General features: G+C 41.2%; 51 protein-coding genes and 1 riboswitch (1 of these 52 only partly in view). Of the genes, 30 read left to right on the top strand and 21 right to left on the bottom strand.

Translation table 11 applies throughout. The annotated features are described in order from the left end of the window. The 18 genes from rpmF to umoD all read left to right on the top strand — a co-directional run. On the top strand, positions 1-110 hold the 3' portion of the coding sequence (rpmF, locus tag ABLA85_RS11865; protein WP_038260337.1) for a 50S ribosomal protein L32. It extends 61 nt beyond the left edge of the window; only the last 110 of its 171 coding nucleotides appear in the window; its start codon lies beyond the left edge, outside the window; it ends in the stop codon at positions 108-110. 29 nt (positions 111-139) lie between these two features. Then, positions 140-1177 (top strand): phosphate acyltransferase PlsX, encoded by a 1038-nt coding sequence (plsX, locus tag ABLA85_RS11860; protein ID WP_367964347.1) that lies wholly within the window; start codon positions 140-142, stop codon positions 1175-1177. Between the two features lie 6 nt (positions 1178-1183). Then, entirely contained in the window at positions 1184-2137 is a 954-nt protein-coding gene (locus tag ABLA85_RS11855) for a beta-ketoacyl-ACP synthase III (RefSeq protein ID WP_367964345.1), read from the top strand. An 18-nt stretch (positions 2138-2155) separates the two neighbouring features. After that, a complete protein-coding gene (gene fabD / locus ABLA85_RS11850; RefSeq protein ID WP_367964343.1) occupies positions 2156-3085 on the top strand; it encodes an ACP S-malonyltransferase in 930 nt (309 codons plus the stop codon). Positions 3086-3096: 11 nt separating this feature from the next. After that, positions 3097-3831, top strand: a complete 735-nt coding sequence (gene fabG, locus ABLA85_RS11845) for a 3-oxoacyl-ACP reductase FabG (RefSeq protein WP_367964415.1) — start codon at positions 3097-3099, stop codon at positions 3829-3831. A gap of 150 nt (positions 3832-3981) precedes the next feature. After that, a complete protein-coding gene (acpP, locus tag ABLA85_RS11840) occupies positions 3982-4218 on the top strand; it encodes an acyl carrier protein (RefSeq protein ID WP_012989255.1) in 237 nt (78 codons plus the stop codon). 74 nt (positions 4219-4292) lie between these two features. Next, positions 4293-5534 (top strand): beta-ketoacyl-ACP synthase II, encoded by a 1242-nt coding sequence (gene fabF, locus ABLA85_RS11835; protein WP_367964340.1) that lies wholly within the window; start codon positions 4293-4295, stop codon positions 5532-5534. Between the two features lie 175 nt (positions 5535-5709). After that, positions 5710-6534: an aminodeoxychorismate lyase gene (pabC, locus tag ABLA85_RS11830; RefSeq protein ID WP_367964413.1), complete on the top strand. Its 825-nt coding sequence runs from the start codon at positions 5710-5712 to the stop codon at positions 6532-6534. A gap of 72 nt (positions 6535-6606) precedes the next feature. After that, the gene (mltG, locus tag ABLA85_RS11825; RefSeq protein WP_367964338.1) at positions 6607-7632 is read left to right on the top strand and encodes an endolytic transglycosylase MltG; all 1026 of its coding nucleotides are present in this window, start codon (positions 6607-6609) and stop codon (positions 7630-7632) included. Next, positions 7629-8270, top strand: a complete 642-nt coding sequence (tmk, locus tag ABLA85_RS11820; RefSeq protein ID WP_367964336.1) for a dTMP kinase — start codon at positions 7629-7631, stop codon at positions 8268-8270. The genes mltG and tmk overlap by 4 nt, the downstream gene beginning before the upstream one ends. Beyond that, positions 8267-9256 carry a DNA polymerase III subunit delta' gene (gene holB / locus ABLA85_RS11815; protein WP_367964334.1) on the top strand — a complete coding sequence of 330 codons (990 nt, stop codon included), beginning with the start codon at positions 8267-8269 and terminating at the stop codon, positions 9254-9256. The genes tmk and holB overlap by 4 nt, the downstream gene beginning before the upstream one ends. A gap of 22 nt (positions 9257-9278) precedes the next feature. Further along, a complete protein-coding gene (locus ABLA85_RS11810; protein ID WP_367964332.1) occupies positions 9279-10055 on the top strand; it encodes a metal-dependent hydrolase in 777 nt (258 codons plus the stop codon). 31 nt (positions 10056-10086) lie between these two features. Then, positions 10087-10437 (top strand): purine nucleoside phosphoramidase, encoded by a 351-nt coding sequence (gene hinT / locus ABLA85_RS11805; protein ID WP_367964331.1) that lies wholly within the window; start codon positions 10087-10089, stop codon positions 10435-10437. A 134-nt stretch (positions 10438-10571) separates the two neighbouring features. Then, a complete protein-coding gene (lpoB, locus tag ABLA85_RS11800) occupies positions 10572-11141 on the top strand; it encodes a penicillin-binding protein activator LpoB (protein WP_367964329.1) in 570 nt (189 codons plus the stop codon). Further along, positions 11128-11991: a phosphotransferase gene (locus tag ABLA85_RS11795; RefSeq protein ID WP_367964327.1), complete on the top strand. Its 864-nt coding sequence runs from the start codon at positions 11128-11130 to the stop codon at positions 11989-11991. The genes lpoB and ABLA85_RS11795 overlap by 14 nt, the downstream gene beginning before the upstream one ends. Positions 11992-12024: 33 nt before the next feature. Next, the gene (nagZ, locus tag ABLA85_RS11790; protein ID WP_367964411.1) at positions 12025-13092 is read left to right on the top strand and encodes a beta-N-acetylhexosaminidase; all 1068 of its coding nucleotides are present in this window, start codon (positions 12025-12027) and stop codon (positions 13090-13092) included. A 408-nt stretch (positions 13093-13500) separates the two neighbouring features. Continuing rightward, positions 13501-14805 (top strand): NAD(P)/FAD-dependent oxidoreductase, encoded by a 1305-nt coding sequence (locus ABLA85_RS11785; RefSeq protein ID WP_367964326.1) that lies wholly within the window; start codon positions 13501-13503, stop codon positions 14803-14805. 472 nt (positions 14806-15277) lie between these two features. Then, positions 15278-15745, top strand: coding sequence for a UmoD family flagellar biogenesis regulator (umoD, locus tag ABLA85_RS11780; protein ID WP_367964324.1), 468 nt, complete (start codon positions 15278-15280; stop codon positions 15743-15745). Positions 15746-15858: 113 nt separating this feature from the next. Here the strand turns inward: umoD and mfd are convergent, their stop codons facing one another. Then, positions 15859-19299, bottom strand: a complete 3441-nt coding sequence (gene mfd, locus ABLA85_RS11775) for a transcription-repair coupling factor (protein ID WP_367964322.1) — start codon at positions 19297-19299, stop codon at positions 15859-15861. Between the two features lie 448 nt (positions 19300-19747). Between mfd and lolC the strand changes: the two genes are divergently transcribed. From lolC to cobB, 4 genes are all read left to right on the top strand, one after another. Further along, on the top strand, positions 19748-20950 hold the full coding sequence (gene lolC, locus ABLA85_RS11770) for a lipoprotein-releasing ABC transporter permease subunit LolC (RefSeq protein ID WP_367964321.1): 1203 nt from the start codon (positions 19748-19750) through the stop codon (positions 20948-20950). Beyond that, positions 20943-21644, top strand: coding sequence for a lipoprotein-releasing ABC transporter ATP-binding protein LolD (lolD, locus tag ABLA85_RS11765; protein ID WP_367964318.1), 702 nt, complete (start codon positions 20943-20945; stop codon positions 21642-21644). Before lolC ends, lolD begins: the two co-directional genes overlap by 8 nt. Continuing rightward, positions 21644-22891: a lipoprotein-releasing ABC transporter permease subunit LolE gene (gene lolE, locus ABLA85_RS11760; RefSeq protein WP_367964316.1), complete on the top strand. Its 1248-nt coding sequence runs from the start codon at positions 21644-21646 to the stop codon at positions 22889-22891. The genes lolD and lolE overlap by 1 nt, the downstream gene beginning before the upstream one ends. A gap of 188 nt (positions 22892-23079) precedes the next feature. Continuing rightward, the gene (cobB, locus tag ABLA85_RS11755; RefSeq protein ID WP_367964314.1) at positions 23080-23898 is read left to right on the top strand and encodes a Sir2 family NAD+-dependent deacetylase; all 819 of its coding nucleotides are present in this window, start codon (positions 23080-23082) and stop codon (positions 23896-23898) included. Positions 23899-24043: 145 nt separating this feature from the next. Here cobB and ABLA85_RS11750 read toward each other — a convergent pair whose 3' ends face one another. The 8 genes from ABLA85_RS11750 to rluE all read right to left on the bottom strand — a co-directional run bounded on the left by ABLA85_RS11750 (position 24044) and on the right by rluE (position 32114). Further along, entirely contained in the window at positions 24044-25165 is a 1122-nt protein-coding gene (locus tag ABLA85_RS11750) for a cupin domain-containing protein (RefSeq protein WP_367964311.1), read from the bottom strand. 122 nt (positions 25166-25287) lie between these two features. Next, on the bottom strand, positions 25288-26823 hold the full coding sequence (gene phoQ / locus ABLA85_RS11745; protein WP_367964308.1) for a two-component system sensor histidine kinase PhoQ: 1536 nt from the start codon (positions 26821-26823) through the stop codon (positions 25288-25290). Positions 26824-26827: 4 nt separating this feature from the next. Next, complete coding sequence (gene phoP, locus ABLA85_RS11740; protein WP_047679600.1) at positions 26828-27499, bottom strand: two-component system response regulator PhoP; 672 nt, start codon at positions 27497-27499, stop codon at positions 26828-26830. Between the two features lie 291 nt (positions 27500-27790). Beyond that, positions 27791-29161: an adenylosuccinate lyase gene (purB, locus tag ABLA85_RS11735; protein WP_367964305.1), complete on the bottom strand. Its 1371-nt coding sequence runs from the start codon at positions 29159-29161 to the stop codon at positions 27791-27793. Between the two features lie 35 nt (positions 29162-29196). Next, a complete protein-coding gene (gene hflD, locus ABLA85_RS11730) occupies positions 29197-29823 on the bottom strand; it encodes a high frequency lysogenization protein HflD (RefSeq protein ID WP_367964302.1) in 627 nt (208 codons plus the stop codon). Between the two features lie 2 nt (positions 29824-29825). Continuing rightward, positions 29826-30929: a tRNA 2-thiouridine(34) synthase MnmA gene (gene mnmA, locus ABLA85_RS11725; RefSeq protein ID WP_367964299.1), complete on the bottom strand. Its 1104-nt coding sequence runs from the start codon at positions 30927-30929 to the stop codon at positions 29826-29828. Positions 30930-31039: 110 nt separating this feature from the next. Further along, positions 31040-31492 carry an NUDIX hydrolase gene (locus tag ABLA85_RS11720; protein ID WP_367964296.1) on the bottom strand — a complete coding sequence of 151 codons (453 nt, stop codon included), beginning with the start codon at positions 31490-31492 and terminating at the stop codon, positions 31040-31042. Further along, positions 31485-32114 carry a 23S rRNA pseudouridine(2457) synthase RluE gene (gene rluE, locus ABLA85_RS11715; RefSeq protein ID WP_367964293.1) on the bottom strand — a complete coding sequence of 210 codons (630 nt, stop codon included), beginning with the start codon at positions 32112-32114 and terminating at the stop codon, positions 31485-31487. Before rluE ends, ABLA85_RS11720 begins: the two co-directional genes overlap by 8 nt. Positions 32115-32253: 139 nt before the next feature. Between rluE and icd the strand changes: the two genes are divergently transcribed. Continuing rightward, positions 32254-33507: an NADP-dependent isocitrate dehydrogenase gene (gene icd, locus ABLA85_RS11710; RefSeq protein WP_367964291.1), complete on the top strand. Its 1254-nt coding sequence runs from the start codon at positions 32254-32256 to the stop codon at positions 33505-33507. A 308-nt stretch (positions 33508-33815) separates the two neighbouring features. Next, complete coding sequence (locus ABLA85_RS11705; protein ID WP_367964289.1) at positions 33816-34214, top strand: VOC family protein; 399 nt, start codon at positions 33816-33818, stop codon at positions 34212-34214. Positions 34215-34416: 202 nt separating this feature from the next. Here ABLA85_RS11705 and ABLA85_RS11700 read toward each other — a convergent pair whose 3' ends face one another. Together ABLA85_RS11700 and ABLA85_RS11695 are read right to left on the bottom strand one after the other, a co-directional pair. Beyond that, on the bottom strand, positions 34417-34794 hold the full coding sequence (locus ABLA85_RS11700) for a hypothetical protein (RefSeq protein ID WP_367964287.1): 378 nt from the start codon (positions 34792-34794) through the stop codon (positions 34417-34419). A 113-nt stretch (positions 34795-34907) separates the two neighbouring features. Further along, complete coding sequence (locus tag ABLA85_RS11695) at positions 34908-35387, bottom strand: PliI family lysozyme inhibitor of I-type lysozyme (protein ID WP_367964285.1); 480 nt, start codon at positions 35385-35387, stop codon at positions 34908-34910. A gap of 51 nt (positions 35388-35438) precedes the next feature. Here ABLA85_RS11695 and ABLA85_RS11690 point away from each other — a divergent pair, with 51 nt between their 5' ends. Beyond that, positions 35439-35594 (top strand): hypothetical protein, encoded by a 156-nt coding sequence (locus ABLA85_RS11690; protein WP_367964283.1) that lies wholly within the window; start codon positions 35439-35441, stop codon positions 35592-35594. A 210-nt stretch (positions 35595-35804) separates the two neighbouring features. Here the strand turns inward: ABLA85_RS11690 and ABLA85_RS11685 are convergent, their stop codons facing one another. Next, a complete protein-coding gene (locus ABLA85_RS11685) occupies positions 35805-35996 on the bottom strand; it encodes a hypothetical protein (RefSeq protein WP_156115326.1) in 192 nt (63 codons plus the stop codon). Between the two features lie 775 nt (positions 35997-36771). Here ABLA85_RS11685 and ABLA85_RS11680 point away from each other — a divergent pair. Together ABLA85_RS11680 and ABLA85_RS11675 are read left to right on the top strand one after the other, a co-directional pair. After that, positions 36772-38244 carry an alanine/glycine:cation symporter family protein gene (locus ABLA85_RS11680; protein WP_367964281.1) on the top strand — a complete coding sequence of 491 codons (1473 nt, stop codon included), beginning with the start codon at positions 36772-36774 and terminating at the stop codon, positions 38242-38244. Positions 38245-38432: 188 nt separating this feature from the next. After that, on the top strand, positions 38433-39263 hold the full coding sequence (locus ABLA85_RS11675; RefSeq protein WP_367964409.1) for an N-acetylmuramoyl-L-alanine amidase: 831 nt from the start codon (positions 38433-38435) through the stop codon (positions 39261-39263). A 113-nt stretch (positions 39264-39376) separates the two neighbouring features. Here the strand turns inward: ABLA85_RS11675 and ABLA85_RS11670 are convergent, their stop codons facing one another. Beyond that, on the bottom strand, positions 39377-39757 hold the full coding sequence (locus ABLA85_RS11670; RefSeq protein ID WP_367964279.1) for a helix-turn-helix domain-containing protein: 381 nt from the start codon (positions 39755-39757) through the stop codon (positions 39377-39379). A 472-nt stretch (positions 39758-40229) separates the two neighbouring features. Between ABLA85_RS11670 and ABLA85_RS11665 the strand changes: the two genes are divergently transcribed. The 3 genes from ABLA85_RS11665 to thiD all read left to right on the top strand — a co-directional run bounded on the left by ABLA85_RS11665 (position 40230) and on the right by thiD (position 43646). Continuing rightward, positions 40230-41591, top strand: coding sequence for an amino acid permease (locus tag ABLA85_RS11665; RefSeq protein ID WP_367964277.1), 1362 nt, complete (start codon positions 40230-40232; stop codon positions 41589-41591). A gap of 778 nt (positions 41592-42369) precedes the next feature. Further along, positions 42370-42579, top strand: a complete 210-nt coding sequence (cspC, locus tag ABLA85_RS11660) for a cold shock-like protein CspC (protein ID WP_038269841.1) — start codon at positions 42370-42372, stop codon at positions 42577-42579. 134 nt (positions 42580-42713) lie between these two features. Continuing rightward, a riboswitch (TPP riboswitch) is annotated at positions 42714-42805 on the top strand. Positions 42806-42845: 40 nt separating this feature from the next. After that, positions 42846-43646, top strand: coding sequence for a bifunctional hydroxymethylpyrimidine kinase/phosphomethylpyrimidine kinase (gene thiD, locus ABLA85_RS11655; RefSeq protein WP_367964407.1), 801 nt, complete (start codon positions 42846-42848; stop codon positions 43644-43646). Positions 43647-43774: 128 nt separating this feature from the next. On the opposite strand, the gene fbaB is transcribed toward thiD, so the two are convergent. From fbaB to ABLA85_RS11615, 8 genes are all read right to left on the bottom strand, one after another. Continuing rightward, positions 43775-44824: a class I fructose-bisphosphate aldolase gene (gene fbaB, locus ABLA85_RS11650; RefSeq protein WP_367964275.1), complete on the bottom strand. Its 1050-nt coding sequence runs from the start codon at positions 44822-44824 to the stop codon at positions 43775-43777. A gap of 620 nt (positions 44825-45444) precedes the next feature. Beyond that, positions 45445-46836 carry a tRNA 5-hydroxyuridine modification protein YegQ gene (gene yegQ / locus ABLA85_RS11645; protein ID WP_367964273.1) on the bottom strand — a complete coding sequence of 464 codons (1392 nt, stop codon included), beginning with the start codon at positions 46834-46836 and terminating at the stop codon, positions 45445-45447. A 192-nt stretch (positions 46837-47028) separates the two neighbouring features. Beyond that, entirely contained in the window at positions 47029-47373 is a 345-nt protein-coding gene (locus ABLA85_RS11640; protein ID WP_367964271.1) for a YegP family protein, read from the bottom strand. 82 nt (positions 47374-47455) lie between these two features. After that, entirely contained in the window at positions 47456-48154 is a 699-nt protein-coding gene (gene baeR, locus ABLA85_RS11635; RefSeq protein ID WP_367964269.1) for a two-component system response regulator BaeR, read from the bottom strand. 11 nt (positions 48155-48165) lie between these two features. Beyond that, on the bottom strand, positions 48166-49566 hold the full coding sequence (baeS, locus tag ABLA85_RS11630) for a two-component system sensor histidine kinase BaeS (RefSeq protein WP_367964405.1): 1401 nt from the start codon (positions 49564-49566) through the stop codon (positions 48166-48168). An 8-nt stretch (positions 49567-49574) separates the two neighbouring features. Then, complete coding sequence (gene mdtC, locus ABLA85_RS11625) at positions 49575-52670, bottom strand: multidrug efflux RND transporter permease subunit MdtC (protein WP_367964267.1); 3096 nt, start codon at positions 52668-52670, stop codon at positions 49575-49577. After that, a complete protein-coding gene (locus tag ABLA85_RS11620) occupies positions 52667-55867 on the bottom strand; it encodes an MdtB/MuxB family multidrug efflux RND transporter permease subunit (protein WP_367964264.1) in 3201 nt (1066 codons plus the stop codon). Before ABLA85_RS11620 ends, mdtC begins: the two co-directional genes overlap by 4 nt. Next, positions 55867-57102 carry an MdtA/MuxA family multidrug efflux RND transporter periplasmic adaptor subunit gene (locus ABLA85_RS11615; protein ID WP_367964262.1) on the bottom strand — a complete coding sequence of 412 codons (1236 nt, stop codon included), beginning with the start codon at positions 57100-57102 and terminating at the stop codon, positions 55867-55869. Before ABLA85_RS11615 ends, ABLA85_RS11620 begins: the two co-directional genes overlap by 1 nt. Between the last annotated feature and the right edge of the window lie 569 nt (positions 57103-57671).

The following is a 57671-nucleotide window of genomic DNA, read 5'->3' as shown; positions in this document are numbered from 1 at the left end:
CACTGACTACAGCACAAGTTTCTGTAGACAAAACTTCTGGTGAAACTCACCTGCGTCACCATGTGACTGCTGATGGTTACTACCGTGGCCGCAAGGTAATCAACAAGTAATTTCAGCTAATTATTAGCAAGTTGATATCTTGGCTAATCTAACCCTAGCGTTAGATGCTATGGGCGGGGACTTTGGTCCTCGCATCACGGTGCCTGCTGCATTGCAGGCACTGGCATCTAATCCGCGATTAAAACTACTGTTGGTCGGTGATCCCGAAACCATTTCTCCTTTGCTTGCAAATAAAAATGCTGAGTTGCTCAGCCGTTTGCAAATTATTCCTGCGGAACATGTTGTTGCCAACGATGTAAAGCCTTCCCAGGCAATTCGTTCCAGTCATGGCACTTCAATGCGTATTGCACTAAATTTAGTGAAATCAGGTGAAGCGCAAGCATGTGTCAGTGCGGGGAATACCGGAGTGTTAATGGGGCTGGCTAAATTAATGTTGAAGTCGATCGAGGGGATTGAACGGCCTGCCTTAGTGACAGTTATACCTAATCTGAAACAGCAAAAAACAGTTGTATTAGATTTGGGCGCTAATATTAATTGTAATAGTCGTATGTTAGTGCAATTTGCCATTATGGGCGCTGTGATGGCAGAAGATGTTGCAGGTGCAAATAATCCACGTGTAGCATTGCTAAATATCGGGGAAGAGGAATCCAAAGGGCTAGATAATATCCGCGAAGCCGCCATGATATTACGGAATAGTAATTTGATTAATTACATAGGGTATGTGGAAGGTAATGAGTTATTAACGGGGAAAACAGATGTCCTCGTGTGTGACGGCTTCGCAGGTAATGTTACGCTGAAAACAATGGAAGGCGCGATCAGAGTGATTCTGTCTCTAGTTAAGTCATCAGATGGGCAGAAGAAAAAATCATCATGGTTGGTGAAAATATTCAGGAAGTTTTTGCTCAAACAAATAGCAAAACGCTTTGGTCATCTAAACCCTGATCAGTATAACGGCGCAACACTATTAGGATTGCGTGGTATTGTCATAAAAAGTCATGGTGCTGCGAATGAATACGCATTCAAAGCTGCTATCGAACAAGCTGTTAAGGCGGTAGAGAAGCAGGTTCCGCAAAGGATCGCAGCCCGGCTAGATGCAGTATTACCCAAGAGTGAATAAGCATAAATGTATACAAAGATCTTAGGCACGGGCAGTTATTTGCCTTCTCAGGTGCGTACTAACGCAGATTTAGAAAAAATGGTGGATACAACTGATGAGTGGATCGTGACTCGTACAGGTATCCGTGAACGCCGTATAGCTGCTGAAGGTGAAACAGTTGCTACTATGGGATTCAGGGCGGCTGAAAAAGCCATTGAAATGGCGGGTATCGATAAAACACAAATCGATTTGATTGTTGTTGCAACAACAACGGGAAGCCATGCTTTTCCTAGTAGTGCTTGTCAGATCCAGAAGTTGTTGGGTATTAATAGTATTCCGGCTTTTGATGTTGCGGCTGCTTGTGCCGGGTTTGCATATGCATTGAGTGTTGTTGATCAATTTATTAAAACTGGTGCCGCTAAACATGCACTGGTCATTGGATCTGATATTGTCTCCAAAATTGTGGATCCTGAAGATCGCAGTACAGTTATCCTCTTCGGTGATGCGGCAGGTGCGATGATTGTTGGTGCTTCAGAAGAGCCGGGCGTTCTGTCAACTCACCTGCATGCAGATGGTCATTATGGTGAACTACTCACCGCCCCTCATCAAGATCGCCAAAAATTGGATTCACCAGCATACGTCACAATGGTTGGCAATGAAGTATTTAAGGTTGCCGTGCGAGAATTAGCGAATATTGTTGATGAAACTTTAAAAGCTAACGATTTAGATCATTCGCATCTTGACTGGCTGGTTCCTCATCAGGCGAATTTACGTATTATTTCTGCGACAGCCAAAAAACTGAATATGGCTATGGATAAAGTTGTTGTGACACTCGATCGTCATGGCAATACCTCTGCGGCATCTGTTCCGACTGCGTTTGATGAAGCGGTACGTGATGGAAGAATTCAACGTGGCCAACTTGTTTTACTTGAAGCATTTGGCGGTGGCTTTACCTGGGGCTCAGCGCTAGTACGTTTTTAACTTAACAGGAAGATAAACATGTCTGATTTTGCAATGGTATTCCCTGGTCAAGGTTCTCAATCCCTTGGCATGCTAGCTGATTTAGCGACAGAATTTCCGCTCGTAGAACAAACCTTCGCAGAGGCTTCTGAGGTTCTGGGATACGATTTATGGGAATTAGTTCAGCAGGGGCCAGCAGAAGAACTGAATAAAACGTGGAAAACACAGCCTGCGTTGCTGGCGGCTTCCGTTGCCATTTGGCGGATATGGCAGGAGCAGAGCGGTCAAACTCCTTCCATGCTGGCTGGTCACAGCCTTGGTGAATATTCTGCGCTGGTTTGTGCTGGTGTAATCGAATTTCAACAAGCTATCAAGTTGGTTGAATTCCGCGGAAAACTGATGCAGGAGGCCGTACCTGAAGGCCAAGGTGCTATGTATGCCATTATTGGCCTGGATAATGAGTCCATTGCAAAAGCATGCGAAGAATCAGCACAGGGGCAAATTGTTTCACCTGTTAACTTTAACTCACCTGGACAAGTTGTCATTGCTGGCGAGAAAGAAGCAGTAGAGCGTGCAGGGGCTGCATGTAAAGCGGCTGGGGCTAAACGAGCTTTGCCTTTGGCCGTCAGTGTTCCTTCACATTGTGCGCTGATGAAATCTGCGGCAGACCAGTTAGCAACTGCATTGCAATCTGTTGTGTTCAATCAACCGCAGTTCCCTGTTGTCAATAATGTGGATGTGAAGGTAGAAGAATCTGCTGATGCGATTCGGGATGCGCTGGTTCGTCAGTTGTATAATCCTGTACGCTGGGCAGAATCTGTTGAATACTTTGCAACGCAAGGTATTGATAAAATTTTAGAAATAGGGCCAGGTAAGGTATTAACCGGTTTAACAAAACGAATTGTAGATACTATAAGTGCTGTAGCAGTAAATGATGTATCATCACTTACAATTGCTCTGAATAAATGACTGAGGAAAACATGGGCTTTGATGGAAAAATTGCACTAGTTACTGGTGCCAGCCGTGGCATAGGTCGAGCGATTGCAGAATTATTGGCTGAACGTGGTGCACGTGTAATTGGTACTGCGACCAGTGAAAAGGGAGCCGAGGCAATCAGTGCCTATCTTGGTGATAAAGGCAAAGGTTTTGTACTGAATGTCACAGATTCAACATCCATTGAACAAGCGCTATCGAATATTCGTGCTGAATTTGGTGAAATAGACATTCTAGTGAATAATGCGGGCATCACACGTGATAACTTGTTGATGCGTATGAAAGATGATGAATGGCAAGATATTGTTAACACTAATCTTTCTTCGATTTTTTGTCTGTCAAAAGCAGTAATGCGTTCTATGATGAAAAAACGTTATGGGCGTATTATTTCCATTGGATCTGTTGTTGGAACAATGGGAAATGCAGGGCAGGCGAATTACGCGGCAGCGAAAGCAGGGGTCATTGGTTTTAGCAAATCACTGGCCCGTGAGGTCGCTTCTCGTGGCATTACCGTCAATGTTATTGCACCTGGTTTTATCGAAACGGATATGACCAGAGCGTTGACAGACGATCAACGAGCAGGCATTTTATCTCAAGTTCCTGCTAATCGTCTCGGTGATGCAAAGGAAATTGCCAGTGCTGTAGCGTTTCTTGCTTCTGATGAGGCCGCTTACATTACGGGTGAAACATTACATGTCAATGGCGGCATGTACATGATTTAAAAATGAGCGAACCTACTGTTTTCGATGTATTTTTTATACAAAAAAGACAGTTGGTGGTTCGACCAGCCGGGATTTGGTTGCATCTTTTCCTGTATTTTATAAACTACGAAAACCATCGCAAAAGCGAGTTTTGATAGGAAATTTAATAGTATGAGCACTATCGACGAACGCGTTAAGAAAATCATCGTTGAACAACTGGGTGTTAAAGAGGAAGAAGTTGTAAACACAGCTTCATTTGTTGATGACTTGGGCGCTGATTCTCTTGACACAGTTGAACTGGTAATGGCTCTGGAAGAAGAGTTCGATATTGAGATCCCAGACGAAGAAGCTGAAAAAATCACTACAGTTCAGGCTGCTATTGACTACGTTGAAAACGCAGGTAAATAAGCACATATACCTAGGCGGTCGCTCGACCGCCTATGTTTTTTGTCTTACATTTTTTCCCTCCCTGGAGGATAACCGTGTCTAAGCGTCGAGTAGTCGTGACCGGACTAGGCATGGTATCTCCTGTCGGCAATACAGTAGAGTCTTCTTGGAACGCTGTTTGTACCGGACAGAGTGGTATCGGCCTTATCGAACATTTTGACACCGCTAACCATGCAACTAAGTTTGCTGGTGTGGTGAAGAATTTTAATCATGAAGATTTCAATATTTCGCGCAAAGATGCCCGAAAGATGGATTTGTTCATTCAGTATGGTATTGCTGCTGGCATTCAAGCCATGGAAGATGCAGGAATCGAAGTAACAGAAGCCAATGCTAGCCGCTTTGGTGCTGCTATTGGTTCTGGTATTGGTGGCTTGGGCCTGATTGAAGAGAATCACAGTACATTGCTTTCGGCCGGGCCTCGTAAGGTCAGCCCATTCTTTGTACCTTCAACCATTATTAATATGGTAGCAGGCCATTTGAGCATTCTATATGGTCTTCGTGGTCCTAGTATTTCTATTGCAACCGCCTGTACTTCTGGCGTGCACAACATTGGCCATGCGGCGCGTATTATTGCATATAATGATGCCGATATCATGTTGGCGGGTGGTGCTGAGAAAGCAAGTACAGAATTTGGTGTTGCAGGGTTTGGTGCTGCCCGTGCTTTATCGACCCGTAATGACGATCCTCAAGGTGCGAGCCGTCCTTGGGACAAAGATCGTGATGGATTTGTTTTGGGTGATGGTGCTGGCGTTATTGTTCTTGAAGAATATGAACACGCCAAAAAACGAGGCGCGAAAATTTATGCTGAAGTCGTTGGCTTCGGTATGAGTAGTGATGCGTATCACATGACATCGCCACCGGAAGATGGGGCAGGTGCAGCACTTGCTATGGTAAATGCTTTGAAAGATGCAGGCATTTCCCCGGATCAGGTAGGCTATATTAATGCTCATGGTACTTCAACACCAGCAGGTGATCTTGCTGAAGCTCTGGCAGTGGAGTCTGTTTTTGGTAAAGGCACTAAAGTATTAGTGAGTTCAACTAAATCGATGACAGGCCACTTACTGGGAGCGGCTGGAGCGGTGGAATCTATTTTCACCATTCTTTCCCTGCGTGATCAGATTGTTCCTCCAACCATTAACCTGGTTAATCAGGATGAAAATTGCCGCTTGGATTTTGTTCCTGGTCAGGCACGCAACATTGAAGGAATGGAATACGCGTTGTGTAACTCTTTCGGCTTCGGTGGAACTAACGGCTCACTGATTTTCCGTAAGATGTAATACATTCAATTTTCGAGAAAAAGCCTCAACGTTTATGTTGGGGTTTTTTTATGTTTCATTTCTCTATGCTTTTCAGATGCACATTTTTGCACTGCCACGACTCATATACTATTATAACGCCCCTTATAAACTGAGGTTTTCACGCCTTTTTATTTAAGAATCAGAAAACAAGATGATGTATTGGATTAACGGCGAATTGCACGATCAACTTTCTGTTAATGATCGTTCAGTACAATTTGGTGATGGCTGCTTTACCACAATAAGAGTTGAGCAAGGTCAGGCGGCTTTGTTGCCTTTGCATATGAAACGGTTGCAAAAAAGCGTTGAAAAACTGTTTATGCCTGTACTGGATTGGATGCAATTAGAAAACCATATTAAACAAGTTGCTGCGGGATGTGAATCAGGTGTTTTGAAAGTGATCCTCTCCAGAGGGAATGGTGGCCGTGGGTACAGCTTTGATGGCACTAGCGAGCCAAATCAAATCCTTTCGTTAAGTCCATATCCAGAACAATATCGTACTCTGCGTGAAAAAGGTGTTTCGTTGGGCCTTAGCCCTGTTGCTATGGGGATTAATCCTCATTTAGCAGGCATCAAGCATCTGAACCGATTGGAGCAGGTTTTGATAAAACGGTTTATTGAACAAGCAAAAATTGATGAAGCGTTGGTACTTGATAGCGATGGTTTATTGGTTGAATGTTGTACCGCTAATATTTTTTGGCGGAGAGGTAAAAACGTTTATACACCGGATTTAAGCCAATGTGGTGTAGAAGGAGTAATGCGACAGCAGATTATCCAGATATTGGAAGAGAGTGATTATAACTTGTCATGTGTTATGCGTTATCCTGAAGCATTGGCACATGCCGATGAGGTGATTATTTGTAATTCACTGATGCCAGTGATGGCTGTCAATCAGATCCTGGCCCATAAAAATCAACCTGCGTGGAAATATCAATCCAGAGAATTATATGAATATTTATTACCTGAATGTTTAAGACTGTAGTTGTAATTCGCAGGTATGAAACAGCGGTTATTCCGCCTCTATCATTGAAAGACAGATAAAAATGGTAATCGAATGAAACTGAAAAAAAGCATTCTTATCTTGCCTGGATTGATTATTGTTGTTGCAGCAATAGCCCTTTTACTTTTTACAAAGAAAATAGAAAATTTTTCTGCTCAGAAGGTTAATCTGACTCAAGATCTGATACTTACAGTGCCTGCCGGAATAGGTCGTGCCGGGCTGGAGACACTATTAATTCAGCATAAACTTATTGAAGATAATCAGTTATTGCAGTGGTTATTCCGTTTAGAACCAGAATTGGCCAAATTTAAGGCAGGTACTTATCGTCTACAAAAAAATATGACGCTAAAAGAAATACTGCAATTGTTCTCCAGTGGTAAAGAGGTCCAATTTTCTATCCGCTTTGTTGAAGGTAGTCGTCTTTCTGACTGGACAAAGATATTACAGAATGCGCCATACTTGAAGCATGAGGCAGAAGGAAAGACGCCGCAAGCGCTGACAAAGTTATTGGATATGAAAACAGATGAATCACTGGAAGGGTGGTTTTATCCAGATACTTACCTCTATACCGCAGGTACACGTGATATAGAATTACTCAGGCGTGCTCACCAAAAAATGGTCATGTTAGTCGAGCAGGAATGGAAAAATCGTGCAGAGAATTTACCGTATAAGAGTGCTTATGAGATGTTAATTATGGCATCTATTATCGAAAAAGAGACTGCGGTAGATTCTGAACGTGCTAAGGTCGCGTCAGTATTTGTTAATCGTCTGCGGTTAAAGATGCGATTACAGACAGATCCAACAGTCATATATGGATTGGGAGATAAGTATACCGGGACCATTTTTCGTAGCAGCCTGACCACGTTTACGCCATACAATACTTATCTGATTGAGGGATTGCCACCGACGCCTATTGCTATGCCAGGCCTTGCATCGATCAAGGCAGCAGCACATCCGGCTGTGACTGATTATCTATATTTCGTTGCAGATGGTAATGGGGGGCATACATTTACTACGAATTTGGTAGCACATAATAAAGCGGTAAATCTTTATCGCCAGAGATTAAAGCAGGATAAATGAACAGCAAATTTATTGTTATTGAAGGGCTTGAAGGCGCAGGAAAAACTACGGCAATCCAAACTGTGGCTGATACACTGAAACAGCATGGCATTTCTGATCTTGTTTTTACCCGTGAACCAGGTGGAACTCCCTTAGCGGAAAAATTACGTCAATTGATCAAAGAAGGAATTGCAGGAGAAGTATTGACGGATAAAGCAGAAGTATTAATGCTTTACGCTGCCAGAGTTCAGTTAGTGGAAAATGTGATCAAGCCTGCTCTGGCGAAAGGTAGTTGGGTTGTCGGAGATCGCCATGATCTGTCTTCTCAGGCATATCAGGGGGGAGGACGTGGTATTGACCAGAGCTTATTGTCTTCATTGCGTGGAGCAGCGCTTGGTGATTTTCATCCTGATTTGACCATTTATCTTGATTTACCGCCAGAGGTTGGTTTACAGCGTGCCCGCGAGCGTGGTGAATTGGATCGTATTGAAAAAGAATCGCTGGATTTTTTCTATCGTACTCGTGCAAGGTATCTTGAACTTATAGAACAAGACAAGACCATTAAAAAAGTAGATGCAACACAGCCATTAGAAAAAGTACAGGACGATATTCGTCAGATTTTGTTTCATTGGCTGAAACAATGGGAAATGCAGGAATGAATTGGTATCCGTGGCTTAACCATGCGTATCGCCAGTTGATTGAATCTCATCAACAAGGTCGTGGGCATCATGCTCTTTTGCTTCATGCTCATGAAGGAACTGGAGCGGAAGCATTACTTTATGGATTAAGCCGCTGGCTGATGTGTCAGGATAAACAAGGTGCAAGAAGTTGTGGCAAGTGTCACGGTTGTCATTTGATGCTGGCAGAAACCCATTCTGACTGGCATGTTCTTGCTCCCGAAAAGGGGAAAAATGTCATTGGCGTAGATGCAGTACGCCAGCTTAGTGAAAAACTTTACGAGTATTCTCAACAGGGCGGCGCTAAAATTGTGTGGTTACTATCAACAGAAGCGCTAACTGATGCAGCTTCTAACGCTTTGTTGAAAACGTTAGAAGAACCGCCCCGAAATACCTATTTCTTATTGAGGTGCCAACATCCGGCGAATTTGCTGGCAACATTGCGAAGCCGCTGTTTTTATTATTTTCTTCCTGCTCCCGAAAATGAAACAGGGTTGTACTGGCTGCAAAACCAACTTCCGGCAATATCATCGCAGGATATTCAGACGGCATTAAAGTTGTCACAGGGAGCCCCATTGGCTGCAAAACAGTTACTCCAAACTGAAAAATGGCAACAGAGAACTGCATTCTGTCAGGCCATAACACAGGCCTTATATAATGATGATATTTTATCACTTTTACCATTGTTGAATCGTGATGATGCACAGCAATCGTTATATTGGCTGATCAGCCTGCTGTCTGATGCGGTGAAATGGCGGCAAGAAGCGCAAAATTACTGTATCAATCAAGATCAACAGGTATTAATCCACCATTTGGCTTCTGGCCAAAGTGTGGAAAAATTATTAAATATGGTTGATGATTGGACACGTTGTCGTCATCGATTAATATCCGTAGCGGGTATCAATCGGGAATTGTTACTGACTGAACAATTACTCAATTGGGAAAGTCAGCATTGCTCCACTCGCTAACACATTTAGATATGGGCATATTATGTTTTTAGTGGATTCACATTGTCATCTCGACTGTTTAGATTATGAAACACTGCACAAAAGTGTAGATGATGTAGTGGCTAAAGCTGCAGAAAGGGATGTGAAGTATATGCTGGCGGTAGCGACTACGTTGCCCGGTTTCCAGCAAATGAAAAATATGATTGGTAAACGTGAAAATATCGCGTATTCCTGCGGTATTCATCCATTGAATCTGGATGAGGGTTACGATTTTGATGAGCTTGCACGATTAGCTACGGATAATGATGTAATTGCACTGGGGGAAACAGGGCTGGATTATTATTATCAGAAAGAAAATGCTGAATTACAGAGAACTTCGTTTCGCCAGCATATCCGTATCGGTCGTGAATTAAATAAGCCTGTGATTGTTCACACCCGTGAGGCAAGAGATGATACTCTGACGGTTTTGCGAGAAGAAAACGTACAGGATTGCGGTGGAGTGCTGCACTGTTTTACAGAAGATAAAGATACAGCAAGGGATTTACTGGATCTCGGTTTTTACATTTCTTTTTCAGGTATTGTTACATTTCGTAACGCAGAACAAATTCGTGAAGCTGCAAGGTTTGTCCCTCTCGACCGCATTTTGGTAGAAACTGATTCGCCTTATCTGGCTCCGGTTCCTTATCGTGGCAAGCAGAACCAGCCTGCTTATGTACGTGATGTTGCTGAGTATATGGCATTACTGAAAGGAGTCAGCATTGAGAAATTAGCAGAAGTAACGACAAGAAACTTTTGTGACTTGTTCCATATTAATATTTAAGAAAATTAAATGATAAGAAAGGAGAAGTGAAATGGCAGAAGAAACTATTTTCAGCAAAATTATTCGTCGCGAAATTCCATCTGATATCGTATATCAGGATGATTTGGTGACAGCATTTCGGGATATTTCACCTCAAGCCCCGACTCATATTCTGATTGTCCCTAATGTCCTTATTCCAACAGTTAATGAAGTTACTCCAGAGCATGAACCCGCATTGGGGCGTTTGTTCACTGTTGCAGCGAAAATCGCCAAACAAGAAGGAATTGCAGAAGGTGGCTATCGCCTTATCATGAACTGTAACCGCCATTCTGGACAGGAAGTATTTCATATCCATATGCATTTGGTTGGTGGGCATCCATTAGGCCCACTTTTGGCAGGGTAATATTATTCGTCACTATTTTTGTTAATAAGTTTTTTTGCTAATAAGTTTTCGTTGATGGATTTACGTTAATAGAACTGTGTATAACAGATTCGTATGATAGTTGTGCTTAACCGTGTTGTAACTGGAGTAGATTAATGAAAAAAGTTCTCTTAGTTATATTATCAGCAATATTGCTGGCGAGTTGTTCATTAATACCACCACAGCCGCCTGCTCCTGTTACTCCTGCTGAACCAGAGCGAAAAACGGAACCTCCGGCAAAGCCTCTGGAGAAAGTTCCTCAACCTCCAAAGATTCAATCGATTAGTTGGAATAGTATCATTCAGCCATTAATTGAACAATTGGTCAATGCTCAGGGCGTAGAGGCAGGAAAAGTATTGCTTGTTGATACAGTTAAAAACAACACAAATGGCTCACTGAGAACACTTCAGGCTACAGATGCGATTACAGATGTGGTCAGTAAAAAACAGTTTTTTCAGCTAGTACCGAAAAAACAGGTGTATTACGCTCGGCAGGCATTAGGGTTGTCATCAGAAGATAGCCTGGCATTACGCAGTAAATCTATCGGCTTGGCGCGTTATTTGAATGCTGATTATGTGCTCTATTCTGCCGTGTCTGGTAACAATGAACAGCGTAAGATAGAGATGCAGCTTATGTTGGTCAAAACAGGTGAGATACTTTGGTCAGGTAGTGGTGATATTGACTAATCATAAAGCTTTACTTGAGGTATTGCGTCAGAAATGGCCTGACATTCCTGCAAGAAATTGGGAAATCAGGCCATTAACAGGATTGACCCAGGGAAGCTACTATATTACGGATGGCATGCATCAGATGGTGGGGCGCAGGCAAACGTGGCATAGTGGAACTCTGGGGGTGAATCGTCAACGGGAAAATCGGATCTTACGCAAGCTCTCTTTTGATGGTATTGCCCCTAAAGTCATCGCCATGCATGGTGATTGGCTGTTATTAGAATGGCTGAGCGGAACAAAAGTTACGGCTGAAGCATTTGGTTTACCGTCATTTCAACAGTCGTTGGCGCAAATAGTTGCTAACCTCCATCACCATTCACCATTGGGTTATTCTCTCCAGCTTAAACAACAAATCGCATCTCAGTGGCAGCAGATTGATAATCGAAGGCTTTCACCGGACTGGTTGCGGCTACATAAATTATTTATGACAGCAAAAATGCCTGCTCCTTTGAAAATAGCACCCGCTCACATGGATATTCATCCCGATAACCTGCTGATGACTTCAGAAGGCCTAAAATTGATTGATTGGGAATATGCAACGGATGTCGATATTGGTTTCTCATTGGCAACCTTATTTAAAGGTAATCAATGGGATGAGATACAGCAGAAGACTTTTTTGCATTATTATTGTACTTACGCATCAGACTATATTGATATCGTCTTATTAGAGCAAAAAATTAAGCAGTGGGAGCCGTGGGTGAGGTACATGATGCTGATGTGGTACGAAGTACGCTGGCAGCGGACAAAAGAGCCACAATTTTCAGCATTGGCTCATCCCTTGCGCCTGAGTTTTAATCTGGCGTTTTAGTCCGCAGTATGGTGATTAATAAGATAATACTTAATAGATAACCAATACAAAGAACTAATACAAATAGAAGTGAGGAATGTTATGGGTCCAGTAATGTTAGATGTTGTTGGTTATGAGCTGGATAGTGAAGAACGTGAAATTCTGCAACATCCATTAGTGGGCGGTTTGATCTTGTTTACCCGCAATTTTCACGATCCTCAGCAGTTATGTGATTTAGTTCGTCAGATCCGCGAAGCCTCCCGCCATCGTTTAGTTATTGCTGTTGATCAGGAAGGGGGACGTGTACAGCGTTTTCATGAAGGTTTTACTCGCTTACCTGCCGCACAGTCTTTTGCCTGCTTGCATGATGAACTGGTGGGGGGATATTTGGCAGAAGAATCCGGTTGGCTGATGGCATCAGAAATGATCTCAATGGATATTGATATCAGTTTTGCTCCTGTATTGGACTTGGGACATAAGTGCACTGCGATTGGTGAACGTTCGTTTCATGAAGAGCCTGAACCGGCGATGATAATGGCTGAACGATTTATCAGAGGGATGCATTCGGCAGGAATGAAATCAACGGGTAAACATTTTCCCGGACACGGAGCAGTAGCAGCAGATTCCCATAAAGAAACGCCATTGGATGATCGTTCAATGGATGCGATTAGCTGCCACGATATGTTGATCTTCCGTGATTTTATTCAACGAAATTTACTTGATGCAATTATGCCGGCTCATGTGATCTACTCTCAGGTTGATCATCGTCCGGCAAGTGCTTCTCCTTACTGGTTAAACAACGTCTTGCGCCAGCAACTAGGATTTAATGGTGTTATTTTTTCTGATGATCTGTCAATGGAAGGTGCGGCAGTTATGGGCGGGTATGCTGAACGTGCAAAAGCCTCAGTGGAAGCGGGATGCGACATGATTTTGGTGTGCAATAACCGTCAAGGGGTCACGGATGTCCTGGATAACTTACCAATGATTAATTCGAATAGAGTAACACGGTTATATCATCAGGGAGGTCAATTCAGTCTGGAAGAGTTGAAAAAATCAGAACGTTGGCAGCAGGCAAACAAGCAATTGAATAACCTATGTGAACAGTGGCTAAGTTGCGGTTGATCATTGAATTTGTCTGATTGGTTGCTGTCAAATCTGGGTAGGGTTACTGCCTGGTGATCCTATCTCTTTTGCTGCTTTATATTTATTTCTCCCTGAAGTTGGTTCCAGAATATCATTTTGTCAGAAAATCCTATAAATAACACTATCTTAACATTGTGAATTACAAATTTTCATAAACCAGATTTAAGTCTGATTAATTAAAGCCATGTACACAAATTTTGTGATTGGCGTCTAATTAATCAAAAGAATTTGATAGGGGATATTTTTGGTATGACCTACTGACTAGCCATGATATTCTGGAGATATTTTCAGTGCGAAATTTATTATGCCTGATGTTATTTAAGAACGTTATCCAAAAATTTTTTTAGCGCTTTACATAACATTAGTTGTATTTTCAGTGGGGTAGTCATGACAACGCCAAAGACAAGAATTGTCATTATTGGTGGGGGTGCTGGTGGTTTAGAGCTGGCAACACGTTTGGGACATAAATTAGGGCGCAAGAAAAAAGCCGAAATTACTTTGGTGGATCGCAACAACAGCCATTTATGGAAGCCATTATTGCATGAAGTCGCAACAGGCTCTCTTGATGATGGTGTTGATGCATTAAGTTATCTGGCCCATGCTAGTAACCATTACTTCAACTTCCAGTTAGGTACATTTACAAATATCGATCGTGAAGGAAAGAAAGTCACACTGGCTGAGATCCGCAATGAAAGTGGTGATTTACTTGTACCAGAACGTGAATTGGCTTACGACATTCTTGTCATGGCATTGGGTAGCCAATCGAATGATTTCGGTACGGCAGGTGTAAGAGAAAACTGTATTTTCCTTGATAACCCACAACAAGCGCATCGTTTCCACAATGAGATGTTAAACCTGTTTCTGAAATATTCTGCAAATCAATGTGCGGAAGAGAAAGTTAACATTGCGATTGTTGGTGGTGGCGCAACAGGTGTTGAGCTTTCAGCAGAGCTGTATAACGCCGTTAAGCAGTTGAACAGTTATGGTTTCGAAAGCCTGAATTCAGACGCATTGAATGTTACTTTAGTTGAGGCTGGTGAACGAATCCTGCCGGCATTGCCGCCACGTATTTCCAGTGCTGCGCATCAGGAATTAACCAAACTTGGTGTTAAAGTCTTAACCAAAACTATGGTAACCAGTGCAGATGAACATGGATTGAATACCAAAGATGGTGAACAAATCAAGGCGTCTTTAATGGTTTGGGCTGCGGGGATTAAGGCACCTGATTTTATGAAAGAGATTGGGGGGCTGGAAACAAACCGTATAAATCAGTTGGTAGTAAAACCTACTTTGCAGTCAACATTGGATGACAATATTTTTGTTATCGGCGATTGTGCATCATGCCCGAAAAAAGAGGGGGGTTTTGTTCCTCCACGCGCTCAGTCTGCTCACCAAATGGCAAGCCGTTGTTATAACAATATCTTGGCTCTACTGAATGAGAAACCACTGAAGGAGTATGTGTATAAAGATCACGGTTCACTGGTATCTTTATCTAAATTCAGTACAGTTGGTAGTTTGATGGGTAACTTGATGCGTGGCTCCATGATGGTAGAAGGGCGTATTGCACGTATTGTTTATATCTCTTTATACCGCATGCATCAGGTCGCATTACATGGATATATTAAAACAGGCTTAATGATGTTGGTTGGTGGAATTAACCGTGTTATTCGCCCACGTTTGAAATTGCACTAATTGAGTTAAAGGGGTTCATCTGGATTTGATATATCCAAAATATTTCAGATGAACCATTAAACATTTTTTTATTTTGTCTTGATTATTTTTTTATATTTTTTGTTATACCTTTCATAATTATTTCTCTATTATTTTTTAAACCTGTTTAATCCTTGTAATAAGGCTAGTTTTAATTAGGTAACTATGGCATAACAATGTATGTCAATATGTAAAAATTGAAAAAATTTAGTAAAAATATTCAATCTAATGATGTATAAAGAATAGGGGATATAAATTGAATGAAAAAATTCTATTCAATAGATTTTAAATCTTAATACAAATCAAAAGACTGAAAGATGGATAGCATTTATTTTAGTAGCCTCATAGGATTTTTCTTAATAATGAATTGAACGCATTTTTGGTTTCTACAAATAGTTAATGAACATGTTTAAATTCAGGAGTATATCAAATTATTAATATAACAAGGTGCTATGTGAGTAAACTAAAGACAAGGCAGTGTGGGATTTACTCTCTGATTGTTATGATTGCCGTTGGTATCGCTGCAATATTTTATTTTAAAAACCCGCAGCCTAAAATTGCACAAGTGCTCTCTTCGGAGCCTATTAAAACAATGGCTTATGCTCATCAATATTATTGTAATGGGGGTATATTACCATTTCTAATTGGATTGCGAAATATTGAGAATAATCATTTGTCTGTATATAAGAATAGTATGTTCACTCTTATTGAAATGTTAAATATAAAAAGAGAATATCATGCATTGAACTATTCTCAATTAAAAAATTGTATCATGGTTTATGTCAAGGAAAAACGTATTATTGGGTATGACGTTATTTATATGATCGGTGATAAACCTGGTAAGGTGAGAGTAACATATAAACCAAAACAAACCATTCCTCTGGATGAAAAGGGGAGATTAATTCTCACGCCGTATTTGTAGAAACAGGCCGTTTCAAAAAAAGCTGCGCCCTAGTCACATAGTTACCTATGCTCCTGGGGATTGGTTTCCTGGCTATCACGACATAACTCGAAATTTATTGGGTATAATCGCTGTTATATCTGATGTTGTTCGAATGTTTCCAATAATGTTTGGATGAACGATAAACGTGTTGCCCTTTCGGTTAAATTAATCATGAATTTTAATTTAGAAGACCCATCCAGTCGGTAAATATTGGGCTGAGTTTGCAATAAGCTGATGAGGTAATTGAGATCCACTTTGTTATTTTGGCTAAATTCAATAAAGCCACCTTTCTCATGGGCTTCTATGCGTCTAATTCCCAACTTTTGGGCTGTCAGGCGGATAGAAGCAGATTGCAATAACTGTCGGCCCGGATCAGGTAATGTACCGAATCGGTCAATTAATTCAACCTTCAATTCTGCCAGCTCATCGTCATTTTGAGCACTTGCAATACGTTTATAGAAAGAAAGGCGCATATTCACATCAGGAATATAATCATCGGGTAAAAGCACTGGCATGCGTAATTCTACTTCGGTTTGGTTAGTGGTGAGATCCTCAAGTGATGGCTCTCGCCCATCTTTGAGGGCATCAACCGCACTTTCCAATAATTCCATATAGAGAGTGAAACCGATACTCGCCATTTGACCACTTTGATCTTCGCCCAGAAGTTCACCGGCTCCCCTGATTTCCAGATCATGAGTTGCCAGCGCAAATCCTGCTCCCAGATCTTCAAGGGAGGCAATTGCTTCCAGTCGTTTCTGGGCGTCTGTGGTCATCGCCTTTGGATGAGGAGTCAGTAAATAAGCATAAGCTTGGTGGTGAGAGCGGCCAACACGTCCCCGCAATTGATGCAATTGAGCCAGACCAAAATGGTCTGCGCGTTCAATAATAATGGTATTGGCTGTAGGAATATCAATACCTGTTTCAATAATCGTAGTACATATCAGCACATTAAAACGCTGATGATGAAAATCTGCCATGACCCGCTCCAGATCACGTTCGCGCATTTGCCCATGGCCGACAACGATTCTGGCTTCAGGAACTAACTCTTCCAATCGATTTTTTGCTTTCTCAATATTCTCAACATCGTTATAAAGATAATAAACCTGACCACCACGTAAAATTTCACGCAGGATAGATTCTCGAACCACTAAACTATCATATTCACGCACAAAGGTTTTCACTGCCAGACGACGCGCTGGTGGTGTGGCAATGATTGATAAATCTCGCATACCACTCATTGCCATATTGAGTGTTCGGGGAATGGGAGTTGCTGTCATAGTCAGAACATCAACATTTGCGCGGATAGCTTTAATACGCTCTTTGTGCCGAACACCAAATCGGTGTTCTTCATCAACAACCAACAATCCCAGATCTTTCCAACAGAGATCAGCCTGTAACAGTTTATGAGTACCGATGATAATATCGACTTTCCCCTCTGCTGCCATATCTATAACTTGTTGCTGTTCTTTAGCACTGCGGAATCGGGACATAACTTCAATATGTACAGGCCAATTCGCAAAACGATCGCGGAAATTATCATAATGCTGTTGAGCCAGTAGGGTGGTCGGAACTAAGACGGCGACCTGTTTATTATTATTGATAGCGGTAAAAGCAGCGCGCATTGCCACTTCTGTCTTACCGAAACCAACATCACCACATACCAGCCTGTCCATGGCGATGGGCTGACACATATCATTCAATACGGCATTGATGGTTTGTTCTTGATCCGGTGTTGTATCGAATGGGAAACTCTGGCAGAACAGTTGATACTGCTCCCGATCGTGCTTAAACGCAAAACCAGGCTTAATGGCACGTCGCGCATATACATCCAATAACTCAGCCGCGACATCACGGACTTTTTCTGCTGCTTTCTGGCGTGCTTTATTCCAGGCATCACCACCAAGTTTGTGCAGAGGCGCATTTTCCTCTGCTCCTCCAGCGTAACGACTGATTAAGTGTAGGGAGGAGACGGGGACATACAATTTGTCCTCTCCGGCGTAGGTCAGGATGAGGTATTCAGCCTTAATTCCGCCTGCTTCCAGTGTCATTAGCCCTTGATAGCGTCCAACACCATGTTCAAGGTGTACAACGGGTTGACCATGACGCAATTCTGCAAGGTTACGGATCAAGGTATCAGTATTGATTGTGCGACGGTTATCTTGACGGCGACGACTTACTCGCTCACCAAGCATGTCACTTTCACAGATCAGGGCTAGTTTTTTCTCCTCATCAACGAAGCCTTGTTCTGCTGCACCGATCATTAAAAAACAGCCTGGCGACTTAGCATCCGCCAACTGTTGTATTTTTATTGGATGAATTTTGATCCGCGATAGTAATTCGTTTACAGACTCCCGGCGTCCTTCACTTTCCACTGAAAAAATGATCTTACCGTTAAATTGCTCTATAAAACGGCGCACTTTATCCAAAGGGGCTTTTTGATGCGCAGTAACGGATACATCGGGTAAAGGCTGGTAAGCGAGATTGATACTCCCGGCCTTTTGTGGCAATTCTTCGTTTCTGATTTGGAGGCGGGGCCAGTTTTTCAATTCAGCGAATAGCTTATCGACAGGAAGCCAAATTCGTTCAGGTGGCAATAATGGCCGCATTGGGTCAATCTTACGGCTCTCAAAACGTTGTCCTGTGTCCTGCCAAAAACGTTCGGCTGTTGCCATTATGTCTTGTGTAATAAGCAGGGTGTTTTCTGGCAGGTAATCAAAGAGAGTGGATAAAGGCTGCTCAAAGAATAATGGCTGCCAGTATTCAATACCTGCCGGTAGCGTTTTTTTACTGACTTGCTGATAAATATGTTCAGCATCACGGCGAACTTCAAACTGCTCACGCCATTGGCTGCGAAACAATTCGATAGCTTCTTTATCTGTTGGGAATTCATGGGCAGGCAGTAAACTGATTTTTTCCACTTCCATGAGTGTACGTTGGCTGTCCACGTCAAAAGTGCGCAGACTATCGATTTCATCATCAAAAAAATCGATACGGTAAGGGTATTCACTCCCCATAGGGAAGAGATCAAACAGGGCGCCACGCGTGGCAAATTCACCATGCTCAAGCACTTGATCTACATTGCGATAACCGGCTTGTTCCAGATCAGCACGTAATTTGTCACGGGAAAGTCGTTGCCCCTTATTCATGATCAAAGCATGCCCTCTGAGGTATTCATGCGGACAAACCCGCTGCATCAATGTATTCACAGGTAAGATAAGAACACCTTTCATCATAAAAGGTAATTGATACAGCGTAGATAAACGGTTTGAAATGATTTCCTGGTGAGGGGAAAAACTATCGTAAGGCAATGTTTCCCAATCTGACAGTATGTTTATTGGGGCATGGGTGAATTGTGGAATTTCATCACGTAACCGTAAGGCATTCTGCATATCTTTTGTTACTAGCAGAACAGGCCCTGAGTGACGTTCAATGATTTCGGCGCATTCGATAGCGCAAGCAGCGCCGATCAGGTGGCCTAATTGGCGGATATCACCGCGACGTTCAGGAAGTTGGTAACGATATTTTGCGGACATAAGCGTTTAATGTGTTCTCTAAGATTCAGTCCATTCCCAACACATTTTTAACCCAGTAGCCTTTACAATAAATACGCTGGCAGGTTGAGAGGCAAGGTTGAGAGAAAGTAAAAAAACACAGAACCGAAGTATGAATGGCTCCATGGAGGCAAAACTCCTCCTTTATTATCCCTGAACACTTTGCTTTGGCAACAGGGGAATAACAGATTTAATGTTTGTATTGAGGCGATATATTAATTCACTGAATGTGGGAATTGGAAGGGGGATAAGCAAATCTCAGTTAAACGATGATAATATGTAATCAGTAAACTGTATGGATTGAGTTTTATACAGAATATGTATGCAAAAATACAGACGTAAAAGTGAATACGCAAAATACAGAGATAAAATATGACCTTTTCTATTAATCTATTGTTTTTAAACAACTCCCTTTGATATGGCGGATTCTATGTTTCAATCTGTCCCATTATTTATCGGATTGCGCTATATGCGCGGACGAGCGGTCGATAAGTTTGGTCGCTTTGTTTCTTGGTTATCAGCCATTGGTATCACATTGGGAGTGGCTGCATTAATTACTGTGTTATCGGTGATGAACGGTTTCGAGCGTTCATTGGAAGCCAGTATTTTGGGTTTTATGCCTCACGTAATCATTACTTCAGAAAAAGGTTCAATTAATCCTGTTGAACACCCTGATAGCCAACTTTCAGGATTAAAAGGTGTTACCCGTATCGAGCCGATCGTTCAGGGGGATGTTGTGCTACAAAGTGCCCGTAATGTGGGGGTCGGAGTGATGTTGGGCATTACACCAGGTGAAAATACCCCATTGGCAAAATATATGGTTAATGTTGACCCTAACCAATTACAGCCGGGTCTTTATTCTGTGATCCTGGGGGAAAAATTGGCGGCAAGATTAGGAGTAAAACGGGGGGACCAAATTCGTGTTATTGTACCGAGTGCCAGTCAACTAACCCCAATGGGGAGGATACCCAGTCAGCGTTTATTTACGGTAGCTGGAACATTCTTTGCTAACAGTGAAGTTGATGACACAGAAATGTTGGTTAATCAGCAAGATGCAGCACGTCTTTTACGTTATCCCGTTAATAATATTACGGGCTGGCGTTTGTTCCTCAATGAGCCCTTAAAAGTGGATGCATTGAGCCAGCAACCACTGCCAAAAGATTTAATCTGGAAAGATTGGCGTGAACGCAAAGGCGAGTTTTTTCAGGCTGTGAGAATGGAAAAAAATATGATGGGATTATTGCTTAGCCTGATCATTGCAGTCGCTGCTTTCAATATTATTACTTCCCTCTCTTTATTGGTGATGGAAAAACAAGGAGAGATTGCTATCTTGCAGACACAAGGGCTGACCCGTCGTCAGATAATGACTATTTTTATGATCCAGGGAGCAGGAGCAGGCATCATTGGTGCTTTATTGGGAACGGGACTGGGAATACTGCTTTCCAGTCAGTTAAATAATTTAATGCCCGTTATCGGCCTGCTGACTGAAGGTATGCAGTTACCTGTCGTCATTGAACCTGTTCAAGTGGTCATGATCGCCATTATTGCCATGTTTATCTCGTTGTTATCAACTTTATACCCTTCCTGGCGCGCGGCTGCCATCCAACCTGCTGAGGCTTTACGTTATGAGTAACCAACCTTTATTGTTATGTCATCATTTGTGCAAAAAATATCAGGAAGGGCAGGTTTCTACAGAGGTATTAAAAAATGTCACTTTCTCTATGCAACAGGGAGAAATGATGGCAATTGTCGGGAGCTCTGGTTCTGGCAAAAGTACTCTGTTGCATTTACTTGGTGGATTGGATTCACCGACCGCTGGTGAAGTTCTTTTCAAGGGAAAATCTCTTAATAAGATGTCTGCTTCTGGACGAGCGCAATTACGGAACAGTGAAATTGGTTTTATTTACCAGTTTCATCATCTGTTACCTGATTTCAATGCACTAGAAAATGTCGCTATGCCATTACTTATCGGAGGTAAAAAGCGTCAGGCTCAACAAAAGGCGCTGGACATGCTGGCGGCAGTTGGATTGGACAATCGGGCCCACCATCGACCTTCTGAATTATCAGGAGGAGAACGTCAAAGAGTTGCCATTGCCCGTGCATTAGTCAATGACCCCTCATTAGTACTGGCAGATGAACCGACAGGCAATCTTGATCAACGAAATGCTGACAGTATCTTTGAGCTTTTGAAAGAATTGAATCAACGGCAAGGTACAGCTTTTTTGGTAGTAACTCATGATCTGAAATTGGCTGACCGATTGGCTCGTCAGGTAGAAATGCGCGACGGATATTTACAGGATGAATTAACCCTAATGGGGGGAATGTAATGGCAAATCTGCCTCTTGCATTGTTCACTGCGTTACGTTTCAGCCGGGGGCGTCGTTATGCGGGAATGGTTTCTCTCATCTCAATTATTTCGACAATGGGAATTATGCTCGGTGTTGCGGTATTGATTATCGGATTGAGTGCCATGAATGGTTTTGAACGTGAATTGAAAAACCGGGTACTTTCTGTTGTACCACATGGGCAAATTTTTGCAGTGGAGCAACCTTTTCAGCATTGGGAACGCGCACTTGAACAAGTAAAACGAACACCGGGTATTGTAGGAGCATCACCTTATATCGAATTTACCGGGTTGATGGAGCGAGGTGATAAACTGCATGCTGTTCAAGTACGTGGTGTAGAACCTTCCACTGAGCCTGATGTCAGTGCTTTGCCTCAGTTTGTTAGCAACGGAGCCTGGCAAACATTTCAGGCGGGAAAACATCAGGTGATTTTAGGACAAGGAGTGGCAAGTTCACTCAATGTGAAGAAAGGCGATTGGCTAACAGTCATGATACCCAATAGCGATCCGAGTCTGAAATTATTACAACCTAAACGGCTTCGTTTGCAGGTTACTGGAATTTTTCAGTTGAGTGGTTTATTGGATCATCGTTTAGCTTTGGTTCCATTATCTGATGCGCAACAATATCTGGATTATGGTGATGGTATTACCGGCATTGCCATCAAAGCTGACAATGTTTTTGCCGCAGAACAGCGAGTTTTGGATGCAGGTAAAGCAACAGGAAGATATGTTTATATCAGTACGTGGATCAAAGATTACGGTTACATGTATAACGATATTCAGATGATACGTGGCATCATGTACCTGGCTATGATTCTGGTTATTGGGGTGGCTTGTTTTAATATCGTTTCAACGCTGATTATGGCAGTCAAAGATAAAAGCAGTGATATCGCTATCCTGCGTACATTGGGTGCCAAAGATGGGCATATCAGAGCGATCTTTTTATGGTATGGGTTATTGACTGGCATGGTTGGTAGTACCATTGGCGTTATTGTCGGAATTTTCACATCGCTTAATTTGACGGCTATCATTAAATGGATGGAGAGGTCGTTCGGGCATCAATTCCTTTCCGGGGATATCTATTTTATTGATTTTCTGCCGTCAGAGTTACATGCCATGGATATTATTTATGTGTTGTCAACGGCTCTTATCTTGAGCTTGTTGGCCAGTTGGTATCCTGCTCGTCGGGCCAGTAAACTTGATCCAGCGCGGATTTTGAGTGGTCAATAATATTCCATAGTATTAACTATTACCTAAGCGCGTTATCTTACGGAGTTAACTGAGCAGAAAAGACGGCTTGAACATGTCCCGGATAGAACAGCGGTAAAATTAACAGATGCTGAGGGAATGTTCCTAAAGAGATTGATCTTAAAAAGCCACTGGACTTCAAAAAGGGAGTAGTTTAAGGAGATGGTCATATGCGTGTTATTCATCGGCTCAGTAAATTCTGTAAGATTAGACGACTGCGGCGTCAGCGATTTCATAGGCAAATTTTTTACAGGGATATTCGCTTGGCAAATAAAATAAAAAATCCCCATGTGGTGGTACTGACCGGAGCGGGTATTTCCGCTGAGTCAGGGATCAGAACTTTTCGCTCTTCTGATGGCTTATGGGAAGAGCACCGTGTTGAAGATATTGCTACACCTGAAGGGTTTAAACGTGACCCTGAATTAGTTCAGGAATTTTACAATGCACGTCGAGAACAGCTACAACAGCCGGAAATCCAGCCCAATGCTGCACATTACGTTTTGGCAAAACTTGAACAAGAACTGGGTGATAACTTTCTGTTAGTGACACAAAATATTGATAACCTGCATGAACGAGCGGGAAGCCAGCGTATTATTCATATGCATGGTGAACTCCTGAAAGTCCGTTGCTGTCAATCTGGGCAGGTCATTGAGTGGACATCGAAACTGTCTATGGAAGATCGCTGTCATTGCTGTCAATTTCCCTCGTTACTGCGTCCCCATGTTGTGTGGTTCGGGGAAATGCCGCTAGGGATGGAGCAAATTTATTCTGCTTTGGCTAAGGCAGATATTTTTATTGCTATTGGTACTTCCGGTCACGTTTATCCCGCGGCAGGTTTTGTGCATGAAGCGAAGTTATCCGGTGCTCATACTGTTGAACTGAATTTAGAGCCTAGTCAGGTTGAAAGTATGTTTGATGAAAAACATTATGGTAATGCTAGCGAAATAGTTACTCAATATATTCAATCACTACTCCAGCAGATGGATTGATATTTTCTCAGGTATACATCTTTAGCTATATTCAGCCATGTTCCCCAGCCACATTGTTAGCTATGTGACTGGGGTACTCACTGATACTGCTTTTTCACCAATACTGCTTTAATAAAACTTAGAATTTAATTTAGTCATTGATCGGTCAATTATCAAAATACCAATAACCACTATTAACTAAGGCGGTAAGCAAGCTGATAAAGCATACATCATCAATGGCATCGCCCAGAATATCAGCATTGACACTATCATATTGGCAAAGTGCATCAGCCGCTTGCAAATGCGGTGTGTCCATCTGTTCACCATTAACGAAACATTTATCACCGACACGCAAAGCACGTAATCCACTCAGACGAGTCAGTCTTTCACCCTGTTTGAGTAATTCATAGATTTCGTCACTTTCATAGGGTGGTTCTGGTGGAGCAATATCCAGTTCATGACGTGACTGAGAGATAAACTCCCCAAACCAGTTTTGGAATGTTTCAGGTTGATCCAGTAAATCTCGCATCATGGCACGCAAGGTGGTCAGTTCATTTTCCTGAATTAGCGCGGGATTATCACGGAATGTCAGTTCAGGATCACTATAACGGTGGCTTCCTAACTCATTTGCCAGAATATAGTCGGCAAAACCACTAAATAATTCACGGGCATTCGGGGCGCGGAAGCCTACAGAATAATTTAGTGAATCTTCGATAGAATAACCTTCATGTGGGTAACCAGGTGGAATATAAAGGATATCTCCCGGCAGCATTTCTTCATCAATAATGGCTTCAAAAGGTTCAACTTGTAATAAGTCGGGGTGAGGACAATGCTGTTTCATCGGGATCTTGTCGCCAACACGCCAGCGTCTACGACCTTGTCCCTGGATAATAAATACATCATATTGATCAAGATGAGGGCCGACACCACCGCCCGGAACGGAGAAAGAAACCATCAAATCATCCATCCGCCAGTCAGAAAGTACCCGGAACGGTTTCATCAGTGCAGAAGAGGGGTGATGCCAATGATTAACGGCTTGTACGAGTAGTGACCAATTTTTATCGCTCAGATGGTCATAGCTTTCAAATGGCCCATGAGAAACTTCCCAGTGACTGTTTTTCTGGCTGACTAAACGGCTATCGATTTCGTTTTCCATTGCCAATCCAGCCAGTTCATCGGGAGACAGTGGGTCGATAAATTGCTGGAAACCCTGTTTGATCAGCAGTGGTCGTTTTTGCCAATGATTCTGCAAAAACGTCTGCCAGTCCAGATTCAGCTTATAATTCATGGTGATATCCTGAGTGACAAGAAAATTTCTGGCTATTATAACGGATAGTCAATGGAGTTATCAGATTTGGATGAAATATTTCGAGCCTGCTCCCATTAAACACGAGTTGTTAATGAGAGTTGTCAGGGAGCATTATTCGCTATCCGTTGGTTTCGGAAGGTTACACTCACTCTGGCACCTCCCAAATGACTATGGCTAATGTTAATATTACCCTCATATTGTTCCACAATTTCTGAGGCGATCGATAACCCCAATCCTTGTCCCGGACGTAACGTATCTGCTCTTAGGCCACGTTCGAAAACGATACTGCGTTTATCGGGAGGAACACCTGGCCCATCATCATTAATAATAATGGTAATGAAATTTTCACCTGTCAGAGCAGTGACTTCGACAAACTCCAGACAATATTTACAGGCATTCTCCAAAATATTCCCAATGACTTCCAAAAAGTCATTTTTTTCACCTAACCAAGTCAGTTCAGGGGAAATATCTAAGGTGATGTTAACACCTTTGTGTTGATAAACTTTTGTCAATGCATTGATAAGGCTATCGAGTAAGGTTGGAACTGAAAAAACTTTTTTTAGAATGAGGTTGTGATCGTTGTATATATTGGCTCGATGTAAGTAATAACCAATTTGTTGGGAAATCCGGTCAATTTGTTCAAGCATGATTGGCTCAGCTTGTTCAATGGTCATCTGTTCACTTGAGCGAAGGGAGCGGAGTGTGGATTGCAGCACCGCCAGGGGAGTTTTCAGGCTATGTGTCAAATCAGATAAGGTTGTTCGATATTTCGTATAACGCTGACGCTCATTGTCCAATAGTGCATTCAAGTTCTTAATCAAACCCTTTAATTCGGATGGAGGGTTTTCATCTAATTCTTCACGTTCACCTTTTTCCAGAGAGCTTATTTGAAAAATTAACGACTTAATCGGACGTAAACTCCAGTCAGCCGCAAGCCAGATCAATGGAGCAACTAAAATCAGATTGGCAATCAATACATATCCAAACCATTCCCAGATTTTTTCTGACGGCAGTATATTCTGTGGAAGGGTATTGATAACAGCAATAGTCATTGCAGGGAGAGTATCAGTGGCTGGATAAATATTGATAGCAACAGAATAAGTTAATAGCTCTCTTTCATCTATATTATCACTATTGGTAATAATCTTGTTGTTATTGCCACTCTTGTTTTTTTTGCTGATATTGTTCTTTTTATTGGTATCAGCATGATTATTTTTTGTATGTTTATTGTCTGATTCAGAATATAACTTAGAATTTATATCTGCATAATAAGCCTCTAATTCATATAGGCCATTCTTTTTCAGCCAGCCAGAGGGGATTTTTTTTTCAAGCTCTGGTGCGTAATGCTGACGCCAGAGGATTTTATTTTTATCGTCATAAATCAGAGTTAATGAGCGATTATCTGTGTGGAAATTTACAGGCAAAAGAATATCCAGCCTATTTTCTTTCCATCTGGCAAGGGAATAAAATAAATTACTCTGGTTACTGAGTATTGCATAAGTATCATTATCTAAACGCATTAAATACCCGACAATCGCGACAATTCCATATGGCAAAGTCAATGCGAGAATAATCACTGTCGTCGCCATGAGAAATCGTGTTCTCAGAGAGACATGCTTTCTCGGTAATTTAAACATTACGTTATTTCACATCAAAACGATAACCTTGGCCACGGACAGTAACAATAACCTCATCCGGCCATTCGTTCAGTATTTTTTTTCTTAAACGCCCCATTAGTACATCAATTGTATGACTTTCACGTAATTCAGCGTCAGGATACAACTGCCTCATCAATAGTTCCTTACTGACAACTTTACCATTATTACGCATCAAGGTTTCAATAATCGTATATTCGAAGGCGGTCAATTTTATTTTTTTACCATTAACAGAAAACTCCTTACGTGAGAGATCGATTAAAAACGGCGGTAATTCGGCAACTTGAGATGCTAATCCGCTATTACGACGCATCAGGGCTTGTATACGCGCATTAATTTCCTCTAGTTGGAAAGGCTTAGTAACGTAATCATCTGCTCCGGCATTCAGCACAGTCACTTTTTCTTGCCAGCTTTCACGGGCAGTGAGAATGAGAATGGGGATATTAATATGATCGCTACGCCAGCGTTTAATTAAACTCAAACCATCTTCTCCTGGTAATCCCAGATCAATGATTGCGACATCAGGGTGGTTTTCTTTCAGGTAATAATCTGCCTCTTTTGTATCTTCGGCAGCATCAACCTGATGGCCAATATCCCGGAGCTGTACTTTTAGGTGATGGCGAAGTAATGCATTATCTTCAACTATTAATATTCGCATAATGATTCCTTATGCTAACCAGTAAAATTTATCAAATAAATCTTAAATAGCCAGATAGTCAAATTAATCAGTGGATTTAAATAGATTATAGATATACTGTTATGATTAAACCAACTATAGTAACTATTCAGTCTATTGTTGGTATGTTAATGAATGAATTGTCAAAAACAATAAGTTGATTCAATAATAGCTTATAACTTTACAACTTATTTATATTTCATATAAGATTTGACTATTTTGCAATACATGAACGGGAATTTTCCCGTTCACGATTATATAAATAAAAGCGCTTTATTTTAATTTATTGACCAGTAATTCAGCATAGCCAATATAATTTGCAGGGGTCATAGATTTAAGACGTATTTTTTCTTCTTCTGGAAGTTCAAGGTTATCAATAAAACTTTTCATTCCCTCGGCATCAACACGTTTACCACGTGTTAATTCTTTTAGTTTTTCATAAGGTTTCTCAATACCATAACGACGCATGACAGTCTGAATTGGTTCTGCCAGAACTTCCCAATTCTGATCCAGTTCATCCAACAGGTGTTGCTCGTTGACTTCCAGCTTGCTCAGACCTTTCATGGTAGATTGATACGCGATTAATGTATATCCCAGACCAACCCCCAGATTACGTAATACTGTGGAATCAGTCAGATCACGTTGCCAACGTGAAACCGGAAGCTTGCTGGCAAGATGGCCAAATACCGCATTTGCCAACCCCAGATTTCCTTCAGAATTTTCAAAATCAATTGGATTGACTTTGTGTGGCATGGTGGAGGAGCCAATTTCGCCAGCGACTGTTTTTTGCTTGAAATGGTTAAGGGCAATATAACCCCAGATATCGCGATCGAAATCAATCAGGATGGTATTGAAACGCGCGATACAATCAAATAGTTCGGCAATGTAATCATGTGGTTCGATCTGAGTGGTATATGGATTCCATTGAATACCCAGAGAAGTCACGAATGATTCACTAAACTGGAGCCAATTAACTTCAGGATAGGCTGACAGATGGGCATTATAGTTGCCGACAGCGCCGTTGATTTTACCCAGAATTTCAATTTGACTGAGTTGACGGAATTGGCGTTCCATGCGGTAAGCCACATTCGCAAATTCTTTACCAACAGTGGAAGGTGTTGCAGGTTGCCCGTGTGTACGTGACAACAAAGGTAAGTCACGGTAATCATGAGCCATGCGCTTAATAGCATCGATCAACTGACGCCATTGTGGTAGCAGTACTTCCTCGCGGGCAGTTTTAAGCATCAATGCATGTGACAGATTATTGATATCTTCTGAGGTGCAAGCAAAGTGAATAAATTCAGTAACTTGATTTAAAGCAGGAATGTGAGCTACTTTTTCTTTCAGAAAGTATTCAACGGCTTTAACATCATGGTTAGTGGTACGTTCAATTTCCTTGATACGTAATGCATCCTGTTCATTAAAATTTACAATGATTTCATCAAGGTAAGCGTTTGCGTTTGCATCAAAAGCAGGAACTTCTGCGATTTCTGTTGTGGCAGCCAGTTTTTGTAGCCAACGTACTTCAACCTGCACGCGGAATTTCAGTAAGCCGAACTCACTAAAAATAGCGCGCAGTGCGCTAACTTTATCGCCGTAACGGCCATCAATAGGAGAAACAGCGGTCAGTGAGGATAATTCCATTAGTAGAAACTCCCGGATCTTATTTAACGATTTATTTAACAACGAGCAAGAATGTCTTTTGCCTGTCGGATCAGGCGCTGACGTGAAAACATAAATTGCAGACGGCTACCGCCTACTTGTTGCCATAATACGGCGCTACGAATACCTGCCAGTAATGCAGCACGGACTTTTGCCTGAACTAACGTATTACGCAAGACATCAGGAGAACCCATAACCTGAATACGTGGCCCTAATGGACTGATAACATCGACATAAATGCCAGCGAGAGCATTGAGCATTCCTTCGGACATAGGCTCAAAGTACGCTTGTTGGCGTTCTAGCTGAGAGATACGCTTAGTCAGTTCATTGGTTGCTGATGAATTTTTGCTTAGGCGACGTTCCAGTGCCATTATGCTTAAAACGTAGCGGGTAAGCTCAGCGGAAACGCCGCTGTTTGTGCCATTGAGCATTCCCATAACAGCATCAAGGCCAATGCGCAGATTGCGAGTTTCATTGCCAAAGACATCCAATGTGGAAGCCGGACTCATGTTCAGGATACTGTTGAGTGTTATTTCAAAAGCGTTGGCATCACATTGCCCTTCGTGGGCCAGTTGCTGTACTAGACGAGCTGACTGGCAGATACCTGCCAGCGCTAATGTAATGTCGTAATAATTTTTGGCCACGATTACTCCTGTATACGTTGTTCGATCACACCACCGCCGAGACAAATTTCTCCCTGATAAAACACAGCAGATTGGCCGGGGGTGACGGCGGCAACGGGGCTATCAAAATGAACCTCAATTTTATCTTCACTCAAAGGAATGACGGTACAAGGGATATCCTGCTGACGATAACGTGTTTTTACCGCGCAGCGGATTTCAGTTTTCAGTGGTTGACGCTCAACCCAATGAAGTTGTTGTGCAATTAAACCGACAGACATCAGACGGGGATGCTCATGCCCCTGAGCAACAATCAGCGTATTATTTTCAACATCTTTATCAACAACATACCAGGGGTCTTCATTGCCATTTTTAGTTCCTCCGATACCTAACCCTTTGCGCTGACCGAGCGTATGGTACATCAGGCCAGTATGTTGCCCGATAGTTTGTCCATCAACGGTGACAATCTGGCCGGTTTGGGCTGGCAGATAACGCCCCAGAAAATCACGGAACTTACGTTCACCAATAAAACAGATACCTGTGGAATCTTTTTTCTTTGCTGTGATCAGCCCTATTTCTTCGGCGATGCGGCGAACTTCAGGTTTCTCAAGTTCCCCGACTGGAAATAAACTTTTTGCAACCTGCTGGTGACTCAGGGTATATAAGAAATAGCTTTGATCTTTATTGCCATCAAGGCCACGAAGTAACTGGCTGATACCATCCACATCCCGACGCCGGACGTAATGACCCGTTGCAATGTAATCAGCACCTAAGTCTTCTGCGGCAAATTCTAAGAATGCCTTGAACTTAATTTCTTTGTTGCAGAGAATATCTGGGTTTGGAGTTCTGCCTGCTTTGTATTCAGCAAGAAAATGTTCAAATACATTATCCCAATACTCGGCTGCAAAATTGATAGTGTGTAGTTCAATACCCAGTTTGTCACACACTGCCTGAGCATCATTAAGGTCAGCGGCGGCTGAGCAATATTCTTCATCGTCATCTTCTTCCCAGTTTTTCATAAACAGGCCAGCTACCTGATAACCCTGTTTTTGCAGTAAGTAAGCGGAAACGGATGAATCAACACCACCGGACATCCCGACGATGACTTTTTTCTGGCTGTTATCTGACATGGATATATCTCACTGCGGAAAAACATAAACGTAATACTGTAGCACGTTGGCAGGCAAGGTGCACCAAACGTCTTTACGCTCTTGTGATTTACTTTCCATTTAATAAGAAACTATTTGGCAAAAGGTGGCCCATAGCTACCCAATATTGTTAATGGATAAGCCTTATTTTTTAAATAACTCCGTACACTTTCAGCAACCAGAGGTGAGCGTAGTTGTGAACTATTGATGATTTCTTCTGCGCTGAGCCAATGACAGCAATGAATATCACTGTCCTGGGGAGCCGTATTCACGGTCTTTTCCAATTCAATCAGAAACAAAAAACGAATAAAAGGTGTTCCATCAGGAGCGACCCATTGGTGTAATTTCAGTAATGCCTGTGGTTTAGCACGAATACCGGTTTCTTCCCATAATTCGCGTTCAGCAGCTTCCAGTAATGTTTCATCAGCTTCAAGATGACCAGCAGGCTGATTCCAGAGAGGTTTGCCATTGATAAGCTCTTCAACAACTAAGAATTGATCTTTTGCATGTACTATGCAGGCAACAGTGATATGTGGACTAAACAAAATCAATTTCCCTCCATTCTCCAGGGGACAGATCCCCCAACTGTAATGAACCCATACTGAAGCGGATAAGACGTAATGTTGGAAAACCAATATGAGCTGTCATTCTACGTACCTGGCGATTACGACCTTCAAAAAGCGTAATTTTCAACCAGCTCACTGGGATGCTTTTTCTTTCCCGAATTGGTGGTGTGCGTTCCCAAAGCCAGACGGGTTCCTCTACTAATTCTGCTCCAGCGGGGAGTGTTGGACCATCTTTCAGAATAATACCGTTGCGCAGCTTGTTAAGTGCGGCTTCATCGGGTATTCCTTCTACTTGAACATAATAAACTTTGGCCGTTTTTTTTCTGGGTTGCGTTAATTTGGCCTGTAATTTTCCATCATTAGTTAAAACCAACAACCCTTCACTGTCACGATCCAGACGACCTGCTGCATAGACATCATTAAAAGGAATAAAATTTTTTAATGTTGTTCTTCCTGTCTCATCTGTGAATTGGGGGAGAACGTCATAAGGTTTATTAAAGATCAACACCCGCCGGGGACCAGTAATTCTTTTTGAGGGAGCGCTATTTTTTCTTTGACTGAATCGATTAAGTTTGCGTTTTTTAATAGAAAAATTTGTCATGATAAGTTATTGCTCAAAATGAAGGGGATATTATACCTGAAATCTGCGCCCATTGGCGTTTGCAGAATATTCAAGTAGTATTGACACGTCCCTTACAAAAAATTAACAAGGCATTGCGCTTACTTGAAAGGAGAGGTTAATGGAAAGCAAAGTAGTTGTTCCGGCGGAAGGTGAAAAAATTACTTTTGATACCAAAGGTAAATTAAATGTTCCGAATAACCCGGTAATCCCTTATATCGAAGGGGATGGTATTGGTGTTGATGTAACGCCGGTCATGCTGAAAGTAGTTGATGCTGCGGTTCAGAAAGCGTATCGCGGTGAGCGCAAAATTTCCTGGATGGAAATCTATACAGGAGAAAAATCTACCCATGTTTACGGTAAAGATGTTTGGTTACCGGATGAAACTCTGGATCTAATCCGTGAATATCGTGTTGCAATCAAAGGTCCTCTGACAACCCCGGTTGGCGGCGGTATTCGTTCTCTGAATGTTGCATTGCGTCAACAGCTAGATTTGTACGTCTGCCTGCGCCCGGTTCGTTACTATCAAGGTACACCAAGCCCTGTTAAACATCCTGAATTAACTGACATGGTTATTTTCCGTGAGAATGCGGAAGATATTTATGCCGGTATTGAATGGAAAGCAGGATCTGCGGAAGCTGATAAAGTCATCAAATTCTTGCAGAATGAAATGGGTGTTTCTAAAATCCGCTTCCCTCAGCAATGTGGCATTGGTGTAAAACCATGCTCAGAAGAAGGCACTAAACGTTTGGTGCGTTCTGCGATTGAATATGCAATTGATAATGACCGTGAATCAGTGACTTTGGTTCATAAAGGCAACATCATGAAATTTACCGAAGGTGCCTTTAAGGATTGGGGTTATGAATTAGCGCGTACTGAATTTGGTGGTGAGCTGCTGGATGGTGGCCCGTGGGTGAAGATCAAAAACCCTAAAACCGGTAAAGATATTATTATCAAGGACGTAATTGCAGACGCGTTCCTGCAACAGATCTTGCTGCGTCCTGCTGAGTATGACGTTATCGCTTGTATGAACCTGAATGGTGATTACATTTCTGATGCTCTGGCGGCACAAGTAGGTGGTATCGGTATTGCTCCTGGTGCAAATATTGGTGATGAATGTGCTCTGTTCGAAGCAACACATGGCACAGCACCTAAATATGCAGGTCAGGATAAAGTAAACCCAGGTTCAGTAATCCTCTCTGCTGAGATGATGCTGCGCCATATGGGATGGTTCGAAGCTGCTGACTTAATCATTAAAGGAATGGAAGGTGCAATTGCTGCCAAGACAGTGACTTATGACTTCGAACGCCTGATGGAAGGTGCTAAGCTGCTGAAATGTAGTGAATTTGGTGATGCAATTATCTCTCATATGTGATTAATTACTTAATGAAATAGATAACGGGGGCTTAATAGTTCCCGTTTTTTATTATTCACTGAAAGTCACGCCCACAGGACGTAGCTTTCAGTGAGTAATGAATTGATTGTGAAATGTGTGGAAATATGGCTTGACCTCAAGTTAACTTAAGGTTTTAGAGTGTACACATTCGTTAATGAAAATAAGTAGGAAATATATTTTCATGTATTGGTAAGCGGTTTAATTATATATAATTTCAAAATAAAAATAATCATCAGGTTGAAAATAAAAAATATAAATATTTTAAGTCAAGTCATAAGGAGAATGTCATGATCCCAAAATCAGCGGTATTAAGAGTTGCCAGGCCTACTGATAATCTTAAAGTTATTACTGATATGTATGTTAACGGTTTAGGCTTTAAATTATTAAATGAATTTCAGGGGCATAATGATTTTGATGGTTCTATAATTGGGCACGAAAAACATAATTATCATTTAGAATTTACTCATCACCATGGAACTACAGTTGGGCGTGCACCAACAAAAGATAATCTGCTGGTTTTTTATTTCAGTGAAAAGAGTATTTGGGAGCAATGTTGTCAACGTATGATAGATGCAGGTTTTAAGGAGGTTCCATCGTACAATGATTATTGGGATGTAGTCGGAAAAACTTTTGAAGATATAGATGGTTATAGGGTTGTTCTTCAAAACAGTGAATGGGCTGACTAAGAGTTTTTTCATTAAAGTAATTATTATTGAATTTACCGTCTAATAAATTTATACAAGTTAGTAGCAATTTTCATAATACTCGGAATATGATTCGCAGGCCGTACTTATAAATATCAATTAACCTCAATATAATTTTTCTCGCGATTGTTATTCCAAAAGTAAATACTCAGAGAGCGACGAAATTTCGTCGCTCCAGAGCTCATTAGCGGGAATGCTGAGATAAGGCATGTTTTGTTTGGATTTTACAGCTTTCAACTGATTTAACGAGCGATTCGTCAAAGTGGCGATTAGTTGGGAACGTTTGTTTATTCTTTCTGACTCCAATAACCGTTTGTTTGATTGATGCAACGAACTCATCTTTATTGGAATGAATTTCTTTAAGATTTAATCCTTTTTTGTGTAGCAGTTTGAGGATTTTTTGGGCTATTACATCTGGTGAGTCATTAGTTTTGAATGCTTCAACAGAAGCCTTACCAAACAAATCACAATAAGTTTCTGCGATCTTATCTACATTTGCCTGCGCGGCATAAGAGAAGAATGAGAATGGGATCAAAAAAAGTGGTAATAAAAAACGTTTCATAAATTCCCCTTTATCAGCTATACCGTGATAGTAGCGATAACATTAACAATAGTACATTATCCATCATTTGCCTTGCATCTTTATGGTGACAGTGTGTATTGATTCGAGCATAGTCAGCGTTTCTGCTCTGTACATCGTTCTTTCTTACAATGGATGCGGAGTAATTTAATGAGATCATTTTTACTATCAGTATTGATGCGGGTGAGTAATTTGACATTTTTATCAGTAACATTGAGTGCATCAACTTCAAGATAGTTTCCTGAACCTGCGGTGAGTTTTGAGACAATTAGCTCTTTGGCTCCATCACCATCAATGTCTGCAAACATTACTCTTGGTTTACCATTATCTTCGAACAGCGAACCATTACGGGAAAAAACTGCGCCAGTACTAAAATCTGTTAACTCCTGATCTTTGAAAACGGCAATGGAATAACTACCAATTGATGCACTTTCCAAGTCACCGGTTGAGATAACCGCAAATTTTTTATCAGGTAAATTAATCAATGCCCCATCTTTCGCAAAGGTTGTATGTGATAAAAATAGAGTGAGCAGAATTGGGAGCACGGAAAACTTTAACTTCTTATCTATAAGCATAGTCAATACCTCATTGATTCGTGTTTTTCTTCAATGTGCAGATGGTAAAAGTTGAGAGTAGGAATTTATATCGTAGCATGGATTTCAAAAGCTGATAGTGTTGATGAAGAAAGGATAAATCAAGAAGATTATGCTGAGGAAATAGAACCAGGAGGAATGGAGTTTAATATTAGTTATTATTTTTTCTTATGTTTTATTGACTATTAAAAGATATGATTATTGGAATAAATTGGCGGGAAATATTTCATAATATAGGTGAGTTTTACTGTAATTAATAAAATTTATTCTAGTGAAGATAAACAGTTATTTTATAAATGATCGCCTGAATATGATACTTTTATTGTTTTTAATTTTAAAATAGACAAAGTTAACGGGAGTAAAAACTCCCGTCTTATTAATTTTGACATATATCAAGCTCTATGTACTGTTTTTTTCAATTTTTTCTACAATTTTGTTGTATTCTTTCCAGATAACAGATAATGGTGAGTTTAAGCAGCAAATAGAGATAGAACCGCCTGTTGCTGGATGATACTCATATTTCGACTTTCCTCTATATACCCGTTTTGGCAGAATATTGTCCGCTGGATTTTTTCTTTTTCTTTCTAACATCAATCATAACCTCACTAGCAGATTATCTGATGGCCAGATAGTGGAATATTAATATCTTACTAACTTGTTGTTTTTGTTTCCAATGTAAAAATAACAATTGAAAATCTTAATATGTAATGGTGGCTTTTTCCAATTATCACAGCATTAAAATTTAATAATCTCATTTGAAGAAAAATATTGCTATATGTTTTCGCAAATTCAAGAGATTTCAATATTAAATTTTGTAATTATTTTAGTGTTTTTAATGAATGTTTTATAACTACGCGGGTAGAATGGAAGTATAGAGTGAGTTAAGAATAAACAGTGAATTGTGCGGCTGAGAGGGAGTAACAAACATCAATGAAAGTATATTATTATGGAAGTTTTGTATTGTATTACGTTTTAAAAATTTTGTTCCTTTGTTTGTTGGTTGTTGTAATTGTGTATACAACTTGTTGCTTAATATGTGTGCATTAAATATCTTTGAGAGTACCGAAATGGGGAGTTTATCAATCGGGAATTGTGATTAAGAGGCTTAAAATTGGGCTGTGGGAACTCATGTAACTTAATGTAAATGTTCATAAATGCTAAAGTAAATGTAAAAAATTCATTAAAAGTTACCCATTGAAATAGATATTGTGTTACATTCTTTCCGTTTTACTGGCTAGTATCTCTGTGTTTCATGCACAGAATTGTGTTACTTGTTAATTATAAAGAATATTAAGCACAATAAACTCTCTATGGATACTACATTTATGGTCAGCTAATGTTTGCTAACTACTAAGGGGAAAATATCTTGATGGATCTGATTAACAGCATTAACAGCATTCTTTGGGACTACGTATTAATATACTTGCTTCTGGGGGTTGGCCTTTACTTCACACTACGCTCTGGCTTCATACAGCTTCGTCATTTTGGTCACATGTTTTCAGTTCTGAAACATAGTAATAAATCAGATAGTTCAGGTATCTCATCTTTTCAGGCTTTATGTACCAGCCTTGCGGCACGTGTAGGAACAGGTAATCTTGCAGGGGTTGCAATTGCAATAACTGCTGGTGGTCCGGGGGCTATTTTTTGGATGTGGGTTGTTGCATTTATTGGTATGTCAACTTCTTTTGTGGAAAGCACGCTTGCCCAGTTGTACAAGACGAAAGACGATCAAGGAAATTATCGTGGTGGCCCGGCCTATTATATGGAGAAAGGGTTGAAGCAGCGATGGATGGGAATATTGTTTTCTGTTTTCCTTATTATCGCGTTTGGTCTTGTATTTAATGCCGTTCAGGCAAATTCAATTGCGGAAGCGGCTTCCTTTGCCTTCGATATTAATCCCTTGTATGTCGGTATTGTCTTAGTCATCATTAGTGGCATGATTATTTTTGGCGGATTGCGTTCAATTGCACGAGTTGCTGAATTCGTTGTGCCATTTATGGCGGGGGCTTATTTAATATTGGCATTTTGGGTTGTTGGCCACAATATTGAACGTATTCCTGATGTATTTGCATTGATTATTAAGAGTGCCTTTGGTCTTCAGGAAGCGATAGCAGGAACATTGGGATATGGTGTTTCCCAAGCTATGCTGCAAGGGGTTCAAAGGGGATTGTTCTCGAATGAAGCGGGAATGGGTTCTGCACCAAATGCAGCGGCTTCTGCGTCTCCATATCCTCCACATCCTGCTTCACAGGGATATGTGCAGATGTTGGGGGTATTTATGGATACGATCGCCATTTGTAGTGCTACTGCGATCATTATCCTTTCTTCAGGTATCCTTAATGAAAATGTCACCACTATCAGTGGGATTGAATTGACTCAACGCGCATTATCATCCGCAGTTGGTCATTGGGGAACAACTTTCGTTGCCATTGCTATTTTCTTTTTTGCCTTTACATCAATTATTGCTAACTACGCTTATGCTGAAAGTAACATGATATTCCTGGAGCGTAACCATACCGCAGGTCTGTTCATTTTACGTCTGGCTGCATTAGGTATGGTGATGTTTGGTACAATGGCAGATGTACCATTAGTTTGGAATATGGCAAATATATCCATGGCTTGTATGGCTATTGTGAACCTGGTTGCTATTCTTTTGTTATCAGGTATTGCGATGAAATTGGCGAAAGATTATAACAAGCAAAGGAGAGCGGGTCAGTTGCCAACCTTCGATATCAATATGTATCCAGAAATTCAAAAGCAAGTTGAAAAAGGTATATGGGATAACGGCTCAGTTCAGGATAACCAGAAGCGAGTTGAGGTTAAGGCAGATATTCATTAATCAGTGTTGCTTACAATAACGAAGAGAGTGGATATCGTTAGAAGCAGTAATTTATAAAACTAACAAAATAAATGTATTAGCCGGATATTCTGTGTTCAATTGATATCCGGCTTTTATTTTTATTGTAATTTCATCTACTCTATGTAGCACATCATTCAATTTTTTTCGGTTATTATTGTTTTAATATGATGAGAGAAATTTTAATAGGTGTATTCCTTACGTTATTGATTGGTTGCGGTCATCAAACTCCATTAGAAGAAAGAGACAATTATCTTATTGACCATTCTTATTCATATTCGACCAGGCAGGACCTTGAATCGGTCAAATTTCTTGTGTTGCACTATACAGCATTGAATGATCGGAACTCTCTACATGTTTTGACGGATGGTAATGTCAGTGTTCAATATCTGATCCCATCTCAGCCTAAGTATAAGAATAATGAGCCGATTATCTTTCAATTATCCTCTGAGAAAGAAAAAGCCTGGCATGCGGGTAGAAGTGAGTGGAGGGGATATAAGAATTTAAACAATTATTCTATTGGCATAGAAATTGTCAATTGTGGTTTTAAGCAATATTTTATTAAAAAAGAGTGGTGCATATATCACCCATCACAAATTGATGCCTTGATCAGGTTGGCAAAAGATATCATTCGCAGACATAAAATCGAGGCAGTGAATGTGGTTGGTCATTCTGATATTGCACCACTTCGGAAAGAAGATCCGGGTCCTGTTTTTCCGTGGCGGGAGCTTTATGAGCAAGGTATTGGTGCCTGGCCTGATCTTGCTACAGTAAATAGATACTTAGCTAGCAGATTGCCAGATACTCTGGTCCCTGTTATTGGAATACAAAAAGCCTTATCTGCTTACGGCTATTCCATTCCCCAGACTGGTTTTCTGGATGAAGATACTCGGAAGATAATTCAGGGGTTTCAGATGCATTTTCGTCCGTCAGATATTCGGGGTAATCCCGATGCAGAAACTGAAGCGATAGCTTTGGCATTAGTCGAAAAGTACAAATGAAATGATACTGAATGTAGTAGCAGTACTATGCTGTCTGACGACTGAGAGAGATTAGGGCTGGTGAAATTGCGGCCTGATATCAATATCTGGCCGCAAAATAGCGTGTTTCATGATTAGCAATTGTAAGTGAGATGCAGAGGAAGTTTAACTTCGAGTTCTATATCTGTACTTTGACGAAAGTCGTAAGGTGTAATGCCATATTCTTTACGAAACATATAAGTAAAGTGAGATTGAGAGCCGAAGCCAAAATCCAGGGCGATATCAAAAATGGGTAGGGAGCTGTTTTTCAGAAGGTGCACAGCACCCGCTAATCGACGTTGGCGTATATATTTACCAAGTGAGATCCCGGTAACTTCCTTGAATATTTTCTGCATGTGCCAAAGCGAATAGCCAGAGTAAGCAGCAAGTTCTTCAAGATGGATGACTCGCCCAAGGTGATTTTCTATCCATTTACTTAGTGCACATACAAGTGCTAAGTGATTATCCTGTGGCATTACAATTATAAATTGGTTAAAGGTGAGAGGAAGTATACACAACTTTTTTTCAATATTTTAGTTTTATACTTACTGGATGATAGTACACCTAATTTTATGCTTATTGATGGATATGTATTACAAGCACTGTGATTGAAGATTTGAATTGGGAAGCTGCACTATTATCCAATATTTGCTTTTTTGATATACATCCTAACAATTCTCTTGCAAGTAGGTATGTTAACGTTCATTTTCGGTATTCACTCTTCGTGAATGATGCTTTAATATTCACTTGATTTGAATTAGTAAACTAATTATTGGATTAAAATCAGAGTCTGTCTTGGTAGCAACCATACCAGGGTAGTTTGGCTACGACAGATCACATACAGATTACACAATGATAGAGGAAATATAAGATTTCTTCGGCCTGTTCAGGTCCACAACGACAAATAAAATAGTTTAAACCGGTTCCAAGCATCATAAAGAGGACTAGATGACAGGACAAATAGAACAATCTACGCTTAAGCGTGGTTTAAAGAACAGGCATATCCAGCTTATTGCTCTCGGTGGCTCAGTAGGAACAGGGTTATTTTTGGGCATTGCTCAAACGATAAAAATGGCCGGGCCTTCGGTTCTTCTTGGGTATGCCATTAGTGGGTTTATTGCATTTTTGATAATGCGTCAATTGGGTGAAATGGTTGTTGAAGAGCCAGTAGCGGGTTCCTTTAGCCACTTTGCATATAAATATTGGGGTAATTTTGCAGGCTTTCTATCCGGTTGGAATTACTGGGCAATGTTTATACTTGTTGGGATGGCGGAACTCACCGCTGTTGGTATGTATATCCAATATTGGTGGCCTGAAACTCCAACATGGGTTTCTGCTGCGATATTCTTTGTGCTGATTAATGCTGTAAACTTGATTAATGTCAGGTTATATGGGGAAGCTGAGTTCTGGTTTTCTATTATCAAAGTGGCAGCTATCATCGGAATGATCGTTTTTGGTTCTTATCTGCTCATTTCTGGCATGGGAGGGCCACAGGCCAGTGTCACTAACTTATGGCAACAGGGCGGTTTTATGCCTAATGGCGTTGTCGGCCTGATTATGGCAATGGCTGTTATCATGTTTTCATTTGGTGGCTTGGAAACTGTCGGAGTCACTGCGGCAGAGGCTGAAAACCCTGAAGTTAATATACCAAAGGCAACCAATCAGGTTGTTTATCGTATTTTGCTGTTTTATATCGGTGCGTTGTTTATTTTACTTTCTCTCTATCCGTGGAAGGATGTTGTGGAGGGAGGCAGTCCATTTGTTTTGATTTTCCATAACCTGAATAGCTTTTGGGTCGCAAATGTCCTGAATATTGTTGTATTGACTGCGGCGTTGTCTGTTTATAACAGTGGCGTTTATTGTAATAGCCGGATGTTGTATGGCCTGGCGAAACAAGGTAATGCACCGAGTATTTTGACAAAAGTGAACAAACGTAGTGTTCCCGTTTTGTCAATTGGATTGTCGGCGTTGGCTACATCAATAGGCGTATTGATTAATTATATTATGCCTGGTAAAGCATTTGAGCTTTTGATGGCATTGGTAGTTACAACGCTGGTGATTAACTGGATTATGATCTGCATATCACACTTGAAATTTCGCGCTGCAAAAAATGCAGAAGGTGTTAAGACAAAATTCCAGGCATTTTGGTATCCATTTGGTAATTTTCTCTGTTTAATTTTCTTGGCTTTTATTCTTGTTATTATTCTGATGATGCCTGATATACGTATATCAGTTATTCTGATGCCGTTTTGGATCGGGATATTATGGGTAGGTTATTTATCTTCCAAATCAAATAAAGTTAAAACATAAATTGTCTTGCTGAAATACGTACATTTTTCCAGCCGGGCATAATGCCCGGCTGATTTTTATAATGAAACCAATTTTATTAGAGCGTTATGGTAAAGTGTTATTTCAGCAAAAGAAAATTGTTTAAAAATCTCCCTATAAAATTGCATATAAAATGAATGTTATCCTATAATGATATTTACTGTAGGTTGATATCTGAACAATTTGTTATTTAAAGCCCAGTCACTCCGGTATTATAAACATGATGTAATCATCTGACATATTGTGAGAATAGCAGGAGTTTAAAAGTTGTCGTATGAGTGTTTTAATTGAACAATATTTAATAAAGGCTAAACAAAACGTAAACTAGCCAAATTTGGAGTAATCATATTTTACTTTCAAACATTAACATAAAATTAGCTATCGTTTTATTGCTTCTTCAATTTATTTTGAAAGTTATAATTCTCTAGAGTACCTCTTAATAGGTGTAGAAAACAGAATTATATATTAAATAAGTAAAAATGATTTCATTAAGTTAATGTTTTATTTTTCTGTCAATTCATATGGTTGTGTAATATAAATGCTTTCGAACAATATTAAATCAGAATAGATATTAAGAATTTAAAATATGTGCGTTAGCTCGTGCACCTGAAAAAAATGGCTTGCGATTATATAAAGAGTATGTGATAAAACACCTGGGTAAACGAAGTACTGTTTCTGTTAATGAATAGCAGCAACGAATACTGGTTTGTTTCTTTTTATGCCAATCGGCGAATAAAGTGATTCAAAGGAAATTTTTGAAATGGCAAAAATCACTGGTACTGTGAAGTGGTTCAACGAGTCTAAAGGTTTTGGTTTTATTACGCCAGCTGATGGCAGCAAAGATGTATTTGTACATTTTTCTGCAATTATGAAAGATGGATTTAAAACATTATCCGAAGGCCAACAAGTTGAGTTTGAAATTCAGGATGGTCCTAAAGGTCCAGCCGCTGCAAATGTCACGACTTTATAGTAAGAAGTAGTAACAAATTTATTTTGGCTGGTATATTGGTGGCTGGCTGAATATATCTATCGTTAATCTTTTCCATTAATTAACGATAACATATTGCAAATATCACTCTATTGGGATACTAATAGAGTGATTTTTACTTTGGCTCGGGGCGTTCTGAATGAACTGAGAAGTACCCGTATTACCTGATCTGGATAATGCCAGCGTAGGGAAGTCTTGGTATCTCTGGTTTGATACCCGCTTTTCTTGGGCTGGTGGTAGGAATTACCATCATGAGAGTTAATTCATTGACCATTGCAGGAACCGATCCTAGCGGTGGTGCCGGCATTCAAGCCGATCTAAAAACATTTTCTGCACTTGGCGTATATGGAACAACTGTAATAACAGCTCTCGTTGCGCAAAATACAACAGGAGTGCAGACAGTTTACGATATTGAACCTAGCTTTATTTCTGCCCAACTTGAATCTGTACTTTCAGATGTCAGAATAGATAGTGTTAAGATCGGTATGTTGTCTAATTCTGCTAATGTTCATGCTGTTTCAGAAGCTTTCCACCGTTATCCGGTTCCTTATATTGTGTTAGATACCGTTATGCTGGCTAAAAGTGGTGATCCTTTACTATCGCAGGAAGCGGTAAAAGCCATGACAAAATTATTGTTGCCAATTGTCTCTTTAATTACACCAAATTTACCCGAAGCCGCAACGTTATTGAAATGCTCTCCTGCTGAAACAGAAGATGAAATGTTGCAACAAGGACGCGAATTGTTATCGATGGGATGCCAGGCTGTTTTATTGAAAGGAGGGCATTTGGGCAATAGAGAAAGTCCGGATTGGCTGTTTACATCTGAAGGAGAGTGGCGTTTTACGGCTCCCAGAGTGAATACACGCCATACACATGGAACGGGTTGCACGTTGTCGGCTGCTCTTACAGCGCTGCGGCCGCGTTATGCCGACTGGCAGAGTACAATACCCGTGGCAAAAGCCTATTTGCAGAATGCTTTAATGCAGGCAGATACGTTAGAGGTCGGGAAAGGAATAGGGCCTGTACATCATTTTCATCAATGGTGGTAGGAAATGTAGTAATAAACAGTAGTGGTAATAAACAGAGTTAGGAATTATCGCAACAATATCTTGATATTGTGATTAAAAATGGGGATATGAAATCCCCATTTTTAATACAGTAAATTAAGCAAATTCTATCAGGCGATGGTGACGCTTTTGTCAAGATACACATCTTGAACAGAATGGATCAATGAAACGCCTTCTTTCATTGATTTCTTAAATGCTTTGCGTCCTAGGATCAGTCCCATACCTCCGGCACGTTTGTTGATGACTGCGGTGCGGACAGAATCACTTAGATCATTCACCCCGGAAGCTCCGCCAGAATTGATCAGACCTGCACGTCCCATATAGCAGTTGGCGAGTTGATAGCGAACCAAGTCGATAGGGTGATCTGTTGTTAGATCAGTATAGACTCGTTTATCTGTGTGCCCGAAACTGATTGCGGTATATCCACCATTGGTTTCTGCCATTTTTTGCTTAACGATATCTGCGCCGATAGTCGCTGCCAGATGGTTTGCCTGACCAGTTAAATCGGCACTTGTATGGTAATCAACGCCATCTTTTTTGAAAGCTGAATTGCGTAAATAAGCCCACAACACAGTTACCATACCTAATTCATGCGCTCGTTCGAAAGCGGCAGAAATTTCCTCTATCTGGCGGCGTGATTCGGGAGAGCCGTAATAAATCGTAGCACCAACTGCAACTGCCCCTATATTAAACGCTTGCTCAACGCTGGCATACAAGGTTTGATCATATTGAGCCGGATAGGTCAACGTTTCGTTGTGATTGAGTTTCACTAGAAACGGGATCTTATGGGCATAGCGGCGAGAGACGGATGCCAGAACACCATAAGTTGAGGCAACACAGTTACATCCTGCTTCGATTGCTAATTCAACAATATTTTTAGGATCAAAATAGAGTGGGTTGGTTGCAAAAGAAGCACTTGCCGAGTGTTCAACACCTTGATCAACCGGCAAAATTGAAAGATAGCCAGTTCCAGCCAGGCGCCCGTGATTAAACAAAGTTTGCATTGAGCGTAATACAGAGTTTGGCCGATTATTTTCAATCATTACACGATCGACAAAATCTGTGCCTGGGAGGTAAAGATTTTCACGTGAAATGGTATTGCATTGATGTTGCAATAAACTTTCTGCGTCTTTTCCTAACAACTTCACTATATCAGTCATGTTTAACTCCAGTTTGCAAAAGGCGCTATTGATTGTTGTTTATATTTGTACTGAGTACAAGATAAGCAGAGAGGGAAACTGTAGTGGATCGCTTCAGTCGAAGTTATTTTTTTATAGTTAATGCTATGTTTATTAAAATTTCACTATTCCATGCCCATTATGCAGATACGCGCAATGAAATAATGTTGGTGCAATCTGTTGTGAATAAGTATTTCAAAGCGTTTTTTGATCGGCTAATCGAAAATGTATTTCTCTAAAAATTTCTTCAGAAATTTGAATAAACATGAATAATATTTATCTGAGAGGGTTTTTTTATTTATAATTAATTTTTTTATTAAATGTACGTCAATTTTTGGCAAAAGAAATCTAATAACTATTAATTTAATCAATGATTATCTGATGTTTGATATTATGATTAATTGTTTGAATTTAACTCATTTCCTATAAAAGAAAAAGGCTAGCCCAAGGGAGATTGAGCTAGCCAAGGAGGTGGTTCCTAGTCTTACAGTAAAACTTTTTTAGTTCTTCATTTTTCAGAACTGATAATACGAGAAATAAAATAGTATTGATGTGATCTGTTTCTAAAAAAATAGAACTATTTCTTTAAAATCCATGCCAGATTATTTTAAAGGAGCCACTTTAACATGCGGTGCTCTGGTATTACTCCCTTTGAGATTGCGGATCAACAGAGCATAATTCAGTTCAATTTCTGCCGGAACAGGCAGATAAACGATGTGACCATCTCCCGGCGCGACTTCGATGGGCTGGCCTTTTTTGTTTGTCATTGATGTCAGTATAAAGTTGATATTGCCCGCAGGGGTCATAACTTCAAGGCTGTCACTAACGAGGAATTTGTTTTTTACTGCCACCTCTGCCAGGCCATTGACCCGGTTGCCGGTAAATTCCCCGACAAATTGCTGTGTGTCCGATACTGAATAACCATATTCATAAGTCTGGTAAGCATCGTGAGTATGACGGCGCAAAAAGCCTTCTGTATAACCTCGATGTGCCAAACCTTCCAGTGTACTCATCAATGTAGGATCGAAAGGTTTGCCAGCCACTGCATCATCAATAGCACGGCGATATACCTGAGCAGTACGGGCACAATAGTAGAAAGATTTTGTGCGGCCTTCTATTTTCAATGAATGAACACCCATTTTAGTCAGTCGTTCTACATGCTCAATTGCGCGTAAATCCTTAGAGTTCATAATATAGGTGCCATGTTCATCTTCAAATGCACTCATATACTCACCGGGACGTTTGGCTTCTTCGATCATAAATACTTTGTCTGTCGGGGCACCTTCTCCCAGAGTTGGCTCCACATTTTTAACCGTAATATTTTTGATTGGGATGGGAGCGTGAGTATGGACGATATTTCCGACTTCATCTTCTTTCCCTTCCTGCACATTATATTCCCAACGGCAGGCGTTGGTGCAGGTGCCCTGATTGGGGTCACGTTTGTTGATATAGCCTGATAACAGACAACGTCCAGAATAGGCCATACAGAGTGCACCATGAACAAAAACTTCAAGCTCCATTTCAGGGATCTGTTGACGGATTTCAGCAATTTCTTCCAGTGAAAGCTCACGGGAGAGAATGACTCGTGTTAATCCCATTTGTTTCCAGAACTTAACTGTCGCCCAGTTAACGGCATTCGCTTGTACAGAAAGGTGGATATCCATCTCAGGAAAGGCTTCACGTACCATCATAATTAAGCCGGGATCGGACATAATCAATGCATCGGGCCCCATCTCAATCACAGGTTTTAAGTCGCGAATAAAGGTTTTTAGTTTTGCATTATGCGGTGCAATATTCACTACGACATAAAAACGCTTGCCCAATGCATGCGCTTCTTTAATTCCTTGAGCCAGTGTTTCATGATTAAATTCGTTGTTACGAACACGAAGGCTGTATCGGGGCTGACCGGCATAAATGGCATCCGCGCCATAAGCAAAGGCATAGCGCATGTTTTTCAAGGAGCCAGCGGGAGAAAGTAGTTCTGGTGTAAACATATTATTAACGTTCTCAGTCTGAGTTCAAATCAGATCTTACCCTATCTGTTTATCATTACTAAGGGTAAGGTTAAAGAAGAAGGATTTTAGCGCTTATTCCGCTGATGACACAAATTTATTGTGGAGAAGAGGGGGGGGGGAAATAGAAATGGAAAAAGAGTCAGAAACGCGCCGCTAATACGGCGCAGTTAATTAATTACGTTTGGTCAAATCCCGTATTTTATCTGTTGCTCCGATCTTCATGACAGACTGCATGCCTTTCTTCATTGCGGTTTCATTACCATAATATTCACTGATACCAATAACCTGGTGATTTCTTGCCTTTAAGACAAAATAGCTTTTGCCAGATTTATTCTTTCTTACTTCATGACGAGTTTTGTCCGGAGAGTTGACCTGTACAGAGTAGATTCCTTTATTAGCAGCAGCTTTGGTGGTGTACATTTCACTGCTGAGAATAATGTCACCATTTGCTGCGACCAGATTGAAATAAAATTGCCCGTTCTTTGCTTTCTTAAGATCATAATGCCCAGTAGCCATAAGAAATTCTCCTGATTGGGTAATTATCAGCTTAAGTTTAGCCCGAAATTTATTCAGGTGAATTTTTTAACAAAAATTAGGGTCACATCAGACGGCAAATTTCGGCTTCCCAACGGTATCCCAAGCCATAAATCGAGCGAATAAAAGATTTATCCTCATCTAATTGTTCTAATTTTCTACGTAAATTTTTGATATGGCTGTCGATAGTGCGATCATTAACAATACGATGATCGTTATAGAGATTATTCAGTAGTTGATCACGGGAAAAGACCCGCCCAGGCTGGCTGGATATTATCTTAAGTAACCGGAATTCAACCGGTGTCAGATCCAGAACCCGTTCAAGATAGCGAGCTTGAAAATGACTTTCATCAATTGTCAAAGCCCCTTGTTCGCTAATGATATCTTGTGGGCGATAGCAGCGACGTAAAATCGTTTTCACTCTGGCAACTATTTCTCGTGGGCTATAAGGCTTACAAACATAATCATCCGCACCGATTTCCAGCCCTAACAGGCGGTCAATCTCCTCTGTTTTGGCTGTCATCATAATGATGGGAATATCAGAAAATTTGCGGATTTCCCTACAGACTGACAAACCATCAAGCCCAGGCAGCATAAGATCGAGCAGGATAATATCGGGTTGGTGTTGCTGGACATGAGAAATCACTTCATCACCACGTACCAACCATTGTGTTTGATAATTTGCAGTTTGCAAATATTCGACAAGTAATTGTCCCAGTTTGGGTTCATCTTCCACGATCAGAACGGTATATTGTGGACTCATTATTCTTATATTCAGTGTCTTATATTCAGCGTCTTATGTTCAGAAAATTGGGTCAGAGGTAATTCTACGTGAATTTTAAGACCACCTAAAGGTGATATTTCTGCTTGAATAAGACCGTTATGTGCTTCAATGATATTATAACAGATTGCCAGACCTAAACCCGAACCACCGCTGGCACGGTTGCGGGAAGATTCGCAGCGATAGAACCGTTCAAAAATACGTTGGCACTGCTCAGTAGTCAAGCCAGGGGCGCTATCCTGCCAGTTCAGTATCCATTTTTGCTGATCTATATGTCCGCAAATAACGACCTTTCCGTAATCTGCGGTATAACGTAAGCTATTTTCCAGTAAATTCTGAAATAACTGTGTTAATCGCTTGGGATCGGCAAACAATAGGGTGTTTTCTGGTAAATGTAGCTCCAGAGTAATCTGTTTATCGGCAAAACGTCCCTGATAAGCAGCCACAGCTATTTTCAGTAGTTCATCGACATTTATTCGTTCTTTCCGGTAAGCCAGAGAGCCCGGATCTGATAGGGACAACAAATGCAAGTCATCCACTAGTTTTGTCAGGATAGTAACTTCGGTCAGTAAGGAATGGATAGTTGCTTGTGTCGGTTGTCGAACACCATCTTGCAAAGCTTCTAACTCACCACGCAGAATAGAGAGTGGAGTACGTAATTCGTGGGAGATATCTGCCATGTGATCCTGACGCATCTGTTCATTTTTTTCTAATGTACAAGCCAGAAGATTAAAATCCGATGCCAGTTGACCAATCTCATCTTTGCTGGATACTGCTACACGAATACTAAAATCACCGGAAGCCAGTTTATGTGTTCCTTCTACCAGTCGCTTAACTGGTTTCAGAAATTCACGGGATAAGAAAAAAGTTGCTATCAAGGCCAACAAAGTGGAAAAGCCGGCGATAATCCAACTGGTCGCTTGTTGTTGGCTGGCGAAACTGATATCGGCCTGACGAGTAATTTTGTCAGAAGCACTGATAATTACCCAACCAACAACTTCATTTTGATAAATCACAGGCTTGCGATAGGTTTCTTCAGACATATTATCCGCATGGCCCACTAAACGATTCATATGGCGATCAACAACCCAGAACTGAGTACGCCAGCCGTGGGGGGATGGTCCCTGATGGTTGTTACTGCTCTGCTCAATATCACGGATAATTTGAAAAATAACGCGATCATTTTTGGTCAGGAAATCCCAATTACCGTATTGCTGGTACTGTTCTGTCAATGCTTCTGCCAGCATGTTGGCCCGCATTTGGCTATTTTGCTTGATATAACCAATAAATCCATGTTGGAAACTGAGGCGAATCCCCCAGTGCATTGTTACCAGTACCAGCATACAGGTAGCAAAAATTGCCAGAAATAATTTTCCGCTGATCCCTGTTTTCACCCTGAATTTCACGATGATTTTATTCTCTGAAATTTTGCTGTTCTGTATTGGCGCCATTTTTCACGCAGTTGGTCAAAAAACAAATAGACCACAGGTGTGGTATATAACGTGAGAAGCTGGCTCATTACCAGACCACCAACAATGGTAATTCCCAGAGGATGGCGTAATTCAGCGCCATCGCCGTTACTCAGTACCAAAGGCAGAGCCCCGAACAAGGCTGAAAGTGTAGTCATCATGATCGGCCGAAATCTTAACAAACTGGCCTGAAATATTGCTTCTTGGGCACTTAACCGACCATTGCGCTGAGCTTCAAGAGCAAAATCCACCATAATAATGGCATTTTTCTTCACAATTCCAATCAGCAGCATAATCCCGATCATGGCGATCAGACTAAAAGGAGTATTGAAGAGTACCAATGCCAGCAAGGCTCCAACTCCCGCAGAAGGCAGCGTGGAAAGAATTGTCAGAGGATGAATATAGCTTTCATAAAGTACGCCCAGAACCAGATAAACAGTAATAATCGCCGCAAGGATCACCAGTAACTGAGAACGCTGACTTTCTTCAAATTTTTGCACTGTACCAGTAAAAGAAAGACGTACTGTCGATGGAACTCCGAGTTCTGTCATTGTGCGTTCTATTGCTCTGGTTGCATCAGACATCGTATAACCTTCTGCGATGTCGAAGGAAATCATAGAAGCGGCTGAAAGCCCCTGGTGATAAACGTCTAATGGGGCATTGGTTGGTCGCCAGCTTGCAAAATAAGAGAGTGGGATACGTTTTCCTTCTTTGTTGATAACAAAAATTTTCTCTAAAGATCTGGCATCCTGATTATATTCAGGTGCGACTTCCATCACTACTTTGTATTGGTTCAGTGGTTGATAAATGGTTGAAATAGGTTGTTGTCCAAAAGCGTTGCCGAGCAAACTATTAGCTTGGGCGACACTAATGCCGAGGCGAGCCATCAGATCACGATCATAGGTGATTGTGAGTTCGGAACCTTTATTGTCATCGTCCGAATTTATTCCTGTCAATTGCGGTACTTTCTTCATGGCCTTTTGGATAATAGGTGTCCATTTGCGAAGTTCAGAAAAATCATCTGACAGCAAAGTAAATTGATAAATAGATCTGGCGTTACCGCTGCCTCCGCCAGAGCTGAGATCCTGAATAGGTATCAAATAGAGTTCTGTACCCGGCTCGCGGGATAATTTTTTCCTTAAACGGGCCATGACCTGTTCGATATTCTCTGTTCGTTCACTTAATGGTTTTAAACCCATAAATATAAAACCGACATTGTTGCTGATTCTACCTGTAAATCCTGTAATATTTTCAACAGTTGGGTCTGCATTGATAACCCCTATGAAATATTCCATTTTTTTACGCATGGCTTGAAATGAAATGCTTTGATCAGCAACAACAAAGCCTATTAATTGGCCTGTATCTTGTCTGGGAAAAAAAGTTTTTGGAATACTGATATAAAGCCAGACATTCAGCGCAATAATCCCAACCAGTGTCAATAAAACCCAACGAGTATGGTTAAGTATCCATTTTAATGAGCGTCCATAGTATTGCTGGAGTCTCAGTAAAACTTTGCCGAAACCGCGGGTTTTCTTTAGTGATTTTTCCGGTGAAGATTTCAATAAATGAGCACACATCATCGGCGTTAAGGTCAGGGAAACTAACAGTGAAATACCTATTGCGGTTGCGAGCGTAACGGCAAAATCAAGGAATAGTCTGCCAAGTAACTCATCTATTAGTATAAGGGGTATAAAGACTGCAACGAGTGAAAGGCTCATAGCAAGAACAGTAAAACCCACTTCTCTCACCCCTTTAAGAGCGGCTTGTGCTGGTTTCAACCCGGCTTCCAGATGACGGGAAATATTTTCCAGTACCACAATGGCATCATCGACAACGAAACCCGTAGCAATGGTTAATGCCATCAATGAGAGGTTATTCAGGCTGAAACCACATAAGTACATAGCCGTAAACGTACCAATCAGTGATACCGGAACAGCAATTGCTGGAATAAGAGTGGCACGTCCTGAACGCAGGAATAGAAAAACAACCAGGATCACCAGAGCAACGGCGACGGCAAGTGCTCGTTCTACTTCATGCAGGGACGCCCGAATAGGGGGAGAACGATCCTGTACAACATTTAGCTGAATATTAGCGGGTATTGATGCTCTTAGGGCCGGGAGTTCAGCACGAATTTTCTTGATGGTTTCAACGATATTTGCACTTGATTCCCGCCGGATAATCAGCGCAATAGCGGGGCCATTGCCAGACATTCCCGCTGCCCGGATATCTTCGACGGAATCTTTGACCGTTGCGACATCTTTTAAACGGACGGGTGAGCCATTACGATAGTGTACAATAATGGAAGCATAATTGTCCGCTTGCTTGATTTCATCGTTAGTTTGTATTTGCCAGCTTTGTTTATCTGTATCAATGTGCCCCGTTGGGCGTCTGACATTCGCCTTGTTGATAGCTTCGCGAATATTATCAAGAGACACTCCCTGATTGAATAGGGCATTGGGATTAAGTTCGACTCGTATTGCGGGTAGTGAACTACCTGTAACCTTAACTTGGCTGACACCTTCTATTTGTGAAATTTTTTGAGCAAGATGTGTTGAGGCAATATCATACAATTGCCCTTCACCATAGCTATCTGATGTCAAAGTCAGAATCATGATTGGGGCAGAAGCAAGGTTTGCCTTATGGTAGGTTGGGCGACTTGGCATCCCCGAAGGTAACAGGCCTTCTGCTGCATTGATAGCAGCCTGTACATCCCGTGCTGCCCCATTAATATCCCGGTTCAGCTCAAATTCCAGAGAAATATCACTGGAACCTAATGAACTGCTGGAACTCATCTCTTTAATACCAGCAATTCTGCCGAGTGAACGTTCTAATGGGGTGGTGACGGAAGAAGCCATTGTTTCTGGTGATGCGCCGGGCATTGAAGCAGAAACCGTAATCACCGGAAAATCAACCTGCGGTAATGGTGATACTGGCAACAGGGTGAAGCTAACAGCACCAAATAGCGTAATGGCTACGCTTAATAATGTAGTTGCGACAGGCCGCTGGATAAATAAGGCGAAAAATTTCACAGCGGCTCCTGATGGTCAGTAGAAGAATGCGCTAATTTTGTTTGATCATCATTATGTTGCTTAGGATCACCCTTGTTCTTGTATTGACTTTTGTACTTGTTGTTATTTTTGTAATAGTGTCCTAGCCGATCAAATAGCAGGTAAATAACAGGCGTTGTAAATAAGGTCAGGATCTGGCTCATAATCAACCCGCCTACCATACTGACTCCTAAAGGACGGCGCAGTTCAGCCCCAATTCCGTTGCTGAGCATTAATGGTAATGCCCCCAATAGTGCAGCCATCGTTGTCATTAATATTGGTCTGAAACGCAAGAGGCAGGCTTGAAAAATGGCATCATAGGGTGACATTCCGTTTTCCCGTTCTGCTACTAAGGCAAAATCGATCATCATGATGGCATTCTTCTTCACAATACCAATCAACAAAATAATCCCAATGATGGCAATAACATCCAGCTCATAGCCACCTAGCATTAAAGCTAATAATGCTCCGACGCCAGCAGTGGGGAGAGTTGACAGGATAGTTACCGGATGAATAAAGCTTTCATACAGTATGCCAAGCACAATGTACATCGCAACGACAGCCGCCAGTATCAGCAATAAGGTATTACTCAGTGAATTCTGGAATGCCAGTGTTGCTCCCTGAAACTGTGTGTTGATATCATTTGGTATATTAATTGCGAGTTTTGTTTCCTTTACTGCATTAACTGCTGCTTCCAGAGACGTGTTTGGTGCAACATTGAATGAAAAAGTGGTAGCAGGAAACTGTTGCAGATGATTGATGGATAAATGACCTAATTGTTGTTTCACTGTAGTGATAGCGGTTAGGGGCACTATCTTGCCATCAGCACTAATAAGACGGACATCATTGAGTGCATCAAGACCGGGTGAATGCGTTGTATCCTGCTCTAGCACGACGCGGTATTGATTCGCCTGAGTGTAAATGGTCGAAATTAACCTTTGACCGAAAGCGCTATACAGTGTGTTATCAATATCAGCCATGGAAATACCTAGCCGACTGGCCATATCGCGATTCACATCAATATAAGCGACTAACCCCCTGTTTTGCCAATCATTACTGATATCAACTAATTCAGGACGTTTTTTTAGTGCTTCCTGTAATTTTGGAACCCAGACATTAAGTTCATCAAGAGAAGTAGCTTGTAAAGTAAATTGATATTGGGTACGGGAAACCTGAGTATCAATTGTCAGATCTTGAGTCGGCTGTAGATACAAGGTTACATCGGGTACTTTGGCCACCTGAGCTTGTAGGCGGGGAATAATTTCTTCAATTCTATCGTCACGCTGATCAAAAGGTTTAAGCGTAATTTGTAAACGCCCATTATTCAATGTTGGGTTACTACCATCAACACCAATAAACGTAGTTACATTTTTCACCGCTGGATCCTTTAGTAACAATGCAGTTACCTGACGCTGCTTGTCTGCCATAGCGCTGAAGGAGATGGACTGTGGTGCTTCCAGTGTTCCCTGAATTAATCCATTATCCTGCAATGGGAAAAATCCTTTTGGGATCATGATATAGAGCAGAGCAGTGAAAGCCAGAGTACTGAGTGTCACACCGAGTGTTATCCAGGGATGGTTCAGGACACGTTTCAGCCACGTGCCATATATCGCAATTATCCACTCAAAGAAACGTTCACAGGCTTGCTCAAAGCGATTATGTTTAACATCTGTTTCTGCTTTCAGCATTTTTGCGCACATCATTGGTGTCAGTGTCAATGAAACTACGGCTGAAATTAAAATCGCCACCGCCAGCGTAATTGCAAACTCCCGGAATAAACGACCGACAATATCTCCCATAAACAGCAGAGGGATCAGAACAGCAATCAAAGAAAAAGTCAGTGAAATAATGGTAAAACCGATTTCACCGGCTCCCTTCAATGCGGCAGCTAGCGGCTTTTCTCCCCGCTCAATATGGCGGGAAATATTTTCGATAACTACAATGGCATCATCGACTACAAATCCTGTTGCGATGGTTAATGCCATCAAGGTGAGGTTATTGACAGAAAAACCACAAAAGTACATCACCGCAAATGTGCCGATCAGGGAAAGTGGTACTGAAATGCTTGGGATGAGGGTGGCAATTGTATTGCGTAAAAACAGGTAAATCACCATCACAACCAATGCAATTGCCAGCAACAACTCAAATTGCACATCCTTGACTGAAGAGCGGATCGTAACCGTCCGGTCAGTCAGAACATCTACATTCACTGACTTAGGCAGGTTGCTGATCAACTCTGGCAGCATGGAACGAATATTATCAGTAGTTTCAATAACATTAGCACCCGGCTGACGTTGGACATTGATAACAATAGCGGGTTTTTCATTTGCCCAGGCGCCCAGTTTGGTATTCTCTGCACCTCGTTCAATTGTTGCAACATCCCGCAGACGAATAGGAGCCCCATTTTTATAGGCCACAATTAAATTGCGGTATTCGTCAATGGACTTCATTTGATCATTGGCAGACAAAGTGATCGAACGGGTCGGGCCATCAAAACTGCCTTTTGGTGAATTTACATTCGCACTTACAATTGCATTGCTGATGGTACGGCTATCTAACCCTTGTGCAGCGATAGCCTGTGCATTTAACTTCACACGCACAGCAGGGCGCTGTCCTCCAGCCAGAGTGACCAAACCTACACCACCGATTTGAGAAATGCGTTGAGCAACGCGAGTTTCCACCATATCCTGCACCTCTGTCATCGGCAGGGAATCAGAGGTTACGGCCAGTGTTAAGACAGGCGGATCAGCCGGATTGACTTTACTGTAAATTGGCGGATAGGGCAGGTCATTGGGTAATAAATTAATGGTTGAGTTAATGGCGGCCTGTACATCCTGCTCTGCTACATCCAATGGTAAGGAGAGCTGGAATACCAGTGTAATAACTGAAGCGCCCCCGGAACTTTGCGATGCCATCTGCTTCAAACCGGATATTTGCCCGAATCTGCGTTCTAATGGTGCAGTTATAGCAGAAGTCATTACGTCAGGGTTAGCACCGGGATAGAGCGTAATAACCTGAATAGTAGGATAATCTACTTGTGGCAATGCAGAAACTGGTAGCATCCGGTAGCCGATAATACCAGAAAGCAATATTGCAATCATAAACAGTGTGGTTGCTACCGGACGCAAGATAAACAAGCGGGACGGGCCGCCCCCTGTTATTGGAGAACCAGAAAGCATTAAGTATTCTCCACTTTACTGTTTGACTGATCAGATTTATCGCTATTGCTGTTATCTGACTCTGGTTTTAGGGGCTTAACAATCTCGACACTAGCACCTTCTGTCAACTGATCAGTACCATCTGTAACAACCCGGTCACCGACGGACAAGCTGTTGTTAATAACAACTAATTCGGTGTTTTGCAATCCAATAGTCACCTTATGTTTACTGACTTTATTCTCTTTATCCACCATCCAGACAAAATAACCTTCACTACTCATCTGTAATGCGGCACTTGGGATTACAATGGCATGGTTGAGTGTATTTACTTTGATCTGAATATTGACAAATTGATTTGGAAACAACGCGTTATCCTGATTATTGAATTGTGCTTTCATTTTGATGGTGCCGGTAGCAACATCAATCTGGTTGTCAATACTGAGCAATTTGCCTTGTGCCAGTTGTAACTGGTTATTGCGATCCCAGGCGATAACAGCGAGTTCTTTATTGCTCTTTTGTGCCTTCAGTATAGTGCTGAGATCGTTTTCAGGCAGGGAAAACACTACATTAATAGGGTTGACACGTGTGATGACCACAATCGGATTTTCTCCTCCGGAAGAGACATAATTACCAACATCTATCCGTTTCAGACCGGCACGACCTGAAATAGGGGCCATAATGCGGCTATAGGTTAATTGCAGTTTCTGTTCATCAATATCTGCCTGATCAGTTTTTAGGGCAGCCTGGTACTGGCGTACTAAAGAAAACTGCTTATCCAAATCTTGTTGAGTAATTAATTTGCTTTTCGCCAATTGCTGATAGCGAGCCAAATTCTGTTTAGCATCAGCCAGTATCGCTTGATCTTTGATATATTGCCCTTGTGCTTTCGCTAGCCTGACCTGAAAAGGACGGGGATCAATTTCCGCCAGTAAATCGCCTTTTTTGACCTGTTGGCCTTCATTAAAATGCAGGGCAATTAATTGTCCATTCACAAGGCTGGTAACATTTACGGTATCAGCGGCCTGAACTGTTCCCAAACCTCCCAGATAATGGGGGACAGACTCCATTTTAACGGTAGCCACTTGAACGGGTTGAGGAGGAATAAGGTGCGAATTTTTCTGCGATTCTGACACTTGTGCTGATTTTTCTCCCGATGTGACTGATTTTTTAAAATAGTTCCATGTAAAAAAAGCAGCCGCGACGATAACGGCTGACACAGCAAACCAAAAAAAGTAGGTACGACATTTATTGCTCATATATTCGATATTCTCTTCATATTGTGCCGATAATCAGTCACACGCATCTTATGCTAAATCAGCGTAAATATATATTTAATTAGTGTACTTGGAGAGAAATAGCCAATCATGGAGAAAATGTGGAAATTATGTCAATGAAATAAATACTATTGTTAGCTGAGGGTAAAAGCTGAATTTTTAAGTTTCCGTGATAAGCGTTAAAGGGTCTAACGTAATCTGCTTTTGTAAGGGAGACTTGCCAGCATTTAGTTGATGAATGGGACGGTCATTAACCCGACGTTCGAAAAAGGAAATAGAGGATGGTATTGAAAAATACTGTATAAAAGCAAAAACGTCATAGAAGAAACTAAAAGATAAATACAAATGTAACATGCAGAAAATAATTAATAAAGACGATATATTATCAGAAGTGATAGCGGAGGATAATAGATATAAAAACTGAACCAAAAATATTTAAATATTGGTCAATGAAATAGTACTATAAATTATGGATATTAAAGAAATCCTTAGTCAATTATTGAGTAAAGTGCGTATCTTGTCTTGTTTTTCGTTGATATAATATTCCATCA

Source organism: Xenorhabdus sp. SGI246, from assembly GCF_040838225.1.
GTDB classification, from domain to species: domain Bacteria; phylum Pseudomonadota; class Gammaproteobacteria; order Enterobacterales; family Enterobacteriaceae; genus Xenorhabdus; species Xenorhabdus indica.
Note: the sequence above shows the minus strand (reverse complement) of the source record. Positions and strands in the feature narration are given on the sequence as shown.

Bases quoted from the DNA above. Each gene is read 5' to 3' on its own strand.
- ABLA85_RS11855 (WP_367964345.1), top strand. From the start codon at position 1,184: ATGTATACAAAGATCTTAGGCACGGGCAGTTATTTGCCTTCTCAGGTG.
- fabD (WP_367964343.1), top strand. From the start codon at position 2,156: ATGTCTGATTTTGCAATGGTATTCCCTGGTCAAGGTTCTCAATCCCTT.
- fabG (WP_367964415.1), top strand. From the start codon at position 3,097: ATGGGCTTTGATGGAAAAATTGCACTAGTTACTGGTGCCAGCCGTGGC.
- acpP (WP_012989255.1), top strand. From the start codon at position 3,982: ATGAGCACTATCGACGAACGCGTTAAGAAAATCATCGTTGAACAACTG.
- pabC (WP_367964413.1), top strand. From the start codon at position 5,710: ATGTATTGGATTAACGGCGAATTGCACGATCAACTTTCTGTTAATGAT.
- mltG (WP_367964338.1), top strand. From the start codon at position 6,607: ATGAAACTGAAAAAAAGCATTCTTATCTTGCCTGGATTGATTATTGTT.
- tmk (WP_367964336.1), top strand. From the start codon at position 7,629: ATGAACAGCAAATTTATTGTTATTGAAGGGCTTGAAGGCGCAGGAAAA.
- holB (WP_367964334.1), top strand. From the start codon at position 8,267: ATGAATTGGTATCCGTGGCTTAACCATGCGTATCGCCAGTTGATTGAA.
- ABLA85_RS11810 (WP_367964332.1), top strand. From the start codon at position 9,279: ATGTTTTTAGTGGATTCACATTGTCATCTCGACTGTTTAGATTATGAA.
- hinT (WP_367964331.1), top strand. From the start codon at position 10,087: ATGGCAGAAGAAACTATTTTCAGCAAAATTATTCGTCGCGAAATTCCA.
- lpoB (WP_367964329.1), top strand. From the start codon at position 10,572: ATGAAAAAAGTTCTCTTAGTTATATTATCAGCAATATTGCTGGCGAGT.
- ABLA85_RS11785 (WP_367964326.1), top strand. From the start codon at position 13,501: ATGACAACGCCAAAGACAAGAATTGTCATTATTGGTGGGGGTGCTGGT.
- mfd (WP_367964322.1), bottom strand. From the start codon at position 19,299: ATGTCCGCAAAATATCGTTACCAACTTCCTGAACGTCGCGGTGATATC.
- lolC (WP_367964321.1), top strand. From the start codon at position 19,748: ATGTTTCAATCTGTCCCATTATTTATCGGATTGCGCTATATGCGCGGA.
- lolD (WP_367964318.1), top strand. From the start codon at position 20,943: ATGAGTAACCAACCTTTATTGTTATGTCATCATTTGTGCAAAAAATAT.
- lolE (WP_367964316.1), top strand. From the start codon at position 21,644: ATGGCAAATCTGCCTCTTGCATTGTTCACTGCGTTACGTTTCAGCCGG.
- cobB (WP_367964314.1), top strand. From the start codon at position 23,080: ATGCGTGTTATTCATCGGCTCAGTAAATTCTGTAAGATTAGACGACTG.
- ABLA85_RS11750 (WP_367964311.1), bottom strand. From the start codon at position 25,165: ATGAATTATAAGCTGAATCTGGACTGGCAGACGTTTTTGCAGAATCAT.
- phoQ (WP_367964308.1), bottom strand. From the start codon at position 26,823: ATGTTTAAATTACCGAGAAAGCATGTCTCTCTGAGAACACGATTTCTC.
- phoP (WP_047679600.1), bottom strand. From the start codon at position 27,499: ATGCGAATATTAATAGTTGAAGATAATGCATTACTTCGCCATCACCTA.
- purB (WP_367964305.1), bottom strand. From the start codon at position 29,161: ATGGAATTATCCTCACTGACCGCTGTTTCTCCTATTGATGGCCGTTAC.
- mnmA (WP_367964299.1), bottom strand. From the start codon at position 30,929: ATGTCAGATAACAGCCAGAAAAAAGTCATCGTCGGGATGTCCGGTGGT.
- rluE (WP_367964293.1), bottom strand. From the start codon at position 32,114: ATGACAAATTTTTCTATTAAAAAACGCAAACTTAATCGATTCAGTCAA.
- icd (WP_367964291.1), top strand. From the start codon at position 32,254: ATGGAAAGCAAAGTAGTTGTTCCGGCGGAAGGTGAAAAAATTACTTTT.
- ABLA85_RS11705 (WP_367964289.1), top strand. From the start codon at position 33,816: ATGATCCCAAAATCAGCGGTATTAAGAGTTGCCAGGCCTACTGATAAT.
- ABLA85_RS11700 (WP_367964287.1), bottom strand. From the start codon at position 34,794: ATGAAACGTTTTTTATTACCACTTTTTTTGATCCCATTCTCATTCTTC.
- ABLA85_RS11695 (WP_367964285.1), bottom strand. From the start codon at position 35,387: ATGCTTATAGATAAGAAGTTAAAGTTTTCCGTGCTCCCAATTCTGCTC.
- ABLA85_RS11685 (WP_156115326.1), bottom strand. From the start codon at position 35,996: ATGTTAGAAAGAAAAAGAAAAAATCCAGCGGACAATATTCTGCCAAAA.
- ABLA85_RS11675 (WP_367964409.1), top strand. From the start codon at position 38,433: ATGAGAGAAATTTTAATAGGTGTATTCCTTACGTTATTGATTGGTTGC.
- ABLA85_RS11670 (WP_367964279.1), bottom strand. From the start codon at position 39,757: ATGCCACAGGATAATCACTTAGCACTTGTATGTGCACTAAGTAAATGG.
- ABLA85_RS11665 (WP_367964277.1), top strand. From the start codon at position 40,230: ATGACAGGACAAATAGAACAATCTACGCTTAAGCGTGGTTTAAAGAAC.
- cspC (WP_038269841.1), top strand. From the start codon at position 42,370: ATGGCAAAAATCACTGGTACTGTGAAGTGGTTCAACGAGTCTAAAGGT.
- fbaB (WP_367964275.1), bottom strand. From the start codon at position 44,824: ATGACTGATATAGTGAAGTTGTTAGGAAAAGACGCAGAAAGTTTATTG.
- yegQ (WP_367964273.1), bottom strand. From the start codon at position 46,836: ATGTTTACACCAGAACTACTTTCTCCCGCTGGCTCCTTGAAAAACATG.
- ABLA85_RS11640 (WP_367964271.1), bottom strand. From the start codon at position 47,373: ATGGCTACTGGGCATTATGATCTTAAGAAAGCAAAGAACGGGCAATTT.
- baeR (WP_367964269.1), bottom strand. From the start codon at position 48,154: ATGAGTCCACAATATACCGTTCTGATCGTGGAAGATGAACCCAAACTG.
- ABLA85_RS11620 (WP_367964264.1), bottom strand. From the start codon at position 55,867: ATGCTTTCTGGTTCTCCAATAACAGGGGGCGGCCCGTCCCGCTTGTTT.
- ABLA85_RS11615 (WP_367964262.1), bottom strand. From the start codon at position 57,102: ATGAGCAATAAATGTCGTACCTACTTTTTTTGGTTTGCTGTGTCAGCC.